Below are 57,671 nucleotides of genomic sequence, written 5' to 3'. Positions count from 1 at the left end.
GGGGATGGCTGCATCTGCGCTGCTAAGCTTCAACACTCATTTCCGGACCTTACAGCCATGCCCCTTTCCCATATCTCCCACTTCGCCTTTCTGGTTCCCGGCAATTATCATGATGATGATCCGGCGCTGGGGCTGGAGGAAACCCTGCAGCTTTTCGAAGCCGGGGAGGCGCTGGGTTATGACAGCGCCTGGGTTCGCCAGCGCCATCTGGAACGCGGCGTGTCCTCGGCTGCCACCTTTCTCGCAGCTGTGTCGCAGCGCACGAAGCGGATCGGGCTCGGCACCGCCGTCATCCAGCTTGGTTACGAGAACCCTTTCCGGCTGGCCGAAGATCTCGCCACCGTGGATGTGCTGTCACACGGACGGCTGAATGTGGGTGTCTCTGTGGGCGCGCCGCCCTTCGCCCATCTGATTTCGGATTACGTCGATACGGCACCCGATGCGGATTACACCCATGCCCGTGCCGAGAAGCTCGCCAGGGCCTTGAGATCGGAACCGCTGTCCAGCGAAACGGAGGCGGGCAATGCGGCGGGCGCGCAGGTGCCGCGCCTTCGGCCCTTCGCCAGGGGTTTGACCGACCGGCTGTGGTATGGCGGCGGATCGCAGAATTCCGCGCGCTGGGCGGGCAAGGCGGGCTTTAATCTCCTGACCGGCAATATCGTCAGCGGTGAAAATACCGATGATTTTCTGGCGGCACAGGCGGCCCTCGTTGCCCGCTTCCGGCAGGAATGGGCGCATGAGCGCCAGCCGCGCGTCGCACTCGGTCGCGTGATCCTGCCGACGGACAGCGCCAGCCCGGCGACACGCCGCCGTTACGCGGAATTTGCGGCCGAGCGCGACAAGCGCACGCATACGCCGCATGGTGCGCGCCGCACGCTTTTTCTGCCTGACATCGTTGGGACGACGGGTGAAATTCTGGAGAAGCTGTCGCGCGATCCCGTTCTGCCGCATGTCTCGGAATTCCGTCTGGAATTGCCCTATGAATTCCAGTCAGAAGACTATCGCCAGATCGTGACGGATTTCGCGTCCGTCGTGCCGCAGCTTTCCGGCGGGCGGCCGGTTTTGAAAGTGGCGACAGCTCAATAGCGTCGTCACGATTTCGCCATTCCTGCGCCGAGCGTCGGAATGGCGAACGACGGGAACAGCGTCAGTCCGCTTGGGGCAGGCCGTATCTGTCGCGTATAGTCGTGCCTTCGTATTCGCGCGGGTAAACGCCACGATCCTGAAGCACGGGCACGACTTGTTCGACGAATTCGGCGATATCATCAGGGGCGCGGGGCGGCTGCAATGTGTAGCCGTCAACCGTGCCGTCCTGCCAGAGGTCGATAATGCCGTCCGCCACCTCTTCCGGTGTGCCAAGCAGCAGCCGATGGTGCCCCTCCGAGCGCCGCACGGCCTCGCGGGCGGTGAGCTTTTCATGGCTCAGCAGATCGGAAAGGCCAAGCCCCATGCCGACTGCCCATTGCCGGTTCTGGTCGGGGACGAAGCGCTCCGCATCCAGCTTCGCGTCGGGGTCAAAGTCGCGGGGATCGATGCCGTTTTCCTTGGCGAACCGTGCCAGAAGACCGTCTTCCGAGCCGGTTCCGCTGTAAAGTTCGTGTTTGCGCAACGCTTCCTCACGCGTCTCTCCGAGAATGACGACGAGGCCCGGAACGATGCGGATGCCCGAGGGATCGCGGCCGAAGGAGACGGCGCGGTCGCGAACCTTTTTGCCAAAGGCCTGGCCGGCGGGGCGGGACAATATGTTGCAATAGATGATCTCGCCGTGACGCGCCGCCAGATCAATGCCGCCTTCGGAAGCGCCGGCCTGGGCAATGACGGGGTGACCCTGCGGTCCGCGCGGCACGTTGAGCGGGCCTTTCACATGGAAATATTGCCCCTCATGATCGATCGTCTCGGCTGTAGCCGCATCCCAGAAGCGGCCTTCGGGCACCTCGCCTTCGCGGCGGGGATCCCAGCTCGCCCAGAGCTTTTTCGCGACATCGAGAAATTCGGTCGCCTTGGCATATCGCTCATTGCGCGGCGGCAGCGGGTCATTGCCGAAATTGGCGGCGACACTGGGATTGAAGGAGGAGACGATGTTGACGATCAACCGGCCGCCGGTGATGATATCGATGGATTGCGTTCGTCTCGCAAAATTATAGGGCGAATTATAGGTGGAGGACACCGTCGCCACAAAGCCGATATCCGGCACCTGTGCGGCAAGCGATGTGGAGAGGATGAGCGGATCGATGGTGTGAAACGGCCGGCTTGTCGGGTCGGTCAGTAATGCTGGATGATCCGAAAGGAACACGGCGTCGAACCGGCCTTTGTGGGCCAGTTCCGTCAGTCGCCGGTAATAGCCGATGTCATTGATATCGTGCCGGTCTCCGCTCCTGTATTTCCAGGCATTGGCGAGGTATCCGGTGGTGTTGATGCCGACATTGAGATTGAGCCGGCGTTTGTTCGTGCTCATGCTGCCACTTTTTCTTTTTGGGTCTGTTGGATTGCCGGCTTGCACATCCGGCGCAATTGCGGGGAAGCGTAACAGCCGGGGTTCCGGTCGCGAGTTAAAAATCCTTGCTGTCAGGAGAAGAAAAACTTTCGCACCATGGCTGTCCGCTCCCAGGAGACGCCCCACGTCGAGCGCCGCTCCCCGCCGGAACTTCGTCCGAAAATGATGCCATTTCCGAAAGGATATTTTGTCGGAAGCGTGAAGCGCCGGTGATATGGAAACGAATTTCCTCAACGGCCTCTCAAAAGGTACACTTTATCTATAGAAAATATTTTATGGCGTGTAGCGTGTCGTCCAGATCACAATTGAGAGGACGAACGCCATGGCTGATGCGGCCCTTCGCCAAGCAACCCACCTAGAAACCGTCTGGTATACGCGCTGCCCGGCGCCCACGCCGCTTTCCATCGCGGTGCAGCTTGGCTGGATCGAGGAAAGTTTCGCCCACCATGGCATCACCGTCTCCTCCATTCGCGATGCAGCTGACCCGGCCATTCGTCAGAGTCATTTCGATCACCGTCTGGACTGGTCTTTCCGCCAAGGCGGCAATATTCCGCCTATCTGGGCAAAATCCGGCGGACGCCAGACGCGTCTTGTCGGGTTGACAAGGACCGACGAGTTTCAGGCGGTCATAGCCCTGCCGGCCAGCGGGATAACAAAGGGCGGCGAACTGAAGGGCCGGCGCATCGGGCTGCCGAAACGGCCGAACGAAACCATCGACTTCCAGCGCGCGACATCGCTCAAGGGCATCGTATCGGCACTGACCGTTTCCGGCCTTTCCGTCGCGGAGGTCGAGCTGGTCGATCTCACCGCTACCGAGCCAGTGCTGCTCGGGCCGGCTGACGACAGGTTCCATGGCTTGCGCCGCCGGCTGCCCTATGGGGAGGAGATCGCGGCATTGCATCGCGGGCAGATCGATGCGTTTTTTGTCAAAGGAGCGGAAGGCGTCACCGTCGCCAATCTCATTGGCGCGCACGTCGTCGTGTCGACCGGCTTTCACCCGGATCCGAAAATCCGCATCAATAACGGCACGCCACGTCCTTTGACCGTGGATGCCAGATTTGCCGATGAAAGGCCCGATCTCGTCGCCGACCTCTTGGCCACGGTACAGCGGGTTTCCGGCTGGGCGAATGATAATCCGGCGGAAGCGGTGCGTTTCATCGCCCGCGAGATCGGTGTCAGCGAGGAAGCGGTAATCGCCGCCAACGGGGCGGATGTGTACCGAAGCCTGAGGCTCGATCTCGATCCGGCGGAGCTGGATGCGCTCAGCCACTTCAAGGATTTCCTTCTGGAATGGAAATTCATCCCTGACGATTTCGATGTGAACGACTGGGCCGATCCGCGCGCCCTTTCTTCACTGCAACCGGCTGCGGCGAAGTGAGGGCGTCATGACGGCAACCATTCTTGTAACGGGTGCAACCGGCAAGCTCGGCCAACGGGTCGTCAGCCGCCTTTTGCAGAAAGAGGCGAAGGTTCGGGTGCTGACCCGCCGGCGTGAGGATGCGCTCAAGCTTTGGGGCGACAGGGTGGATATCGCGGAGGGAAACTTTTCCGATCCGGCCAGTCTGAAAGAGGCCTCACGCGGAATAGGCACGGTGTTCCTGCTTTCCCCCATCGGTGAAACGCTGGCGGCGGACCAGAATGCGGTCATCGATGCCGCTCTCTCCGCCGGCGTATCGCTGATCGTGAAAATCTCCGGCTCCGACTGGACCATCGCCAATGCCGCACGCTCCATCTCGGGTGCGGCCCATGCCGAGGTGGAAAAACATCTGACCGGGAGCGGCATTGCGCATGCGGTGCTGCGGCCGAATGCCTGGATGCAGGTGGCGCTGGAGCCCGTTGTCGCAGCACTACGCAAGGGGGAAGATGTTCCCGCCCGTCTCGGCGATGCGGCCGTTTCCTTCATCGATGCCGACGATATAGCCGATGTAGCGGTTCACGCCCTGACCGCGAGCGTGCCTGTTTCCAGCACCTTCGTGCTGACCGGTGGCGAAGCCTTGACGGCGCTGGAAATCGCCCGCATCGCGGCTCGTATCCTGCATCGTCCCGTCGGGATATCGCATAATTCCGGCACAGCATTTCCGCCAGATATCGGTGTGTTCGAACAGAAGGCGATTGGCGAATTCGGCCAACTCATCCGCGAAGGCCTCGCGGCCTCCATCAACGACACCATCCACCAGATCACCGGCCGGTTGCCCCGCAGCGTGGAAGACTATCTGCGTGCCCGGCTAGCAGCGACCACCCCGCAGGGCGATCATTCCGAGGGAGAAAAGACATGGCGCTGACTGTTCCTTTGCCTGAAGGTCCCGAGCTGAAAGGCCCAACTGATTTCGAAGACAGCCCGCTCAGCCGCGCGGTAAAACAGCCGCTGATGCTGGGACTGTTCCTCAATCTGCAGGATATCAACTTCTCCAGCCTGCCGACCAGCAATAGCTGGACCTTCGACTACAATGCGGGGCTGGTGAAACGCGCGGAGGAACTTGGTTTCGAAATCGCCTTCAGCCGCACGCAATGGCTGCCCAAGGGCGGATATGATGGCGAATCCTCGCTCGACAGTTTCATTGCGCTGGGCGCCATGGCGGCGGTCACGAAGAGCATTCTGCTGATCTCTACCATCCATGTGCTTTACGGCCCCCTGCACCCGCTTCATCTAGCAAAATATGGCGCGACGCTGGATCATATCGCCAAGGGGCGCTGGGGCATCAACATCGTCACGGGCCACCGCGCCGTCGAGCATGAAATGTTCGGCTGGCAGCGGATCGACCATGACAAGCGCTACGATATGGCGGGCGAATTGTTCGATGTGCTTCACCACCTGTGGGGTGAAACCGAAAACTTTTCCTATGAGGGCAAGTTGAACCCCTGGGCCATCAACAGTGGCTGGATAACGCCGAAGCCCGCCTTTGGCCGCCCGCCGCTGGTGACGGCGACCGGTTCACCGGCCGGCATTGATTTCGCCGCCCGCCATTCCGATCTGGTTTTCGTTACCTCGCCCGGCGGCGCGCATATCGACAGCGCGCTGGAAACGCTTCCCGATCATGTCGCCACCATCAAGAACCGCGCCAAGGCCTATGGCAGGCAGGTGAAGACGCTCATCAACCCGATCATCGTCAGCCGTGACACGGAAAGGGAGGCGATCGCCTATGCCGACGCCATTGAGGCAGGAAAACCGCAGCCCGGCACCCGTGCCTTTGCGACCAACAATTACGACAGCGACGCCCATGCCTGGCGCGGCCGCGGCGATGCGCGCCATAAGCAGGGACGCAATCTCGGCGGCAATATCGAAATCATCGGCTCGCCGGAGCAGGTGGTCGCGCAGCTTGTCGGCCTGAAAAAGGCCGGCATCGATGGCGTGCAGCTGAATTTCTACGATTTCCGCGAAGACCTCGAATATTTCGCTGAGCGCATTCTGCCCTTGATGAAGGAAGCTGGCCTAAGGCTCTGACGCCTCTCCCGCCTCAGCTTTCCAGTTCCGAAGCTTAGCACTTCGCAATCGCCGAGATTGCGAGAACGATATTTTTTGCCCTGAGGAGGTACCGTGAATATTGCCGTCGATCCCGTCAAAAAGCCCGCGCCGAAAGTCATACACCGGATCGGGACCTATGTTCCCGAACTCGTCTCCATCCGCCACGATCTGCACCAGCATCCGGAAATCGGTTTCGAAGAGGCGCGCACCTCCGGCATCGTCGCCGAAAAGCTCGCCTCCTGGGGCATCGAGGTGCATCGCGGTTATGGCAAGACCGGCGTGGTCGGCGTGCTGCACGGTCGGCACTCGGGCAACCGTTCCATCGGGCTGAGGGCCGATATGGATGCACTGCCGATGCCGGAAGAAACCGGGCTGCCCTATGCATCGGTCTATCCCGGCAAGTTCCACGGTTGCGGGCATGATGTGCACACCACCATATTGCTCGGCACTGCCCGCTATCTGGCGGAAACCCGTGATTTTGCCGGCACGGTGATCTTCATTTTCCAGCCGGCCGAGGAAGGTCTGGGCGGCGCACGCGCCATGATCGCTGATGGGCTGTTCAAGGATTTTCCGGTCGATGAGATTTATGGGCTGCACAATTCTTCCCATGCAGCGCCCAATCATCTGAAAGTCTCGCCCGGCACCATTCTGGCGGGAGCGGATTTCTTCGATATCCGGCTGAAGGGCAGGGGCGCGCATGCCGCCCATCCGGATGTCTCGCGTGATCCGGTGCCGGCGACGGGCGAACTCATTCAGGCCCTGCAGACGATCGTCAGCCGCAATGTGCCGCCGACCGATCCCGCCGTCCTGTCGATCACCCGCATCGAGGCGGGGTCGGCCTATAACGTCATTCCCGAAACGGCCTCTATCGCGGGCACGGTGCGCGCCTTCTCCGACAGCGTGCGAGAAACCATCAGGGGCCGCATCCGCACGATTTCCGAGCACATTGCCGCAGCTCATGGCCTCACCGCCGAGGTGGATATTCGCGACATATTCTCGGTTCTGACCAATGACGACGCGTCCGTGGAGATCGTAGCCGGGGTGGCGCGCGAGGTTCTGGGAGACGAGCGCGTTTCCACGGAGCCCAGCCGTTTCATGGGCAGCGAGGATTTCGCCGACCTCCTGAAACACGCACCGGGTGCGTTTTTCACCCTCGGACATTCCGGCACCGTGCCGGCCCATAATCCCGGTTTCATTGTCGACGACGCCATTCTGCCGGTCGGTGCCACTCTGTTTGCCCGGCTGGTGGAAACCCGGCTGAAGCCTGCCTGAAAATTTTAAAAACAAGCCTGCAAGAGGAAACATCCATGGATATTACAAGACGTAAGACACTGCTTTTGAGTGCCGCGCTTGCCGGGGCCATGCTGCTGCCATCCCTGCCTGTACTGGCGACGGAAACGCCAAAAAATGGTGGCATCGTCACCCTCGCGGGTCTCGGTGAGCCGACGACGCTGGTGCCGCTTTCCGATTCCAACACCCGCACCCGCGCCATTTCCACCAAAATCCTCGAAGGGCTGGTGCGCTTCGACAGCGAGTTCAAGCCGCATCCGGTTCTCGCCGAAAGCTGGGAAACCTCCGCTGACGGGCTGCGCTACACCTTCAAGCTGCGCAAGGGCGTCAAATGGCATGATGGCAAGGATTTCACCGCGCAGGATGTGAAATTTTCCCTGCTCGCCTTCAAGAAGGTGGGCCCACGCGGCCGCATCACCTTCGCCAATGTTTCCGATATCGAAACGCCCGATCCGCTCACGGCCGTGGTGGTGCTGTCCAAACCCGCGCCCTATCTTCTGCGGGCGTTGACCGGCGGCGAAACGCCCATTCTGCCGGCCCATGCCTATGCTTCGGAAAACTACAATGAGAGCCCGAACGGCAACGCGCCCGTTGGCACGGGCCCCTTCGTGTTCGAGGAATGGAAACGCGGCAGCTATGTAAAGCTCAGGAAGAACCCGAACTACTGGCAGGCCGATCTTCCCTATCTCGATGGCTTCGTGGCGCGGTTCGTCGCCGATGCGGCCTCCACCACCATCTCGGTGGAAACGGGCGAGGCAGATTACACCGCCGATGTCTCCTACAGCGATCTGGAGCGCCTTCGGCAAAATCCCAAGCTTTCGGTGGAAGTCTATACCGACTCCTATCTCAACAATGCCGCCATATTCGAGTTCAATCTGGAGAACCCGATCCTCGCGAAAAAGGAGGTTCGGCACGCGCTGGCCCATGCCATTGACCGTAATTTCATCAATGACGCCATCTTCTTCGGCACGGCAAAACCCGCCGGTTCGAACATTCCGGCGGTCTTCACCACCTATAATGACGAGAAGCCTTTCACCTATCCCTTTGATCTGGCCAAAGCGAACGAGCTGCTCGATAAAGCGGGGTATCCGAAGGGCGCGGATGGCACCCGTTTTTCGCTGCGGCTGGCCTTCCTGCCCTCCGATGTCTTCCGCAAAACCGCTGAATATCTGCGCTCATCATTCGGCAAACTTGGCGTGAAGGTGGATATTGTGGAAGGCGATCTCGCCACCTTCATCAAGCGTGTCTATACGGAGCGCGGATTTGACCTGACGGTGAACGGCATCAGCCGGCTGTTTGATCCGACGGCAGGCGTGCAGCGCCTCTATTGGTCCGACGGCATCAAGAAACCCGCGCCCTATGTCAACGCCGCCCACTACAACAATCCCAGGGTGGACGATCTTTTCCGTGCCGCTGCGATCGAGGTGGATGAAACGAAACGGGCGGGGCAGTTCCACGACATCCAGAAAATCACCGGCGACGAATTGCCGAATTTCTCGATCGTCGCCCTGCCGACCGTCATTCTGCGCAACACCAGCCTCCGGTCGCTCGTCACCACGATTGATATCGCCTATGGCGATTTGTCGACTGCCTGGAAAAGCGAGTGAGCTTTGGCAAAGTGGCATCCTCCACACTCCGTCACCCCGGACCAGTTCCGGGGTCCAGCGCGATCAAGTCCTTGATCGCGAAAGACTCTCCTCACGACGCAGACGCGCCGTGGCTGGATGCCGGGTCAAGCCCGGCATGACGGAAGAGAGGTCTGCGATCATCAACATTAACCCGGCCATTCCGTCGGGTTTTTTATTGTCGAAATCCGCCCTCCATTCTTTTTGCACCTTCGCGCAGCAGCCGCGTTTTCGGGAAAAACGTTGCTTGTGACAAGGTCTGGTCGGAACAGCGATGCCGTCTATCGGAATTATAAAAAATTCAATTTCTTCAATAATTTAATGCGAAGGAATTCTTCGTTTCAAAGCAAGAATTGCTTTCTGGACCCACGCTTTTCCCACCTGCACTGTGTCTATGAAATCTCACCCGCACACGATGGATGCCATGGCCAAGGATACGCTTTTTTTGATCGCCCCCGGTTTTGAAGACCCCAAGCACCCCGGTGTCCGGTTCGTCTGCCCGCATTGTAACCAGATCGAAGGCCTGCTTGCCGCCTTTCCGGACCTTGCCGCCGGGATCGATATCCACCGGGTCGGTTTTCAGCGTCCGCGCGAAGCGGTCATCGCCGTCGTGGGTGAGGAAAACCAGTCGTTGCCGCTGTTCGTCTTTACCGGCGATGCACCAGCCGATGCGACGACCAAAGGCGACACGCACTTCATTCAGGACACGAAACGCATTTTGCAAATCCTCGCCGAGCGTCACGGGTTCCCGCAACTGCACTGAGATGCCGCACCCCGCACATCGGATTTTTATCGGAGACAGACATGACCTTTTCCAGACGCCAGTTTCATAAAATTGCACTCGCCGCCGGCGCTTTCGTGGCGCTTCCAGGTGGTTCTTTCGCTGCTGCTGAAGAGCCGGTTTCGGGCGGTACGCTCAAGATCGTCTATTTTCCCGAGCCGACGCAGCTCGTGGCAATCAATACCAGTGCGGGCGGTCCGCAGTTCATCGGCTCGAAGATTTATGACGGGCTTTTGACGTACGATTACGAACTTTCGCCTAAGCCGAGCCTTGCCAAAGAATGGAGCGTTTCCGCCGACGGGCTGGAATATGTCTTTCATCTGCAGCCGAATGCGAAGTTCCATGACGGCAAGCCGGTGACATCGGCAGATGTGGAGTTCTCGATCCTGCGGCTGAAGGAAGCCCATCCGCGCGGCCGGGCGACTTTCTCGCATGTTGAAAGCGTCGATACTTCCGATCCGCTGGTCGCGAAGGTGAAGCTTTCCAAGCCGGCGCCGGGATTGATAACCGCGCTCGCCTCGTCGGAATCGCCTGTTGTGCCAAAGCACATCTTCGAGACCTTCAAGCCGACCGACAATCCAAAACCCGCCCAGATCATCGGCAGCGGCCCCTTCGTGCTGAAGGAATGGGTGCCGGGCAGCCATATTCTTCTCGAAAAAAATGCCGACTACTGGGATGCGCCGCGTCCGCATCTTGACCGCGTCATCATCCGCCTCATCAACGATGCCGGCGCACGCGCGGCGGCGCTGGAAACCGGGGAGGGCGACATTGGCCCGAACCCGGTGGCGCTTGCCGATCTGGAACGGCTGAAATCCATCCCGACGCTGAAGGTGGATGACCGCATCTATGCCTATGCCGGCCAGCAAAACCAGCTCGTCATCAACCTTGAGAACGAATATCTGAAAGAGCTGAAGGTGAGGCAGGCCATCGCTCACGCGATCGACGTTCCGGCGCTGATCGATACCGTGCTTTACGGTTATGCCGTGCCATCGCCCACGCCGATCAGCCCCGGCCTTGCGAAGTTCCACAATCCGGATATCGGCTTTGCCAAATTCGACGTCGCGCTGGCGGAAAAACTGCTGGATGAGGCAGGCTTCCCCCGCAAGGAAGGTGGCAAGCGCTTCAAGCTCCGGGTCACCACCAACCCGTTCAATCCGCAGACCTATTCGGATTTCATCGCACAGGCGCTATCGAAGATCGGCATCGAGGCGGATATCCAGAAATTCGATTTCGGCACCTATGTGAAGGTCGTTTATACCGACCGCGCCTGGGACCTTTCGGTCGAATCCCTCTCCAATACTTTCGATCCGACGGCCGGCGTGCAGCGCGTCTACTGGAGCAAGAACTTCAAGATCGGCCTGCCGTTCTCGAATGCCAGCCATTATTCCAGCCCGGAAGTGGACCGGCTGCTGGAAGCGGCGGCGGTGGAGCCGGATATCGAAAAGCGCGCGGCCTTCTTCAAGGAGTTTCAGGCTGTCGTCGCCAAGGATCTTCCCGTCATCAATCTCGTCTCGCCGATCCAGCCGGTCGTCGGCAGCGTCCGCATCACGGATTACGCGACGGGGGCGGAGGGGCTCAGCGGCAATCTCGCCAAAGCGTGGGTGACGAAGGAGGCGTAAGCGCCTCCTCACCTCTCGTTTCAAGCCGCGTCAAAGTTGAAAAGGGTTCATCGCCATGAGCAGAAAATCCGAGAAGCTGGTCCTCAATGCGTTCATCTATCCGGGTGGGCACCATGAAGCAGCCTGGCGCCACCCCGAGTCGGAGCCTCTGCGCGTCACCGATATAAGGCTCTACCAAGATATCGCCCGCAAGGCCGAGGCGGCAAAGCTGGATGCCATTTTCTTTGCCGATGCGCCGGTGCTGGATGCCAATATCCGCTATGCCGCCCGCCACCGGCTGGAGCCGATCACCATGCTGGCGGCTCTGGCCGCCGTCACCGAAAAGATCGGCTTCATTGCGACGGCGTCCACTACTTATTACGAGCCATATAATCTCGCGCGGCTGTTTGCTTCTGTTGACCACATCAGCGGCGGCCGGGTGGGCTGGAACATCGTGACGACCTCGGCCGATGCGGCGGCCGGAAACTTCAATCTCCAGCGGCATCCGCCACATGCCGACCGTTACCGTCAGGCGACTGAATTTGTCGATGTGGTGACGAAGCTCTGGGACAGCTGGGAAGACGATGCCATCGTCGCCGACAAGGAGAGCGGTCTTTTTGCCGATACTGACCGCATTCATCCCGCCAGTCATGAGGGCGAATTCTACCGGGTGCGGGGTGCGCTCAACCTGCCGCGTTCGCCGCAGGGTCGCCCGGTCTATGTGCAGGCCGGTTCCTCGGAGGAAGGGCGTGGCTTTGCCGCCCGTTACGCCGAGGCAATCTTTACCGCGCATCAAACTCTGGAGAGTGCGCGGTCTTTTTATTCCGACATCAAGAGGCGCGTGGCGGCCACGGGGCGCAATCCCGCCCATGTGAAAATCCTGCCGGGCATCAGCCCCTTCATCGCCTCCACCGAAGAGGAGGCGCGAAAGCTCGAGGCGAGTTTCAACGATCTCATTCAGCCGGCCTTTTCGCTCGGGCAGTTGCAGCGCATCACCGGTATTGATCTGTCATCCGCCGATCTCGACAAGCCCTTGCCCAAGGAGGCTGTGGAAGCGACACGGGCGCAGGCGGATAGCAGCCGCCATCAGCTGGTTCTCGACGTCATCGACCGGGAAAATCCGACGATCCGGCAATTGCTGCACCGGCTTGCCGGCGGCCGTGGCCACAAGGTGATTTCGGGAACGCCGGAACAGGTGGCGGACTGGATAGAGACCTGGTTCCGCGAGGGCGCGGCCGACGGCTTCAACATCATGCCGCCATGGTTGAATGGCGGGTTCGATAACTTCGTCGACGGGGTCGTGCCGATCCTCAAGCAGCGCGGACTGTTCCGCGAGGATTACGAGGGCGATACGCTGCGCGATCATTACGGCCTGCCCCGGCCGGAAAACATCCATGCGACGAAGGAGTTGCAAAAGGAACGCGCCTGAGGTGGGACGGGCGTGTTCAGGCGGCGGCCTCGAGAGAGCGTATATCCTCGCGCAACAAGGCGAGTAGAGATGCGATTTCCGGCAGCCGCCGCCTGTCAGGACTTGTCAGCAGATGATACCTGCTGGCGGTCGGCTGTGGTGCGCCGAAAGGTGCGATCAGACGACCGGTTTTCAGCTCATCCGAAATCAGCGAGTGGCGCGCAAGGCCGATGCCGTGGCCGGATAAGATTGCCTCTATCAATGCGCCCTGGCGCGAAAAACGCGGTCCGGTTGCCGAAAGTCTGAGCGGAATGCGGCAGGCGCGAAGCCAGTTGGACCATTCGAAGGCGGCATCCGTGCCATTGCCGCGCAACATCGCAAAAGAGAGATCCCGCAACCGCTCAGATTCGCCGTAGAGGCGATGACGGTCTGCAAAATCCGGCGTGCAGACGGCACTGACGGTGTCGGCAAAAAGCGGTTCCTGAATGAAGCCGGGGATTTGTCCCTGGGTCGCGACGATCGCGCAATCGGCATCGAAATGCGTGAGGTCTATGGCATTGCCTTCCATGGATTCGATCGAGATATCCACGTCTCCAAGGGCGGGGACGATGTTTCCCAGCCGCGGCGCCAGCCATCGCGCCGCAAAACAGCCTTCCGCCAGAACCTTCACCTGCCGACGGCCGCCGGAGACCATGAGATCGGAAAGGCTGCCGATCATGGTCTCGAAAGCGTCAGCGAGGCCGGGGTAAAGCGTGCTGCCGGCCTCGGTCAGCACCAATTCGCCACGCTGCCGGCTGAAGAGCGGTTGCCCGAGATGGGTTTCGAGAATGCGGACCTGCTGGCCGATTGCGGCGGTCGAGACATGCAGCTCCTCCGCCGCCCGCGAGAAGCTGGCGTGACGGGCGGCGACGACGAATGCCCGCAGGGCCGTCAGCGGCGGCAGCCGGGAAAGCGTCGGCAACCGGAAAGCCGCTCTTGCGACCGAAGGAGGGATAAATTCCGTTCTCATGGCCGTTTTCCCTTCATGGCTAGAATACCCGGCCTTCCCTGAGGTGCGTCGTGGTGCCGTTGAGGTAATAATCGCCGATGACGCGCGCCTTATGGGCAAGCGGATTGTGGTTGTAGACCGTGCGGATATTGCGCCAGTGGCGGTCGAAATTCCGGTCGCTTGACGTCGCCGAGCCACCACCGAGTTCGTAGAGATTGGTGGCGACCGTCAGCGAAAGCTGCGATGCGATGATCTGGGTTCGCGCGGTGGCGAGCGAGCCTTCCAGCAGAGCCGCTTCTATCGCCTCTTCGTCGCCGCTGGCGAAGGCAGCGGCGGTCCTGTCGAGCGTTCTTGCCGCCTCGCGGATCAGCGTCTTGACGGCGAAGGCACCGGCGCTGATCTCGCCGAGCATCTTTTGCACAAAGGGGTCCTGATTGGCGGTTTCCGCGCTGCTGTGCAGCGTAGTGCGCGCCTGGCGCAGAACATAGTCGATGCCATCGTTGAGTGCACCCTGAACGGCGCCAGCGGCGGAGGCTGCGAGATGCAACTGTCGCATGGCCGAGCTGTGGCGCCCGACCTGGCTGCCGAGCTTGCGGGTCGTCAGTTCATGCGGGAGCACCTCGACATTCTCGAGCAAAACGCCGCCGCTTGCCGTCATGCGCTGGCCCATGCTGTCCCAGTCATCGAGAATGGTGATGCCGGCGCGATCAAGCGGAATGAGAACGCCGATCGGCTGCTCGTCATCGCCAATGGCGCTGAAGGTGCCGAAATCGGCAAAGGCCGTGCCGGTCGCATACCATTTGCGGCCGTTCAGGCGATAACGGTCGCCATCGGCGCTGAGGCGCGTGGTGATTTCGCCGGGGCGCTTGGTCCCCTGTTCGGTGCTGGCGCCCGCGAAGAGCTTGCCGGTGAGAACATTTTCGAGGTGCCGCCGATCCTCAAGCTCGATCGGTGTGAGAGCGAGATTCTCGGTAAAATTGAAATGGCTGCGGAGTGCGTGCGGAATATTGCTGTCGGCTTCGCCGAGGATCATCAGCACTTCGATATAGTTGGCAATCGACCCGCCCGGGCCGCCCTTGGCCTCGGGGATGCGCAGCGTGCCGATCTTCGCCTGCTTGATCAGGCCGAAGATTTCGAAGGGAAGTTCCCGCTGGCGCTCACGGCGAGCGGCATCCCTGGCGGCGACAGCCGCAATGTCCCTGGCGCGGGCCAGAATGTCGTCTCGGCTCGGCACGCCGGAATTGTCGGTGGTTGCGGTCTGTATTTTAGGATTGGACATTGCGTGTTTCCCTGAGCGGATGTGATGACCTGCGGCACGGTCGCGCCGCAGGCATTGTCTTCTGAACGATCAGGCGACCGCGCGCGGCTTGACGACCGGGCGGGGAGCGGGTTCGACATTGCGCGGCACGCGGCCTTCGACGGGATGGCTCGGATCGTTGAAGCCGGGTGTCGAGGGATGGCCTGTCGTTACAAGGCTGTCGACCAGCGCCTCGTCTTCCGCATCGATCTTCACATCGAGGGCGCGGACGTAGCCGTCCCAATGCTCCTCTGTGCGCGGGCCGGTGATAGCGGCGGTGACAAACTTGTTGTTCAGTACCCAGGCGAGCGCGAAATCCGCTGCCGAAACGCCCTTCGATGCGGCGTGTGCCGCAACCTTCTGAGCGATTTCGACCGATTCCGGACGCCATTCCGTTTCCAGAACACGCTTGTCGCCGCGGCCGACGCGGGTATCGGCGCCCGGCTGCTCGCCCGGTTGATATTTGCCGGTGAGCACACCACGTGCGAGCGGCGAATAGGAAACGACGCCCAGCCCGTAATTATGTGCCGCGGGCAGCTGCTCGGCTTCGGCCGTGCGGTTGACGATGTTGTAGAGCGGCTGGCTGGCGATAGGCCGGTCGATGCCGAGCTGATCGGCCAGATGCGAAATTTCGGCAATACGCCAACCGCGGAAGTTCGAAACGCCGAAATAGCGCAGCTTGCCGGCTCGGATGAGATCGGCAATCGCGCGTACCGGCTCTTCCAGCGGCGCGTCGAAGACCGCGCGGTGGAAATAGAGAATATCGATGTAGTCGGTGTTGAGACGGCGAAGCGAATTCTCAACGGTCTCGATCACCCATTTGCGCGAATGTCCGCCGAGGTTCGGACCCTTGGTATGGGAATTGACGAATTTCGTTGCCAGAACCCAGTGATCGCGACTGGCCTTGATGCCGCGACCGACGACTTCCTCTGACTTGCCGTCGTGATAGACATCGGCGGTGTCGATGAAGTTGATGCCCTGCTCGCGTGCCTTGTCGATGATGCGGAAGGCCGCGTCATCCGGTGTCGGGCCTCCGAACATCATCGTGCCGAGGCTCAGCGGTGAGACTTTCAGCGCGCTGCGCCCGAGATAGCGATAGTCGACCATTATGGTTGCTCCTTCAGTTTATTGGGCATGGTGGCAGGCCACGGCGTGGTTCTTGCCGAAAAGAGTGTAATCCGGCGCTTTTTCGCGACAGAGATCGGTGGCGAGCGGGCAGCGGGTGTGAAACCGGCAGCCGGATGGCGGGTCGTGCGGGCTCGGCAGGTCACCGGAAATGGGGGCTGCCTGTTTGCGGCGGGCGGGATCGGGAACAGCTGCGAGAAGCGCGCGGGTATAGGGGTGTTTTGGCGACGCCCAGAGTTCGGTGGTCGGCGCGCTTTCCACGATCTTGCCGAGATACATGACCAGCACGCGATCGGAAAAATAGCGCACGACCGAAAGGTCGTGGGACACGAAGAGGTAGGACAGCGAAAGCCGCTTCTTCATCTCCACCAGAAGATTGAGGATCTGCGCCTGTATGGAAAGATCGAGCGCCGAAACCGGCTCGTCGCAGACCACCAGTTCCGGTTCCAGAACCAGCGCGCGGGCAATGCCGATGCGCTGGCGCTGTCCGCCGGAAAATTCATGCGGATAACGGTCGAGCGAATCCGCCGGCAGGCCCACCTGTGCCACGATGGCCTCGACGATCTCCCGCTGGCGCGCCCGGTCACCGATGCCATGCACCTTCAGTGGTCCGGTGAGAATGGTGCGCGCCGTCTGGCGCGGGTTGAGCGAGGCGAAGGGATCCTGAAAGATCATCTGGATGCGGCGGCGGATGCCGCGCAGTTCGGAAGATGTCATTGCCGTGACGTCGGCACCCTTGAAGGTGATCCTGCCGGATGACGGTTCGACCAGACGCATCAGCGACTTGCCGAGCGAGGATTTGCCGCAGCCGGATTCGCCCACCAGCGCCACGGTCTCGCCCGCCTCGATGTCGAGCGACACATCGTCGACGGCGCGCACGGTTCCGCGTCCTCCCGAATAGTGGGTGGAAAGACTATGCACTGACAAGAGCGTCATCGGATACTTCCTTGGATGTGGGAGCAACGAAGGGGCAGGCGGCGTAACGGCCTTGCGAGATTTGCCGCAGCGGTGGCACGAACTGCCCGCAGAAACCGCGGGCGCTCGGACAGCGTGGCCGGAAGGCGCAGCCGCGTTCCCCCGTTGCGGAAACGATGGAACCCGGAATTTCGATGAGCGGCCCATCACGATAATGCTGGCCGTCTTCCGTGCGCGGAGAGGCAGCCAGCAGGCCGCGCGTATAGGGATGATAGGGATTGGAGAAAACCGGTTCCGGCAATCCCTCTTCCACCTTGCGGCCGGCATACATGACCATCACCCGGTCCGCCCATTGCGCCACGATGCCGAGATCGTGGGTGATGAGGATGACGGCCATGTTGAGATCGCGGCGCAGATTGTCGAGCAATTGCAGGATTTGCGCCTGTATCGTCACGTCGAGCGCGGTCGTCGCCTCGTCGGCGATCAGCAGTTTGGGATTGCAGGCAACGCCGATAGCGATCATCACACGCTGGCGCATGCCGCCGGAAAGCTGGTGCGGATAATCGTCCACACGGCGCCGGGCGTCGGGAATATTGACGAGGTCCAGAAGCTCGATGGCGCGTTTGCGGGCCTGATGCCGGTCGATCTTCTCGTGGATGCGCAGCACCTCGATGATCTGCTCGCCGACCGTCAGCACGGGGTTGAGCGAGGTCATCGGCTCCTGAAAGATCATGCCGATATCCCGGCCGCGAATGCCGCGCCATTGCCGCTCGGAAAGCGGCAGCAGATCGCGGCCCTCGAGCAGAACCCGGCCGCCGGTCTTGGCGTGGGAGGGCAACAAGCCGATCAGGCCGAGCGCGGTCAGCGATTTGCCCGAGCCGCTTTCGCCGACGATGGCCAGCATTTCACCGGACTGCACATCGAAGCTGACGCCTTTAACCGGTTGAGCGGAGCCGAAGCTGACGGAGAGATCGTGGACTTCGATCAGTTTGCTCATCGGCGTTCCTCCGAGAAGCGGGGGTTGAGCGCATCGTTGAGACCATCGCTGATGAGGTTCAGCGAAATGACGGTGAAGACGATGGCGAGGCCGGGAAGGGCGGTGAGATACCAGGCGGTGCGGATGACATCGCGTCCCGAACCGATCATCGAGCCCCAGGAAACGCGGTTGGGGTCGCCAAGCCCCATGAAGGAAAGTGCCGCCTCCATGAGGATCGCACCCGCCACCATGACGGAGGAGGTGACGATAATCGGCGGCAGGGCGTTGGGCAGGATTTCCTGGAATACGATGCGCGCATGGCCGTAACCAAGGCTGCGGGCGGCCAGCACATAGTCCTTCTCGCGGATGGCGCGGAATTCGGCGCGGGTCAGGCGTGCAACGAGCGGCCAGGTGATGATGCCGATCGCCGAGGTTACCGTGGTGACCGAAGGCTGGGCGATGGCGACGAGCACCACCAGCAGCACGAAGTTCGGCAATGTCTGGAAGATTTCGATGATCTTCACCAGAATATCGTCGATGACGCCGCCGAAATAGCCGGCGAAAGCGCCGATTGTAATGCCGATCGTCAGCCCGATCAGAGTGGCGACGACACCCACGGTGAGCGAGATGCGCGCACCGTGCACGATGCCGGCCAGAACATCCCGGCCCATGGAATCGGTGCCGAGCGGGTAGGCGGCATTCTGCCCCGGCCACAGGAAGGGACGAGCCACCATTTCCAAGGGATCACCGGGATAGATCAGCGGAGCCAGAAGCGCGGTGACGATGACGGTGGCGAGAAACAAAAGCCCGACGATGGCGTTGGGATTGGTGAGAAAAATCTTCAGTTCCCGCCGCAGGCCGCGCCGCGGCACGGAGACGGAGCGGGCTGAAAGCGCGTCCGGCGCATGAATATAGGGCCAGACCTTTTCTTCCGGTTTTTTCGGTTTGGGATTTCTCTCTTCAGCGCTGAGTTCGGCCGGGTCGAGAACTGCTGATGTATGGGAGGAATTCATCGGCTTTCTCCGATGCGGGGATCAAGCCATGCCTGCAACAGGTCCACGGCCGCATTGACGATGATGACGACGAGGGAAGAGAGAAGCAGAATGCCGAGCAGCACGCTGAAATCGCGGGCCATGACGGCCTCGAAAGCAAGACGGCCAAGGCCTGGCCAGCTGAAGACGGTCTCAACCACGACCGCGCCGCCGAGCAGGCCGCCAATATGCATGCCGGCCATGGTGGTGATCGGGATGAGCGCATTGCGCAGAATATGGCGTGTGGTCAGGCGGAGCGGTGATACGCCTTTTGCCCGTGCCGTGCGCACGTAGTCCTGGGATTTGACTTCCAGCATCGCCGCGCGGGTAAGGCGGGCATAAATCGCCAGAAAATAAAGCGCCAGCGAAAGGGCGGGGAGAACGATGTAGCGCAGCCTGTCCAGAAGGGCGTCAAGGCCGGTGAGGCTGCTGCCGATGGTGCTGTCGCCGCCAGACGGAAGCCAGCCGAGCTTGACCGAGAAGGTCAGGATAAGCATCAGGCCGATCCAGAAGCCCGGTACGGAATAAAAGATCAGGGAACCTATCGAAATGATCCGGTCCGGCAGCTTTCCGGAAAAGAGCGCCATCATGGAGCCGAGGAACACGCCGACGAAAATCGCAATGCCAAGTGCGGCTCCCATCAGGGCGAGCGTGCCGGGCAACCGCTGGCCGATGAGATCGGCGACCGGCATGCCGTAGCGCGGTGAAAAACCGAGGCTGAACTGGGCGAGATTGCCGAGATAGTTCATCAGCTGATGCACGACGGGCAGATCCAGCCCAAAGCGGTTGCGGATTTCGGCCATGGTCTCGACGGTCGCTGAACCCGCTTCCGCCGCCAGCACATCGGCGGCATCGCCGGGCGCCAGCTGCAGCAGGAAGAAGTTCAGGATGACGATACCGAGAACCGTCGGAATGGCCTGAATGGCGACCCGCCTTGCCTGCGATAAAATCCGTTTCGAATTCGACATCGGCTCCAGTCCGTAAGCGTGGAAAACATGAAATCAGCCCCTGAAGGCGTGGGTATTAGTTGACTAATTTTATGGAATTTGTCAAAGAGTAATGGAATTATTTTCTGAAATTTACGGAAAAATGCGCCATAAAGAAAAGATAATTCCTATTTATGAGAATGGTTGGTGCTTCATGCCAATCTCACTCTTGTCTGCGGAACAAACTTCTTCCCAAGCGCGGCCGTTCAGTTTTGCCGGTTTTTCGCCGGTTCAATTAAGGAGAGGTATCGCATGACTGTTTTCAACCAGACGACGCGGCGCGGATTTCTGCTGGCGTCTGTAGCGCTTGGCGTGGTGTCATTGCCGGGGCTGAAGCTCAACGCGGCAGAGCCGGCACGCGGTGGCACGGCCACCCTGCTCATCTCATCGGAGCCGCCGGTGCTGACGACGATCGCGCACACGGCCTATAATTCCGTCTACATATCGCCCAAGGTCACGGAAGGGCTGCTGACCTATGATTTCGACCTCAATCCTAAGCCGCTACTGGCCAAATCATGGAATGTGAGCGCGGATGGCCTGCGTTACACCTTCAATTTGAGGCCCGGTGTAAAATGGCATGACGGCAAGCCTTTCACATCCGCCGATGTGGCGTTCTCCATCAACACCATCAAGGAAGTGCATCCGCGCGGGCGCAATACCTTCCTGAACCTTACCAGTGTCGAGACCCCGGATGATCTGACGGCGGTGCTGGTTCTTTCCAAGCCTGCGCCGTATCTGATAACGGCGCTCGCCGCCGCCGAAACGCCTATCGTGCCCAAGCATCTTTATGAAGGCACCAAAGTCACCGAAAACCCCATCAACCTCGCGCCTGTCGGCACCGGCCCATTCAAGTTCAAGGAATGGGTGCGCGGCAGCCATATCGTTTTTGAGCGCAATGCCGATTATTGGGATGCGCCGCGTCCTTATCTCGACAAGCTTATTGTCCGCTTCATTCCTGACGCGTCGGCCCGTGCCATCGCAATCGAAACAGGTGAGATCGATCTCGCTCCGAGCACCCCGGTCGCCTATAGCGATCTCGACCGCCTGAAGGAGCTGCCGAGCCTCGGCTTCGAGACGAACGGCTATCAATATTCGAATTCCGTCAGCCGCGTTGAGTTCAATCTCGAAAAGGATGTGTTCAAGGACGTCCGCGTCCGCCGTGCCTTCGCGCATGTGATCGACCGCAACGTCATCTTCAACACGGTCAATTACGGCTATGGCGCGACGATCACCGGGCCGATCAATCCGAAGCTGACGAAATGGTTTGTCGAGGATCTGAAGACCTATCCGATCGATCTGAAGGCGGCCGAAGCGCTGCTGGACGAGGCGGGATACAAGCGCGGGGCTGATGGCATCCGCTTCAAGCTCAACCTGGACTATGTGCCGAGCACCGAGGCCTATCCACGCGGCGCGGATTATATTCGCCAGGCGCTGGCAAAGGTCGGCGTGGATGTGACGGTACGCACCCAGGATTTCGCCACCTACACGAAGCGCATCTACACGGATCGGGATTTCGATTTTGCCTATGAGGGCATGAGCAATCTCTTCGACCCGACCGTCGGCGTCCAGCGGCTCTACTGGTCCAAGAACTTCAAGAAGGGTGTGCCTTTCTCCAATGGCGCCGCCTACAGCAATCCGAAGGTGGATGCGCTGCTGGAAGCTGCCGCTGTCGAGATCGATCCGGACAAGCGCGTCGCGCAATGGAAGGAAATACAGCAGATTCTCGTCGAAGACGTGCCGGCCATCGACATCGTCGCAGCACCCGAGATTACCATCTTCAACAAGCGCATTGCCGACCACACCATCGGTGCGGAAGGTGTGGCGGGAAGCCTCGCCTTCGCGCATATCGCCGCATCCTGATCTTTTTGCCGAACCCGGTCCGCCTTTGCGGCGGGCCGGGACTTCTCCCTTCCGTCGAAAGGCACCGCAGCATCGCTTTCTGGTGCCATCGTTTTCATCGAGGCCAAAGCCATGAGCACGACACTTTCTGAAATCTGGTACACACGCTGCCCGGTGCCCACGCCCGTGGGGCTGGCGGCGCAGCTCGGGTATCTCGGGCAGACCTTCGCGGAGGTCGGCATATCGCTGAAATCCATCATCGATTCGCCTGACCGTTCCGTCCGGCAGAGCCATTTCAACCACACGCTGGAATGGTCCTTCCGTCACGGCGGCAATGTGCCGCCCATCCGCGCCCGCTCGGAAGGGCGCAATACGCGGCTCATCGGGGTGACGTGGACGGATGAGTTTCAGGCGATCATCACCCTGCCGGAAACCGGCATCCGCTCGCTTGCCGATCTCGTCGGTCGCCGTTTCGGTGTGCCGCGCAGGCCGGACGGCATTGTCGATTTCATGCGCGCAACGGCGCTGAAGGGCATTACCTCGGCGCTCTCTCTGGAGGGGCTGAAAATCGAGGATATCGAGCTGAAGGATATCGTCATCAAGGATTCCGTACTGGCGACACAGGAAGGACCATCCCTTTTCGGCCTGAAGCGGCGACAATCCTTCGGGGAGGAGATTATTGCGCTGTTGCGCGGTGAGGTCGATGCGATTTTCGTCAAGGGAACCGCCGGCATCGCCGCCGCGAACCTGATCGGCGCCGTGCAGGTGGCAGAATTCGGGTTTCACCCTGACCCGAAGATACGCATCAATTCCGGTTCGCCCCGGGTGCTGACGGTTGACGGACGGCTTGCCGATGAGCGCCCCGACCTGGTGGAGCGGCTGGTTGCCGCCATTGCCAAAGCCTCGCTCTGGGCGGAGCAGCATCCGGAAGAGACCCGCCGTTTCATCGCGCGCGAGGCGGGTGCGACCGAAGAGCAGGTTCTGGCCGCCAATGGCCCGGATGTTCATCGCCATCTTGGCCTCGGCCTCGATGCGGACCTCGTTGCCGCTGTCGGCCATTACAAGGATTTCCTGCATCAATGGGGCTTCCTTGAAAACGACTTCGATCTCGCTGCGTGGATCGATGACCGTTTCGTCAAGGCCAGTGAAAGGGCGGTGGCATGAGCGGCGCTTTATCCGCCGTTCCGAGCCCGGAGCAGGCCTCAAACCCCGTCGCCATCGCAACCGCGCTCGCCGAAGTTTTCAGCCTGACTGCGGCGAACCATGACAAAAGCGGCGAATTCGCCGCCGGCAATTTCGAGGCGCTTTTCAAGTCGGGACTGCTCGGACTGGTGACGGCTGAAAAGGATGGCGGCTGGGGGGAGGGCATGGAAACCGCGCATGCCGTGATTGCCGCCATTGCCAAGGGCGATCCATCCACCGCCCTCATCCTTGCCATGCATTACAGCGTCCACGCCGCCATCCGGCGCGGCAAGTGGCCAGCAGTGCTTGCGGCAAAAGTGCTGGCCGCCAATAACAGGGAGCCGGCGCTCCTGAACAATGCGCAGGCGGAGCCGGGCATCGGCTCGCCTGCCCATGGCGGCCTGCCAGAAACGACGGCGCGGATAGAGGGCGATGTCTGGGTGGTCAATGGCCGCAAGAGCTTCGTTACCGGCCTGCCGGGGCTGAAATGGGCGATCGTGCTTGCCGCCACGACGGAAGAGACGCCGCGCCTGATCCAGCTTCTGGTCCCGCTCGATGCGCCGGGTATCCGCTCGGAAAAGGCGTGGGAAGCGACCGGCATGTATGCGACCGCCAGCGACGATCTGCTGCTTGAAGAGGTGAAGGTGCCGCTTGCCGATATCGTTGCCGAACAACCGGCGGACGAGCCGCTGCGACGCGATGAAGCGGATGGTTATAATTTCTTCGTGCTTTTGGCTTCCGTCTATCACGGTGTCGCGCTTTCGGCGCGTGACGCCCTGTTGCGCCATCTCACGGGCCATGTTCCGGCAAGCCTGGGTGCGCCGCTATCCTCCATTCCGCGCATTCAGGAAGGTCTCGGTCAGATCGAGGTTCTGCTTGCGGCGAACCGGCGTCTGCTTCTCTCTGTCGCCCGCGATATCGATGCGGGAGAAAGGGTGGGAACGGATGCGCTCGCTGTCCGTCATGTGGTGATCGACAATGCGGTGGCGGTGACGGATCTGGCGCTGGAGCTTGGCGGCAATCGCGGCCTTCGCCGGGATTACAATCTTGAGCGCCATCATCGCGACGCCATAACGGCAAGGGCGCATGCGCCGCAGAGCCATATGATCCGAACCATCCTCGGCCGTCAGAGCATCAAGGCTGTCGGCGGCTGATCCCAGAAGACATGGGCGGCTTTGTTCGACAGGCCGCCCATTTTGTCCTCGCCCGCATCAGTCCCGGAGTAGCGGTAAAAGCCTGTCGCCCTGGCGTTCAATCTCCTGAAGATATGGCGTGTCGGAAAGAACGAAATGGGTGATGCCAAGCGCGCGGTATTTGCGCAGCGATGCGGCGACATCTTCCGCCGAACCGACGAGCCATGTCGTTGCGGCACCGCCGCCACCGAATTTGCCGGGTGCGGTGTAGAGATTATCGTCCAGCACGTCGCTCTGCCTGTGCAGATCCAGCAGGCGGCGCTGGCCGACTGCCACGCCCTGAAGATGGTCATTCCAGCGTACGCCATTGCTTGCAGCCATCTCGGCCACCTTCGCCTCCGCATCGCGCCACGCCTCGGCGGTCGTTTCACGCACCAGTGTGGTGATCCGCAGGCCGAATTGCAGCGGCGGCAGGTCGCGGCCGAGCGTTTCACTGAAGTGCTTCAGCCGTTCGATCCGTTCGCGCACGCCGGCAAGCGGTTCGCCCCAGAAGAGCTGCACATCGGCCTCGGTTGCCGCGACCTGCTCGGCGGCCTCGGACGCGCCGCCGAAATAAAGCTTGGGATGTGGCCGGCCGGCGCGTTCAGCGATTCGCGGCGAGACGGTGGAGTTCCTGACCCGGAAATGGTCGCCATCGAAAGTGACGTTTTCCTCGGTCCAGAGCCGTCGCACCAGCCGCATGAACTCCTTCGTGCGCGCATAACGCTGCGCCTGATCGCCTTCTTCGTCGCCATAGGCCGCAAGCTCGTCCCGGCCGGAAACGACATTGATTCGTACCCGGCCGCCGGAAAGCTGATCGAGCGTGGCAGCGGCCGATGCGAGATTGGCCGGCTTCCAGTAGCCGGGGCGGATGGCGATCAGCGGCTCGAATGTGGTGGTACGCGCCGCAAGCGACGCCGCAACCGTAAAGGTATCCGGACGCCCCCAGCCGGTGCCGATCAACGCGCCCTTCCAGCCATGGTTTTCCAGCGCCCTGGCATGGGTAGTTAAAGTATCGAGGCTGTTGTGGTTTTCGCTGACGGCGTCGCCCCGATGGCCGGGTTTGACGTCATTGGGGATGTACCAGAGAAATTCGCTCGTGCTGCTCACATTATCCGCCTGAATTTTCGTTTTATGTCGCGGTGGAATGGCCCTGCCGAGGCTCGGCATTTGCCATTTCAGGGTTCGGGAGATTGAGGTCTCCGATAGTGCGAGAATGGCAAACCGGCGGCGGTCCGGCCAAGCAGCAGCGTTTCTTTTGGAAAGCGGCAGAGGAAAAGCTTTCCGCGCGGCTCATTCAATTAGAACATATTTTCTATGGAAAATATTTTAGGTAATGATTCCTCTGGTGCGGCACTAAAGCTGTTATGGAGAACGTATTTTTCGCGTGATCGGAATTGTCTGGATTGATTTTTCCTGAGTTCGGAAAAGCTGAGCAAGGCAATAGTCGACTACAATCTTGAAATTCACCATTCTTGGCGCACACCGCCCGCAAACAACGGAGTAGGCATGTGTACCACCTTGATTGTCCCCGGTCTCAATGGTTCGGACGAGGGACATTGGCAGAGACATTGGCTGCTGGATAATCCTGAGGCGCGGCTGGTCGAGCAGGAGAATTGGGAGTGCCCTGTTCTTGCAGACTGGCTAGGTCGCCTCGAAGCGGCGCTCGCCACAACCGAAAGCGCCTATATTGTCGCCCACAGTCTCGGTTGCCTGCTGGTCGCGAACATGGCGTCGCGACCCATAGCCAGCAGGATCAAGGGTGCGCTTCTGGTGGCGCCCGCCCATCTCGACCGGGTGGAGGCAATGCATCCCTGCATCGTCCGCTTCGGCGCATTTCCTCAAGCGCCGCTCGCCTTTCCGAGCCTTGTCGTGGGCAGCATGAACGACCCCTATATGAGCCCGGATGAGCTGGCCAGCACCGCTGCCGACTGGGGAAGCGATCTCGTCAACCTCGGCGCCGTTGGGCACATCAATATTGCTGCCGGTTTCGGCCGGTGGCCTGAGGGCTATGCTCTTTTCGAACGCCTGAAAACGGCGTCCGACATCACGGGGACAAGATCGAGGAAGCGCGGACTGCTTGCCCTGCACGGTGCGCTGCTGCAGGGAGATGCCGGGGCTCTATAGTTTTTCCATTCGCCATGCATGCGCTTCAGGCGTCGGTCCAATTTGCTCCGGACTACAACCTTTGGGAGTTTTTAATCCAAAATTTCCATAAAAAATTTTGAATCTCACCTTTTGATTGTTTTTGAGTGACTGTATTTATTTTCTACAGAAAATATGAAAAAGCGTTTCTTCGCTCCATCAGGTTTTGTTGTCACCTTTTATCGGTCATCAAATCAGGAAGGGGTAAGGAAATGTCCAGGATCAAGCTTGTAACGTCGGCTCTCGGCGGATTGTTGTTGTCGACGGTGTCGTTGGCCGCAGCCGGGGCGTCTGAAGCGCTGGTTACGGCCGACTGGCTGAAGGAAAATCTCGACAATCCGAAAGTGCGGGTCTTTGAGGTAAGCGTCGATACCGGCGTCTATGAGCGCGGGCATATTCCTGGCGCGGTGAACCTCAACTGGCACACGGATCTCGTGGACAAGGAAAAGCGCGACATTGCGGCCCCCGAGAATTTCCAGTCCCTTTTGCAGAAGGCCGGTGTGGGCGACGATACTACGATCGTTTTGTATGGCGACAATAATAACTGGTTTGCCGCCTGGGGAGCCTGGATTTTCGAAACCTACGGCCTTGGCGACCGGGTGAAGCTTCTTGATGGAGGCCGCAAGCTGTGGGAGGCGCAGGGCCTGCCTTTAGACACATCCGCGCCGGCAACGGTCGAGACGAAACTGAAGCTCGGTGAGCCCGACACGTCGGTCCGGGCGAGGTTCGTGGATGTTGTCGCGGTGGCCGAGGGTAAGCACAACATCAAGCTGGTGGATATCCGCTCTGCGGATGAATATTCGGGCAAGATTTTTGCGCCTGATGGCGTCAAGGAATTGTCCGTCCGGGCCGGCCATATTCCCGGCGCCGTCAACGTTCCATGGGGCACCATCGTCAACAAGGACGGAACCTTCAAATCGGCAGACGAGATCAAGACCATCTATGCCGAAAAGGGCATCGACGGCTCGACGCCCGTCATCACCTATTGCCGCATCGGCGAGCGCTCCAGCCACACATGGTTCGCGCTGAAGAAAATACTTGGCTACGACGTCCGTAACTATGACGGGTCATGGACCGAATACGGAAATGCGGTTGGTGTTCCGATCAGCAACCCGACCGGCACGGTCTGGACCGGAAAATAAGCCGCAGGCGTCTTTATTCCTCAGGCCGGTGCGCCGACATGGCGCGCCGGCATTTGTTCTTCCGAGATCCCGGTATTTCATGCATTCGATTACTCTCCGTTTCGCGGCACTCGCCATTTTATCTGCGCTGGCTGCCGCGACCTATCCGCTCGGGGCGCTTGAAAATGGCAGGCAGCTTGCGTTCTCGCTGCTGGCCGGTGCTGCTTTCGGCATCGTGATGCAGCGTGGGCGCTTCTGCTTTCTCTGCAATTTTCGCGATTTCATCGACAACAGGCGCTCGGATGGTGTTGTTTCAATCCTTGTCGCGCTTCTGGCTGGCGTGGTGTTTTACCAGATCGTCACCATGGCCTGGATGCCGGTTCCGCAGCCCGGTCGCCTGCCGCCAAATGCACATATTGGCCCGGTCGGCTGGATTCTGGCGGTTGCGTCGACTGTCTTCGGCGTGGGTGCGGCCCTGTCCGGTTCCTGCCTGTCCGGACATTTCTACCGGCTGGGCGAAGGGGCTTTTGGGTCGGTGCTTGCCATAGTCGGTGCTGGCTTCGGTTTTCTGCTGGCATTTCTCAGCTGGAATTTTCTCTACACGCTTACCGTTTTCGACGATCTTCCCGTCTGGTTACCACACCATCTGGGATATGGCTCGGCGGTGTTGATTGCCTGCGCTCTATTGGCCATCCTTATTATCGTTGTGCTCTTTTTCGATAAGGCAGCGCCCGGTCTTTCGGCTGCGATCCCGGCAAGTCGGCTGCATCAGGCATTTCGCAGCATTTTCGTCGAACGCTGGCCTCCGGTCGTCACGGGGGTGCTTGTGGCGGCCGTCAGCGCCTTTTCCTATTTCCGCGTGGCACCTCTCGGGGTAACGGCCGAACTCGGCAGCATCGTCAGAACAGCCGGGGCTTCGGCAGGTTGGGTACCTGAGACGCTTGCGGGCCTTGATACGGTCCGGGGATGCATCAGCGCCATTAAAACGACGATCCTGTCGCCAAATGGCGTCTTCGTTGGCGGATTGATTGTTGCGAGCTTTGCATCCGCTCTTTCTGCCGGAAAATTTCAGCCGTCCTGGCCTTCCGCCGGCGGTCTTGCGACACGTTTTGCCGGTGGCGTGCTGATGGGCTGGGGAGGGATGACAGCGCTGGGCTGCACCATCGGCGTGCTGCTGTCGGGCATTCATGCGGGTGCGCTGTCGGGATGGGTGTTCCTGGTTTTTTGCGGTTTCGGCGCCTTTGCGGGGCTCCTTTTCAAACGCCGTTTTACATGGCCGTGAAGGTCAGCCGTCGAAATTCTCGGCCAGTTTGCCCGCACGTACGCCATCATCCCCTTTTTGGCGGTTCGGAACGGAATTTTTCCCGCTGCGGCAGCCTTAGTTCACAATTGCCGATGGTCCGCCAATTATAGAATAGTAATTTTATGGAAAATATTGACCATTTCGGGCGCTGGCCGGAGGATAGAGCAAGTTGACCAAAGGAGGCGCACATGCCGCAGGGATTTCATGCGTTTACTTTCAGTCTGTTCGGTTTGACGCGGCGACGTTCGCGCGAGGATGAACAGGGCAACCTTCATCCGCTGGATCATTCCGGGCGCTTCAGGCAGGACAAAAGCGATCTTGAACTTGAACGGGAAGAGATCTGCGAAATGAATTTCGCGATGCTCGGCCTCTATCCTGTCCTGTGACGCGCGGGAAGATTGTTCGCCTCTTCGTCGCTTCCGGGTCTTTCCGTGGAGATAAACTCTCCTCCCGGCACGGAAATTGGAACAAAATTTCTTAAAGGCATCGGGGAATTGGCTACCCTTTTATCATCAAGCCGCATTGCCCGATGGGCGGATTGCAAAGGACCTGTCGATGAGCGCAGCTGACAAACCACTCGATTTTCTGTGGTTCATACCCACCTCAGGCGATGGCAGCTATCTTGGCTCCGACGATCTTTCGCGTCCGGCCGATCCCGGATATTTCCGGGAAATAGCACAGGCTGCGGATCGGCTCGGTTATTCCGGCGTGCTCATTCCTACCGGTGTCGCCTGCGAAGAATCCTTCATCCTCGCGGCCAATCTTGCCGCCTATACCGAAAAACTGAAATTCCTCGTCGCCATCCGTCCAGGCGTCGCCTCGCCAGCCTATTACGCGCGGCTGGCCTCTACGCTCGACCGCGTTTCCAACGGCCGGCTGCTTCTCAACATTGTGGTGGGCGGTAGCGCGCAGGAACTGGCCGGCGACGGCATTTTCCTGCCGCATGACGAGCGTTACGATCACGCGGACGAGTTCTTCCAGGTGTTCAATTCGCTGATCGAAACCGGCAAGGGAGATCTCGACGGCAAATATATCAAGGCGCAGGGTGCCAGGCTCGGCCTGCCGCCGGTGCAGGAACCGCGCCCGCCGCTTTATTTCGGCGGTTCTTCCGATGCCGGTATCGAATTCTCGGCCGGTATTACCGACAAATATCTGACCTGGGGTGAGCCGCCCGCACAGGTGGCGGAAAAAATCACCAAGGTTCGCGCCGCCGCCGCGAAAAAGGGGCGGGAGGTGACATTCGGCATTCGCCTGCATTTCATCGTGCGTGAAACCGACGAGGAAGCCTGGGCCGATGCAGACAGGCTCATTTCAAAGCTGTCCGACGAAACCATCGCTTCGGCGCAGGAGGCCTTCTCCAAGGCATCCGATTCCGTTGGGCAGGCCAGAATGCAGGCGCTGCACAATGGCCGGCGTGACGGGTTGGAAGTCTCTCCCAATTTGTGGGCGGGCATCGGTCTTGTCCGCTCAGGTGCGGGCACGGCGCTGGTCGGTTCGCCGAAGACAGTTGCCGCGCGGCTCCGGGAATATCAGGCGCTGGGCATCGATACCGTCATCGCATCGGGTTATCCGCATCTGGAAGAAGCCTATCGGTTATCCGAATTGCTGTTTCCCGAAATCGGGCTTGAAGGCCCGCGCAATCAGATCCGTTCCTCCTTCGGTGCGAAACAGGTTTTCGGTGGCGGCGGCCACGGCGGAAACGTCAAGCTGGTGTCCGGATCCTGATCCATCATCGGGAGGCGGTTGTGCCGTCTCCCCTTGTCAGTTTGGGAAGGCATTCACGCGGCGTCGTCTCCCATGGCAGAGGGAAAGGCACATAAAACATTATTTCTATAGAATATTATGATTATGGAAAACGATGCCTATTTCACACCCCGCCGACGCTGCTAGCTATTGAACAATTCAGCTGTTTTCAGGAGCCTCCGATGACATTGCAATACGCGGCAAAGGACCAACAATTCATCAATCTCCGCGATCCCGTCTCCGGCAGGGCGCCGGATGCCGACAGCCTGAAGGCCGCACTCAGAACGCTGGGCGGTGGCGTCAGCGTCATCACGGCAGGCGAGGGTGATGCGCGCACGGGCGCTACGGTGACATCCGCCACCGCTCTGTCGGTCGATCCGCCGAGAATCCTGGTCGCGCTCAACCGCTCCTCATCCACATGGCCCGTGGTGGAGCGTTTCGGTCATCTTGCGGTGAACATTATCGGCCAGAACCATCAGTTCGTCGCCAACCAGTTTGCCGGCATTGGCGGCCTGAAAGGCGAAGAGCGTTATCGCGGCGCGGAATGGACCCGGCTGGCGAGCGGCGCGCCCATTCTTGAGGATGCCGTTGCCGCGATCGATTGCACCATCGAAGAGGCTATCGAGCGGCACAGCCACGTCATCGTCATCGGCAAGGTCGAGGCGATCCGCCTCGGTTCGGGCCATTCGCTGGTCTACCAAAACGGCCGTTATCATTCGCTGGACTGAGCGCCGGCCTTTCCGGCGCTTTCACTCGGTCATTCTTTTTGAGGGAGTTGAGCATGGGATCCGTCACGCCACTCGGCGAAAGAATTCGTTTCGTGTCTCCGCGTCTTGGCGCGGATGGCGATGTGCTGACCGTCGCCCGTACGATCGCTGAAAAATGCGCCGTGGAAACGCCGGGCCAAATCCATGCGCGGATAGCCCGCTCCGGCCTTCTCGCCCTCTCCGTTCCGAATGAACTGGGCGGGGCGGATATAACCAACGACATTCTCTCGCAGGCGCTTTCGATCATTTCCGCAGCCGATGCGGCGGCTGCGCATGATCTCGTCGAACATTTCACCGCACTTGAATTCATCCGGAATGCGGGAAGCGAAGAGCAGCGCAAGGCGCTATTCGCCCGCCTCGATCTTGGCGAGACCTTTGCGCTTGCATCGTCTGATGGCGGGGTGGATCGGGCGTTTCTGGTGACTGGCGATGACTATGCCTTGCGGCTTCCCGATGATGCCGCGCGATCGGTCACCGCCGATGCGGACTGGATCGTCGTTCCGGCCGTTAACACGGCCGGGCAGGCACTGCTCGTTGTCCTGCGCAATCGTCCCAATACGTCATGGGACGGCCTGTTGCGCGCCGATCAGGTAGCATTCCTTGCCCAAGGGGCCGGAAATCTTGCCGCCTCCGTTTCCACGCTCCTGAAGGCCGCCGTGGCCCTGGGCGAAAAACAGCGTGAGCTATCAGCGCTGCTGATTGACCGATTGGCCGACGACGGCGGTACTCGGCCCGTCATCGGCGAAGTGTTTCTCGCCATTGAACTGCTGAAAGCGCAAATCTCCCGGCTTGCGGCCAATATCGATGCGGCGCAGGTGGGAGCGGAAAACGTCACCTTTCGCTCCGTCCGGAACAATGCCATCACGCTGGAAATCCTGATGGCGCGCCTCGGCCTTATTGACGGCGTAAGCGAGCCCGGGCTGATCGCCTCTCTCGGCGACGAGCTGCGCCGGCAGTAAGCGACGCTTATTTGCCCGCGGGAATCGAACGCGTGTCCTGACCGTCTTTTGCGACGAACTGTGCGAGCGTCATATTGTCCAGGATTGTTGCGATGGCGTCCCGCACGTCCGTCATCGAAACCCTGACCTGACAGGTCTCGGGATCATCACAGTCGTCGCAGGCTTCAAAAGCGGTGCGGCTGGCACAGCGAATGGGGGCCAAAGGCCCGTCCAGCGTGCGGATGACCTGGCCGATCATGATTTCCGATGGCATTTTCGACAGCGAATAACCGCCATTCGGTCCCTTCTTGGAGCGCAGGATGCCGCTGTTGCGAAGCTCGAGAAGGATCGTATCCAGAAATTTTTTCGGAATATTGTTACGGGTCGCAATCTCGGTCACGAAAGCGGTCTCGCCCTGGGGCAACCGCGCCAGATCGACAAGAGCCTTTAACCCGTATTTGCCTTTTTTGGTCAGCATCGCATGATCCGAAAAGAGAGCCGGCATAGTCTGGAATGCCGGATCATGTTGTTCTCAACTTACTAAGTAGTTTTTACCGAATTCCGGCGCAAGCCCATTTCGTCCCGGCACCGGGCCTGACGCGCCTCTGTATCGGCCTTTCTACCCGCGTCTCACCAGGGTTGCGGATTGCTTTGCCAAGGACGCCTGCTGAAACCATCGGGGAAAACAATATTTTCTCTGATCCCGACGCAACGTGGAACGAACGTCCTTTATTAGCATATAAAATCAGTAGACAAAGTATGCATCAAAAGACGTGCGAGGTGATGATGTATACTCTCAGTTTGCTGGACAAGAGCCCGGTTCCGACGGGTGAGAACGCGGCAAGCGCGTTCCGCGACACGATCAATCTCGCCAAACGCGCCGAAGAACTGGGTTATCGCCGTTTCTGGGTCGCCGAACATCACAATTCGCCGGAGCTTGCGGGTTCCGCACCTGAGGCGCTGGTCGCCTGGATTCTGGCGAAGACCTCGCGTATCCGTGTCGGCTCGGGAGGCGTGATGTTGCAGCACTACAGCCCCTACAAGGTTGCCGAGGTTTTCAACGTGCTGTCGTCACTTTCCCCCGGCCGGGTCGATCTGGGCGTCGGCAAGACACCGGGCGGGCTGCCGCTTGCGACCTCTGCCTTGCAGCAGGCCTTTGATCCCGCCCGCAAGCCGGATTTCGAAACGGCTTTTGGTGAACTTACCACGTTTCTCTCCGGTGCCGCGCCGCAGGGGCATGCGCAGGCCGGGCTGCAGGCAACGCCGGTGCCGCCGGTTGCGGTGGACAGATTTCTGCTCGGCGCCAGCCCCGAAAGCGCAAGGCTTGCAGCGTCCAGAGGATGGAATTTTGTCTTTGCCGGTCATCTCAATGGTGATCCGGAGGTTCTCCGCAGCAGCCTCTCGGCTTTCCGCGAGGAGAGCGGTGGCAGGGCACCGATCCTTGCCCTCTCGGTCTTTGCCGCCAGCGATCCGGACCATGCGGCAAGACAGGTTGAGGGGCAGCGCATCTACCGGGTGTTCCTCAGCGACGGCAGGGCATTCAACCTTGGTCGCCGCGAACAGGCCGAAGAATTCGCCCGCCAGTCCGGCGATACCGATTATCGCATCGATGAGCGCAAGCCCAACGTCCTGCATGGCGGGCCGGAGGATATTCACAAGGCGCTGCGCGCGCTTTCCGATGAGCACGGTATCGAGGAGTTCATCGTCGAGCCGCCGCATGTCGGAGCCGATCAGCGACTTGCCTCTATTGAATTGCTGGCCACACACCGCCTTTCCAAGGCTGCGTGAACTTGTCCTCAGGAGGGAATGACATGACGAAAAAGACAATCCGTTTCGGCATCATGCTCCAGGGCCCCGGCGGGCACATGAACGCCTGGCGGCACCCGAAAAGCCCTGTTGATGCCAGCGTCAACTTTGATTTCTTCAGGAAGAACGCGCTGAAGGCGGAAGCAGCCGGCATCGCCTTCGCTTTCGTTGCCGACGGGCTTTACATCAACGACAAGTCCATCCCGCATTTCCTCAACCGGTTCGAGCCTTTGACCATCCTTTCGGCGCTGGCTTCCGTCACCTCGAAGATCGGTCTCGCCGGCACGGTTTCGACCTCCTACAGCGATCCCTTCACGATCGCGCGGCAGTTTGCTTCGCTCGATCTTCTGAGTGGCGGCCGGGCTGGCTGGAATGCCGTGACGACGCCACTCGAAGGCACGGCCAAAAACTACAGCCGCAACCATCCCGAACATGCGCTGCGTTACGAGATCGCCGATGAATATCTGGAGGTGATCAAGGGGCTGTGGGACAGCTGGGACGACGATGCCTTCGTGCGCAACCGCGAGACCGGGCAATTCTTCGACAGGCAAAAACTCCATACGCTCGGTCACAAGGGGCGTTTCTTCCAGGTGGAAGGCCCGCTGAACATCCAGCGTTCGCCGCAGGGCCAACCGGTGGTATTCCAGGCGGGTTCTTCCAATGCCGGTATCGGCCTTGCGGGCAAACATGCCGATGCCGTCTTCACCAATTCCGCCTCGCTCGAGGAAAACCAGACATTCCTCAAGCGCGTGAAGCAGAGCGCTGTCGCGCAGGGCCGGTCCGCTTCCGACGTGAAGATTTTCCCCGGTATCGGACCCATTGTCGGTGAAACGCAGGAGGAAGCAGAAGCGAAATACGACATCATCCGCAACCTCATCACCATCGAGGATGCGCTCGCTTATCTCGGCCGCTTCTTCGACCACCACGACTTCAGCGTCTATCCGCTGAATGAACCCTTCCCCGAACTCGGCGAGATCGGCAAGAACAGTTTCCGTTCCACGACCGACCGCATCAAGCGTCGTGCGAAGGAAAAGAACCAGACGCTGCGCGAGGCGGCGCTCGAAGCCGCAACCCCGCGCGAAGGCTTCATCGGCACCCCGGACAAGGTGGCGGACGAGATCATCCGCTGGGTGGAGCACGATGCGGCCGATGGTTTCATTCTGGGCTTCCCGGTCATTGCCGAAGGGCTGGATGATTTCATCCGCCTCGTCATTCCGGTGCTGCAACGTCGCGGATATTTCGAGCCACATCTGGAAGGCGCGACGTTGCGTGAGCATCTCGGTCTGCCGTTCAAGGAGAGCATCTATTCCGGCGCCGAAAGCGGTCCCAGCAAGGCGATCGCATAAAGCGGAGTTCGGCGGGGACCATTGCCGCCCGGAGAGAATTTCAAGGTGCTGTGCGGGTGAAGCGCGGTGCAGGAGACCAGAACCATGAATATCCGCATTGACGGCGCGCGTCCGCAGGACGACGCCGAACGGGGAATCCTTGCCTTTATCGAGGAAAGCATCGCCATCCGGCACGATCTTCACCGGCATCCGGAGCTTTCGCTTGGGGAAAAACGCACGGCGGCGCTCATTGCCCGTTATCTCCTGTCTTTCGGATATGAGGTGACGGAGGGCGTTGGCGGCCATGGCGTCGTCGCCACCCTGAAACGCGGTCACGGTGACAAACGTCTGGGCATTCGCGCCGATATCGACGCCCTGCCCATCGCCGAGGAGACAGGCCTTGCCTATGCCAGCCAGACGCAGGGTGTCATGCATGCCTGCGGTCATGACGGCCACACGACGATCCTGCTCGCCGCCGCCCGTTACCTTGCCGAAACATCGCGCTTTTCCGGTACGCTGACGCTGATTTTCCAGCCTGCCGAGGAAATCGGCGCAGGCGCGAGAGCGATGATAAAAGACCGGCTTTTCGAGCGGTTTCCCGTCGACGCCGTGTTCGGGCTGCACAACTGGCCGGGCGTCGAAACCGGACAATTCGGCTTTGTCGAGGGGCCTGCCATGGCCTCCGTCGACAAGGCGAAGGTTCGGATCATCGGCAAGGGCGGGCACGGGGCCGCACCGCATGAAACGGTCGATCCGGTTCTTGCCTCGGCAAGCTTCGTCACCGCCTTGCAGAGCATCGTCTCGCGCAATGTCGATCCGCGGGACATGGCGGTCCTGACGGTGGGGTCGATCCATGGCGGAACTGCCTCCAACGTCATTCCCGAGAGTGTCGAACTGCAAATCACCGCGCGGGCCTTTTCGCCCGCCGTGCGCGACAGGCTGGAGGAGCGGCTTCCCGCCCTTGCCAAAGCACAGGCGGAAAGCTTCGGCGCAATTGCCGATGTCACTTACTCCCGTGGCTTCCCGCCCGTCATCAATCACGTCAGGCAGACGGCTTTTGCCCGCAATGTCGCCAAGCGGCATTTCCCGGCCGAACAAGTGGCCGAAGGCTTTCAGCCACGAACGGCGAGCGAGGATTTCGCCTTCATGCTGCTGGAGCGACCGGGCTCCTATCTCTTCGTCGGCAATGGCGACAGCGCGCCGCTGCATAGCCCTCACTACGATTTCAATGATGCGATCATTGCGCCTGCGGCACGCTTCTGGGTGCGCCTGGCCGAAGCATACCTCTCCTGATGCAACGAGTTTAGGACAATGAGATGAGCGACAGTTTTCTCTACACATCGGTCAAGAATCCGCTCGCAACCCCGCTGCTGGAGGAGTTGCTGTTCGAATATGACAGCCGCTACGGCACATATTTCAATGCGGAAGGCGCCAGGGCGGAAATGAACAAATATCCGCCGGAGGCGTTCAGCCCGCCATCGGGCAATTTCCTGTTGCTCCTGCGCGGCGGCAGGGCGATCGCCGGCGGTGCCTTCATGCGTTACGACGAGGAAACCGCCGAGTTCAAGCGTGTCTGGACCCATTCGGCCCACCGCCGGCAGGGGCTTGCCAAAATCGTGCTTCAGGAGCTGGAGCAGCAGGCGATCCGGCAGGGTTACGCCCGTGTCTATCTGACCACGGGCTTCCGCCAGCCGGAAGCGGTGGGCCTTTATCTCACCAACGGTTATCGCGCCTTGTTCGACACGTCGGCCGACCCTGAAACGATCAGGTCGCTGCCTTTCGAAAAATGGCTTGCCGAGAGCGTCTCCGCCTCCGTTGCGGAAGGCGCGCCGATACCGGCGGCTCGGACGCAATCTTCCCCGGCCCACCCGTGAAAGGTTTTTTCCGATGACGATAGCCTCTGATTTTCCGCATGTTGCGGTGAGCGAGCAGAAGGGTGAACCGATCAAGGGTGGTTACGCCCATTTCCGCATCGTGCCGGCCCGTTATCCCTTGCGGACGGTGGGAACGGTCTTCTCCGTCCTCATCATTGCGGCCGTTCTGCATTCCGTCTTCGGCAATCCGCGCTGGGGCTGGGATGTTTTTGCGGAATGGTTCTTTGCTGAACCGGTGCTGGTCGGCCTCGGGCGGACGCTGCTGCTGACGGCGCTGGGTGCGCTGTTCGGTTTTGTACTGGGAACGCTGCTGGCACTTGCCCGCGTTTCCCGCTCGCCGCTGCTGGTTGCCGTATCGTGGACCTATATCTGGATTTTCCGGTCGATCCCGCTGATCGTGCTTCTGCTGATCCTCAACAATCTCGGTTATCTCTATGAGACCGTGACGATCGGCGTGCCCTATACCGGCATCAATTTCATCAGCTGGAATACCACACAGCTGATGACGCCGTTTGCGGCCGCCGTTCTGGGGCTGACGCTCAATCAGGCCGCTTTCGCATCCGAAATCGTCCGTGGCGGCATCCTTTCGGTCGATCAGGGCCAGCTGGAAGCTGCCGCAGCACTTGGTCTTCCCCGGCGGCGGCAGGCGTCCCGCATCGTTCTGCCGCAGGCGATGCGCTCCATCCTGCCCACCGCCTTCAACGATATCATCGGCCTCGCCAAGGGCACCTCGCAGGTTTACATCCTTGCCCTGCCGGAGCTGTTCTACACGATCCAGATCATCTATCGCCGCAATCTGGAAGTGATCCCGCTGCTGATGGTCGCGACCGTCTGGTATCTGGTGATCCTGACGGCGCTTTCGATCGTGCAGCATCATATCGAGCGGCATTTTTCACGCGGTGCGCTGCGCAACCCGCCGCCGTCCCTGTTTGCCACGATCTATCGTACTTTCCTCCCACGCAAGCCTTTGCCTGAAACCGTGGAAACGGTGACGGTCGCCGCTGCCAGGCCCGAGCGTGTGGCGCCTGCCCGTGCCGCGAGCTTCCAGCTCGGAAATCGCGGCGGTTCGGTCAATATCCACGGCGTTTCGAAATCCTTCGGGTCGCTGAAGGTGCTGGATGATATCAGCCTTTCCATTCCGGCCGGTAGCGTCACCACCATTCTTGGCCAATCGGGCTCCGGCAAGTCCACATTGCTGCGCTCCATCAATCATCTGGAGCGCGTCGATGACGGTTTCATCGCCATAGACGGTGAACTGGTCGGTTATCGTCAAAAGGGCGACACGCTTTACGAGCTGAAGGAACGGGAAATCCTCAAGCGCCGCGCCGAAGTGGGCATGGTGTTCCAGAGCTTCAACCTGTTCCCGCATCTGACTGCGCTTGAAAACATCATCGAAGCGCCCATCGCCGTTCGAGGTATTTCGAAAGAGCAGGCCGAAGCTGAGGCGCGCGATCTTCTGGCCCGCGTCGGACTTGCCGAAAAAGCCGGCGCCTATCCACGTCAGCTTTCCGGTGGACAGCAACAGCGCGTGGCGATTGCCCGGGCGCTGGCGTTGCGGCCGAAGGTGCTGCTGTTCGACGAGCCGACATCCGCGCTCGATCCTGAACTCGTCAACGAGGTGCTTGACGTCATCAAGGAGCTTTCCCGCTCCGGTGTCACGCTCATCATCGTTACCCATGAAATCGGTTTTGCCCGCGAAGTTTCCGACAGGGTCGTCTTCATGGAGCAGGGCCGCATCATCGAAACGGGTACGCCGGAAAAGGTGTTCAGCAGCCCGGATCACCCCCGCACCGCCGAATTCCTCGCAAAAGTTCTCTAACCAAAAAACAAGGGAAACACTCACATGGCATTTTCATCGAAACTATTATCATTGCTTGCCGGCGGTCTTTTCTCCGCCACCACCGCGCTCATCCCGGCCGCACACGCGCAGGAGGTCGATCTTTCTCCGGAACAGAAGGGGCGGGTGCGCGCCGATAAGGTTGAAGAGGCGATCAAGCTTCTTCCGGCCAGCCACAAGTTCATCGCCGACGGAAAGCTGACGGTCGCGACCGTACCGTTCCGCCTGCCACTGGTCGATTATGCGAGCGACACGAAAACGCCGATTGGCGTGGAGCCCGATATCGCCCAGCTGGTTGCTGACAGCCTCGGCCTTGAACTTCAGCTCGTTCCGATCGCATGGGCCGATTGGCCTCTGGGTCTGACATTCGGCAAATACGATGCCGTCACTTCCAACATCACGGTGACGGAAGCGCGCAAGGAAAAGTTCGATTTTTCCAGCTACCGCAATGACCTGCTCGGCTTTTACGTGGGCAATAACAGCAAGGTGACGACCGTCAGCAAGCCCGAGGACGTTGCCGGGCTGAAGGTCATTGTCGGCGCTGCCACCAATCAGGAACAGATCCTGCTGAAATGGATCAAGGACAACAAGGCCAAGGGCTTGGCCGACACCGAGGTGCAATATTACGACGATCAGGCCGTGCTTGACGTTGCCCTGCAATCCGGCCGCGCGGACGCCTATCTCGGCCCCAACGCAACATCGGCCTTCCAGGCGGCAAGCCAGAAGAAGACCCGGCTCGTTGGCACCTTCTCCGGCGGCTGGCCGGAAGCGGCGGAAATCGCCGTCGCCTCCAAAAAGGACGCCGGTATTGCCGAAGCCATCACGGCGGCGCTGAACGCCCAGATCAAGAACGGCAATTACGGCAAGGTTCTTGCCCGCTGGAACCTTGGCTCTGAGGCCATCACCGAATCCCGCACCAATCCGCCCGGCCTGCCCAAGAGCTAACCGCCGATTTTCCAAAAAAGCGGAGTTGCCAACACGCTGAGTTGAAGGTGGGACATCACTCAGCCGGTAGCGCGGGCTCCTCCCGTCCGCGCTACCTCCGTCCCGCAATCATTTTATCGGGAAACCAGAATGACTTTCACCTCTCGTCTAGCGACAGCCGCGCTCGGTGCTCTTCTCTCCATCGCCGGTTTCGGACCGGCTTTCGCAACGGATGTTTTCGACCTGTCGCCGGACCAGCCTGGTCGGATCAGGGTTGAAAAAGACCCCGCCGCGATTGCTGCCATTCCGAAAGATTTCAAATTCATTACCCCGGGCAAATTCACCGTCGCGGTTGCACCCGGAGGACCACCGCTCGCGACCTATGCGACGGACGCAAAGACGGTGGTCGGGGCCGATCCGGACTATGCGCTTGCGGTGGCTGACAGTCTTGGCCTCGAGCTGGAACTGGTGGCTGTTGCCTGGGCCGACTGGCCGCTGGGGCTTGCTTCCGGCAAATACGATGCTGTCATCTCCAATGTCGGGGTGACCGAACAACGCAAGGAGAAGTTCGACTTTTCTACCTATCGTCAGGGCCTGCATGGTTTCTTCGTGAAGTCCGATAGCGGCATCACCGCCATCAAGGAGCCGAAGGATGCGGCGGGCCTGAGGATCATCGTCGGTGCGGGCACCAATCAGGAGCGCATTCTGCTGAAATGGAACGACGAGAACGTCGCCGCCGGACTTAAGCCGCTTGAGCTGCAATATTATGACGACGAGGCCACCCGGCTTGTCGCGCTTTCTGCCGGGCGGGCGGATGTGATCGTCCAGCCGCATGCGCAGCTGGTCTTCATCGCCGCTCGCGACAAGACCATCAAGCGTGTCGGAACGCTCTCCGCCGGCTGGCCGGAGCGCTCCGATGTCGCCATCACTACCCGCAAAGGTTCGGGACTGGCCGATGCCCTGACGCTGGCCACCAACGATCTGATCAAGAGCGGCGCTTATGCGAAAATATTGGAACGCTGGCAGCTTGCGGAAGAGGCCTTGCCGGAATCGCGAACCAATCCACCCGGCCTGCCAAAGAGCTGACCGGTCGAAAAAACGCGGTGGACGGCAATACCCGCAGGTCATGCCTGCGGGTATTGTGTTACGCGTCGGTCGCGCAGCGCAAAAAACTCAGAAGTCCGCGACCTTGCCCCAGGATGAACCAAGGAAACGGCTGGGGTGATAGGGAGCAGGATCGACAATCGGGTTTGAACCCGTGACGATATCGGCGATCAGATGGCCAGCGCCCGGGCCGATGCCGAAACCGTGTCCGCTGAAGCCGGCGGCGAGGATGAAGCCGGGCAATTCGCTGGTCTCACCGATGGCGGGCACACCATCCGGCGTGCTGTCGATAAAACCGGCCCAGGCGGCTGAAATCTGGGTTTTGCGAAGGGCGGGCAGAAGTTCGAGTGCCCTTTTGTGGGTCTCCTGGATGGCGGCGGCATTCGGTTTCGGATCGAGAATGCGAACTCGTTCCATCGGCGTCGGCGCATCGAGCCGCCAATGTTTCAACGTTTCATGGCCGCCACGGATACCCTCCAGCCCGCCCGGACGCAGGCTGCGCCAGCGCTTGAGGAACATCGGCACGAATTCGCGCGCGAATCGCATTTGCTGTGCGGTTGGGTCGATGCGTCCAAGGCCGCTGATCGCAAGGGTGTAACCGCCGTTTTTACGCCGTGTGGCCGAAACGGCTGCGGTATGCAACGCATCCGGCAGGTCTTCCGCACCCGGTGTGACCGACAGGATGGAGGAACGCACGGAGGCTTGTGGAAATCGAATGCCCAACTGGCGGCAGAAAGACGATGCCCAGGCACCGCCGGACATGATGGCGGTTTTGGTGCGGATGGTGCCTTTTTCGGTGATGACGGCACTGACGCGGCCGCCTTCCGTCTCCAGACCACGCGCCGCGCAATTCTGATGCACCGTGCCACCCAGTTTCATGATGGCGCGCGCAACGGCGGGTGCCGCCATCGAAGGATCGGCCGTGCCGTCCGTTGGCGAAAAGACGCCGCCCTTCCAGCGTTTGCCTGTGGCGCGTCCGCGTTCGCTTGCCTCATCCGTACTCAGCATATGGGTTGTTACGCCCGCGGTGATGGCAAAATCGCGCCAGCGCGCCCAGCCGGCAAGTTCGGCCTCGTTGTCGCTCAGGTAAAACAATCCGCAGCGACGGAAGCCTGTATCCTCGCCGCTTTCTGCGGCAAACTGGTCCCAGAGCGTCAGGCTCTGCGTCGAGATCGGCAATTCGCGGGCATCGCGGTTTTGCTGCCGGCACCAGCCCCAGTTACGGCTGGATTGCTCCGCGCCAACGAGACCTTTTTCGACGAGGGTCACTTTCAGGCCGCGCCGCGCGAGGTAATAGGCGGCGAAAACCCCGACGATGCCGCCACCGATAATGACGGCGTCCGCGGATTTCGGCAATTCCGGCGAGGTCGTGATCTGTTGCAGCGGCGCAGGCATATGGGGCTCCTTATCTTCCTACTAATTTACCTTGGTCGCCGGGTAAACGCTGCCAGACTGGGCCGATTGCCGGAATCTCCTGCTGTTCGGGGCCACGTCTGCAACTCTTTATGCTGGATGAAAAAAATATCCCCGCGTCGACAGGGCTTGCGCATGTGATAAGATTTCCATTGCCACGTCAGAATTTTATGCTGTGTGCTCAAAAAACAAAAAAGGGGTTCCTCACGTGATGAAACTTGACCGGATCGATATCAAGATCCTCTACGAACTCCAGAAGAACGGGCGCATCACCAATGTGGAACTGGCGGAGCTTGTCAATCTCTCGCCAAGCCCCTGTCTGATGCGGGTCAAGAAGCTTCAGGCCGAAGGGTATATCGAAGGCTATTCGGCGCAGATCAACATCAACAAGCTCGGCCAGACCCTGACGGTCTTCACTGAAATCACGCTCAAGAACCACCGCCAGATCGATTTTGCCCGCTTTCTCGGCGTCGTTGAAAAGATCGACCAGGTGGTGGAATGCCATCTCGTTTCCGGCGGTTACGATTATCTGTTGAAATTCGTCACGTCCGGCATTATCGAATATCAGTCGATCATGGAGCGCCTGACGGACATGGATGTCGGCATAGACAAATATTTCAGCTTCGTGGTGCTGAAATCACCGATCATCAAAGCGCATATGCCACTGACGAGCCTGTTTCCTCTTTGAAATAAAAGTGCGTCTCCTCCCCAATCTCGACGTCATCCTCGGGCTCGACCCGAGGATCCATAGTCCGTCGAGATGGATGGATCCTCGCTTCAAGGGCGAGGATGACGTCGAAATTTGTCGCGGCGTGCTTACGTCGTAATCCGGGCAGCTTCCGGCCTATCACCTCTTGGAAAACGCCCGCACCAGTTCCGCATCCTGCTGGAGATTGTCGAGCCATTTCGGGTCGAGCTTCGGCACCGAGGAAAACAGGAGCTTCGAATAGGGATGCGTCGGTGATTTGATCGCTTCGGTCGCCAGATGCTCCACCTTCTGCCCGCCATACATCACAACGATTTCGTCGCAGATGGTTTCCACCACCGAAAGATCGTGGCTGATGAAAATATAGGAGAGGTTGAGTTCGCGTTGCAATTCACCGAGCAGGTCGATGATGGCGGCTGCAACGACCGTATCCAGTGCCGATGTGATTTCATCGCAGATGATGAGCGACGGTTCGGCTGCCAGCGCGCGGGCGAAGTTGACGCGCTGTTTCTGCCCGCCTGACAGGCCGGAAGGGTGGCGGTGGCGGACGGAACGCGGCAGCTTCACCATATCCAGCAGTTCGTCGATCCGGGCGTCGCGGGCCTTGCCTCGCATGCCATGATAAAAGGTCAGCGGCCGGCCGAGAATGTCCTCGATGGGTTTTGACGGGTTAAGCGCGGTATCGGCATATTGGAAAACGATCTGCATGCGGCGCAGCTGATCGCTGGTGCGTCTGCGCGCATCGGCATCCAGTTGCTTTCCTTCGAAGATGACATGACCGCTCGCGGCGGGCAGAATGCCGGCAATGGCGCGCGCCAGCGTCGATTTTCCGCAGCCGGATTCGCCGATGATGCCAAGATTGCGGCCGGGATAAACCGCAAGGCTGACGGAATCCACCGCACGCACCAGCGGCATCCGGTCGTCGCCTTTCGTGCCGTAGCCGGCGATCAGACTTTCGATATCGAGGAGCGGCGTCGCCTGGCTCTGTGCGAGCGGCGCGACCGCGCGCACCTTGTCGTTAAAGGCGGTCAGCAACTCGCGCGTATAAGGATGCTGCGCATTCTCCAGAATGTCCGTGGTCGTGCCGGTTTCCTGAACCTCGCCGCCTTTCAGCACCACGATCCGGTCGGCGATCTGGGCAACGACGGCAAGATCGTGGGACACATAAACGCCGCCGATGCCACCCTTGCGCATTGCCGATTTGAAAGCGCGCAGAACCTCGATCTGTGTCGTCACGTCGAGTGCTGTGGTCGGTTCGTCGAAGATCACCAGTTCCGGGTTGCCGATCAGCGCCATGGCGGCGGAGAGACGCTGCAGCTGACCGCCGGAAACCTGATGCGGATAACGCTCGCCGATGGTTTCCGGATTGGGAAGCGACAGGGCCTTGAAGAGTTCTACCGCTTTGACGCGTGCCTCCTGCTGCGGCATCAAATGATGGATGCGGGTGACTTCAATGACCTGATCGATGATCTTTTGCGCCGGGTTGAAGGCGGCCGCCGCACTCTGAGGGACGTAGGAGATTTTCGTGCCGCGGATCCTGGCGCGTTCGGCTTCCGAAAGCTGCACCATGTCGCGACCAGCAACCGTAACGCTGCCGCCGGAAATGCGGCAGCCCGGACGGGCATAACCCATCAATGTCAGCGCGATTGTGGTCTTGCCGGAGCCGCTTTCGCCGATCAGTGCGACGATCTCGCCTTCGGCTATATCAATATCGACGCCCTTGATGATCTGGATGCGGCGGCCGGAATCGGTGGTCGCCTCGACTTTCAGTCCACGGATTTCAACGAGATTGGTCATTATTGGCTCCTGTCGCGGATTTTCTGCGGCAGATTGTCGATCAGCAGATTGACGCTGATCGTCAGGCTGGCAATCGCCAGCGACGGGAAGATCACTGCCGGCGCGGCAAAGGGCAGGCCGCCGATGTTTTCACGCACCAGCGCGCCCCAGTCGGCATTCGGCGGCTGCAGGCCGAGGCCGAGGAAGGAGAGGCCCGACAGAAGCAGCACGATGAAGACGAAGCGCACGCCAAGATCCGCAAGCACGGGGCGGATGATGTTCGGCAGGATTTCGGAGCCGATGAGATAGAGCAGGCTCTCGCCACGCACCCGGGCGACGGTGACGAAGTCCATGGTATTGATGTTGACCGCGAGCGCCCGGGCGAAACGATAGGCGCCCGGCGTATAGATCACCGACAGGGTGACGATCAGCACCGGGATGGACGAGCCGACAGCGGCAACCACCACAAGGCCGAAGAGCTTGCTCGGAATGGAGTTCACCGCATCGAGAAAACGGCTGAGCGCCGCATCGAACCAGCCGCCCACCACGGCGGCGCACATGCCGAGAACGACGCCGGACACGCAGGCGATCGTGACCGCCGCAAGCGAGATGCCAACCGTGAAACGTGCGCCCATGAGAATGCGGGAAAAGACATCGCGGCCGAGATAATCGGAACCGAGCCAGAGGTCGGAGGTCATGGGGCCGAAATAATCGAGATCGACGATTTCACCAACCGGATGGGGGATGAGATAGGGCGCGAATATCGCAACCATCGCCCAGAGGAAAATGACGAGAAAGCCGAAAACACCGACTGCGTTGATCCTGTAACCCAAACGCGAAGTCCCCGAAGTTGTGTTGATACGATCGGCCATCAGCGCAGCCTCGGATTGGACATGATGGCGATGATATCAGCCGTGGTGATGAGGAGGAGATAACCCACGCAGAAAATCATCGCGCAGCTCTGGATCAGCGGCAGGTCGCGTGTCGCGACACCATCGACCATCAGCTTGGCGATACCCGGATAGTTGAAGATGGTCTCGACGATGATGACGCCGCCCACGAGATAGGAGAGCGACAATGCCACCGCATTGACGATCGGGCCGAGCGCATTGGGCAGCGCGTGGCGCAGCACGATCCGCATGCGCGGTGCGCCCTTTAAAAGCGCCATTTCCACATAGGGCGTATCAAGCGTCTCGATGACGGCGGCGCGGCTCATGCGGATCATCTGCGCCGACACCACGAAGGTGAGGGTGATGACCGGCATGGCGTAAACGCGCAGCATATCGAACACGCTATGGACCTCGCTGATGAGCGACAGGGCCGGCAGCCATTTGAGATAGACAGCGAAAAGCAAAACGGCCAGCGTCGCTATCATGAATTCCGGCACGGAAATGATGCCGATGGTGAGGATCGTGACGGCGCGGTCATAAAGCGTCCCGCGCAGCATGGCGGAGCTGATGCCAAGCGTCAGGGCCAGCGGCACGGCGATGAGTGTGGTGATGCCGGCAAGCTTCATGGAGTTGACGAAACGCGGGCCGATGAGGTCGGCGATCGCCATATTATTGGCGTAGGAGGTGCCGAGTTCACCCTGCAGCAGGCCGAAGAGCCAGCGAACGAAACGCAGGAGGGCCGGATCATCGAGATGCATGGCGGTGCGCAGACCGGCGACGGCTTCAGGCGTCGCCGACTGGCCGAGAAGGATCGTCGCCGTGTCGCCGGGCAGCAGGCTGGTGGCGGAAAAGACGATAAACGACACGATAAGCAGGGTCGTCAACATGACGACCAGCCGCCTGGCAATAAGGGACAATATCCGGCTGTTCATTCACATGCTCCTGCGACCTGCCTGGCCATTAGAGCGCCTCGCATCCTACAGGACGCATAAACGCTCTAACTCTTTGAATCCACGAATCGCTATAGAAGAAAATCGAACATGATCTTCTGCCCGATGCGCTAGGCTTTCCGCACTGGCGGAACGTTGCCGGGTACTTTTCAGCACCCGGCCCCATTTGGTCTATCAGGCTTCGAGCCAGACGTATTCAGCAAAGGCGTAACCCATCATGCCGCCGAGCGGATTGGCTTCCAGACCCTTCAGCTTGGAGGTGATGGCATCGACATTGGTAATATAGGCGGGAATGATGGTGCCGGCTTCGTCGGCGATCATCGTTTCCATCTCGAAGTAGATCTGCTTGCGCTTTTCCATGTCCAGCATGCCGCGTGCTTCGAGCATCATCTTGTCGAACTTCGGCGACTTGTACTGGCTTTCGTTCCACGGCGCATCGGAGGCGTAAAGCAGCGAGAACAGAATGTCCGGCGTCGGGCGCGGGTTGATGTTGCCGAAGTGAACCGGCGCCTTCAGCCAGTAATTGCTCCAGTAACCATCGGAGGGAACGCGCTGCACATCCAGCTTGACGCCGATTTCCGCGGCGGACGCTTGGATGATCATCGCCATGTCCACGGCGGAGTTTGCGGCATCCGAGGTGATGACCGGGATGGACTGGCCGATGAGACCCGCTTTTTCGAAGTGGAACTTCGCCTTGTCGGGATCGAAGGCTTTCGGCTTCAGGTCCGGATTGTGGTAGGGGCTCATTGGCGGCACGGGCTGGTCGTTGCCGACTTCACCGAGACCACGCAGAGCCGCCTTGACGATCTGCTCGCGATTGACGATCGACTTCATGCCGGCGACGAAATCGGCATTGTTGCCCGGTGCCTGGTCCAGCCGCATGTTGAGGTTGGTATAATTGCCGGACGTGCCCTTGGACAGAACGATACCCTCCTGCTTGTCGAGCAGGCGCAGCGAACGTGGATTGATGGCTGCCGCAAGGTGGATATCGCCCGAAATGAGTGCGTTGACGCGGGCATTGTCTTCGGCGATCGCGAAGAACTCGAAGCTGTCGACGTGCGGGCCGCCGGACTTCCAGTAATTGGCATTCTTGGTCATGACCGAACGTACGCCCGGCTCGAATTTCTCAAGCTTGAAGGCGCCGGTGCCGTTGCCCTTGGAGAAATCCGTGGTGCCATCGGCGACGATCATGAAGTGGTGCAGGGCGAGGATGGACGGCAGGTCGGCATTCGCATTTGCGAGTGTAATCTCGACGGTGCTCTTGTCGAGGGCCTTGAAGCCGGTCATCTGGGCGGCGATCTTGGCAACCTTGGAACCGACGGCCGGATCGAGATGGCGTTTCAGCGAATAGACCACGTCGTCTGCGGTCAGCGCCTTGCCGTCATGGAACGTGACGCCGGAACGCAGCTTTACGGTCCAGGTCTTGGCGTCCTTCGTTTCGATGGATTCAGCAAGCTCCATCTGTGGAGTGCCGGAAATATCAAGGAAGCTCAATCGGTTGTAGAGTGCGCAGCAACGCACGTAGTCCGTGGAAAGCGACGCCTTTGCAGGGTCGAGCGTGTCGGCCGTGGAGGCGGACCAGCCGGCCGCCTTCAGCGTGCCGCCGGAAACGGGGGTGGCCGCCACGGCCTGCGAGGCGCGGCCGAGAATGGCCGAACCGGCGGAAAGCGCAACGCCGCCGGCCAGCATCATGTGAAGCAGCTCTCGCCGCGTCGCGCCGCGACGGATCGCCTGTTCAACGGCGGCATCGTCAGAGCGGGTCCAGTTTGTAATCCTGTCACTCATGGTCTTCCCCTTTTGTATGTTTGTTGAAATGGCGTCTGCAAAGATTTCCGGCATGTCGCGTCCCAGTTCGCGCCATGCCATCGGCAAAGGCGGTTCAGCCGCCCGCCTGTCGCACGGCTTCCGCAAGGTCGGCCATGGACGTGAAGTGATAGTCCGGTTCGGTAAAGTTTTCCGGCTCGATCGTGCCGCCATATCCCTTCTGGGCGTGGCGTCGCTCGATCCAGCAATTGGTCATTCCGAGTTTCCGTGAAATGCCGATATCGTGGTACTGGCTTTGCGCAACGTGCAGAATGTCGTCCTTCGATGCGCCTTCGCTTTCAACGAAGGCGAAAACCTTCTCGAAGAATGCGGGATCCGGCTTTTCCGTGCCGGTATCATCCGCCGTGAAAGCGGCATGAAAAGGACTGCCGAGTTCTTTCGAGAAATATTCGAAGGCCCAGCGCTGGGCATTGGTCATGGCGATGAGGCGATGCGTCTTTGCAAGCTCGGCCATGGCCGCACGGCTGTCCTCGAAACCCTTCCAGCTCCGGGCAGCATCGCGCAGGCGCTCGCCAAGGGCGCGCTCCCCCGGCAGGCCCAGTTCCGGAGCGATGATCAGATAGACGCGGACGAGATCGTCGGGAAACAGGTCGGTTGCGTCGGAGTAACGCGCCGCGCGGTAAAGGCCGAGTGCCTTTTCACCGTCCACCTCGACGCCGTTTTCAGCGCCAATCTGGATCAGCGTCGATTTAAGGCCGCCTTCGAAATCGATGAGAGTTCCCACAACGTCGAAGCTCATATATTTGAAGTCGTTCAGTTTTTTGGGCAATGTTGGTCTCCGCTCTGCCGCCCTGGCCTCTTGGGAAGGCTGCGGCATTTTATTCTGTTCCCGGACGGGATCCTTGCCCCGTTCCCTTTCTTGATTACGCCTGTTTTCATGGCGTTTAGTGCTTTTTCCAAGGGTAGTTTGGCACTACCAGCACGCCGGATTCGCCGAAAAGGATCGGCTCTTCGGCAGAATATTGCGAATATGTATGGCGTTGCGACATTTCGAGACGGTGTCGCAACGCAATTCGCGTTTGGCCTCAGGCCACGGCGGCCCGCACAGCCGGGTCCTCGAGTGTCTGGTCGAGGGTTTTCAGCGTTCGTTCGATAATGGCGTCGATCTCGTCATCGGTGCAGCAGAGCGGCGGCGCATAGCCGAGGGTGCCGTTGGCGAAGGCGCGCACGATCAGACCGTTCTCCCAGGCGCGATCGAACACCTTGCGCGCCGGAACTGCCGCAGCCGGCAGCGGGGTCTTCTTTTCCTTGTCGGTCACAAGCTCGATGGCAGCGAGCATGCCGCGGCCGCGAACATCGCCGACCAGCGGGTGGCTTCTCAATCCTTCCAGCCCGGCCATCAGCCGCGCACCGGCGCGACGGCCATTTTCCAGCAGCCCGCCTTCGTAGAGTTTCAGCACTTCGAGGCCAACCGCGGCGCTGACGGGATGGGCGGAATAGGTGTAACCATGCCCGACAGCCGCATCGCCCGCAAAGTCGGCTATTGTATCATAAACATGATCGGCCATGAAGACGGCGCCCATCGGCACATAACCGGAGGTGAGGCCCTTGGCGGCGGTGATGAAGTCCGGCACGATATCCTCGTCGGCACAGGCAAACAACGGTCCGGTGCGGCCGAAGCCGGTAATTACTTCGTCGGCGACGAAGAGAATGCCGTAGGAACTGCAAAGGTCGCGGATGGCCTTGATCCAGCCAGTCGGCGGTACGAGAACGCCGCCCGAACCCTGAATGGGCTCGGCATAAAAGGCGGCGACCCGCTCCGGCCCGATAGCCTCGATCTTGTCTTTCAGGATTTGCAGCGAAGAGGCGATGATGGCGGCGGGATCGTTGCCGACCGGATTGCGATAGGCATAATGCGACGGGATTTTGTGCTGCCAGTCGTAAGGCACGCCGAACCCGGCATGGAAGGCGGGCAGGGCGGTCAGGCCGGAGCCGGCTGTGGTGGAGCCGTGGTACCCTTGTTCGATGGAGATGAACTGATCGCGCTGCGGCTCACCCTTTGCGTGCCAGTAATAGCGGATGAAGCGGATGGTGCTGTCCACCGCGTCGGATCCACCAAGCGTGAAGTAGACGTGGTTGAGATCGCCGGGCGCACGGTCGGCAAGTTCGGAGGCCAGCCGAATGGCCGGTTCGCTGCCAATGTCGAAATAGGCGGTGGCATAGGGCAATTCGCGCATCTGCTTTGCAGCCGCCTCGACGATGCTGTCATGACCATAACCGGCATTGACGCACCAGAGGCCGGCAAAACCGTCGATCAGCTGGTGGCCGGTCATGTCGGTGATGGTGGCGCCCTTTGCCGACTTCAGCACCCGCACGCCTAGCTTTTCATGGCCGCGGAACGAAGAGACGGGGTGGACCAGATGGGCGCGGTCCAGTTCGATCAGTGAATTGCTTAACATGGGTCTCTCCGGATTCAGCCCAGCGCCTGGCTGGTCAGTGCGAATGTTTTCAGTTTTTTGTCGGCTGAGATTTCGGCCTTCGGCCGGCGCATGGCGATGCCGCCGCCGACATGGCCAAGCCCGTGTTCGGCAAACCAGGGGCCAAGGCCCGTATCGGCGGTGGTGTCCACGCGCAGGAATGCGCCGGGGCGCTCGGAAAATACGAAGGTGATCAGATCTCGCGCGATTTCGGCATTTTCCGCCACGACTGGGCCGATGACCTCGCCGCGGCCGAAGTCGCGCAGGCCTGCAAAGCCTTTGATGACGCCCTGCTCCTGCACGACCGCGAAACGCGCCCTGTCTGCAAGTTCTGCAAAAAGCGCCGTGCGGTCCGCACCGAAAGCCTGTGCATCGAGCGCCGCAAGCTCTGCCGGAGCGACGGTTTCCACCCACGCCACACCGGCTGGCTTGTCGGTCGCGGCTGGAATGCCCTGATGCTGCAGCACCTCGCCGCAGGCGGCGAAGCCCATTTTCTCGTAGAGCGGCAGGCCGTCGGCAGTGGCGACCAGACGGCATTCGCGATTTTCTGCGGCATCGATTGCCGCCTGCATCAGCTGGCGTCCAAGGCCCCGGCCGCGCATGGTTTCGTCCACGATAACCATATTGACGGTTGCGCAGGTGTCTCCGAGAAGCGTCGCCATCGCTGTTCCGACGACACGCCCGTTTTCGAGCGCGACAAAGCCTTTGCTTAAGGAAAGAACGAGCGCCCAGTCTTGCCTGCGGTGCGGCCAGCCGGCCTGCCGGGAAAGCTCGACGGCGGCATCGAGGTGTTGAGGCTCAAAATTCTGGATATCGATCAGGCTGGCTTGCATGGCCCAACTCCCGTTTTATTCTTCTCGTTTATTGATAGACCGGGGGTAAAAGAACATTGTCCCGACGAATGGCAAGGTTCGATATGTTTCACTGTTGCTTTCACCCGCCGCCGCATCTTATGCCGCCTGTTATTCGCATCACGAGGCAAGACGGGGGCTGAAGGGGGAGGGCCTAGCGCGCGAACGCAACTCTCTGCCAAACAGGCGGGTGCATACGCAACAATCTGCTTTCGCTGATGGCAATTGCGGTGCGCCGACCGGGCAAAGGCTTTCTATGATCAATTCATTCCGGCACGGCCGATCTCCAAGCAAGGATGACGACGACATGACCATCTTCCGCCCGAAATACATTTCCTTCGACTGCTACGGTACGCTCATCAATTTCCAGATGGCCGAGGCTGCCCGCGATCTCTACGGTGATCGTCTCGACGAAGCGCAGATGCAGCAGTTCATCAAGAATTTCGCGGCCTACCGTCTGGATGAGATCATGGGCGCCTGGCAGCCCTATGCCCAGGTGGTTCACAATTCGCTGTCGCGCAGCTGCAAGCGCAATGGCGTGGCCTTCAAGGATGAGGACGCCACCTTCGTTTACGAGCGCGTTCCGACCTGGGGTCCGCATGCGGATGTTCCGGCCGGTCTTGCCAAGGTGGCGAAGGAAATTCCGCTCGTCATCCTGTCCAACGCCATGAACTCACAGATCATGTCGAATGTCGAAAAGCTCGGCGCGCCGTTCCACGCGGTCTATACCGCCGAGCAGGCGCAGGCCTACAAGCCGCGCTTCAAGGCTTTCGAATATATGTTCGACATGCTCGGCTGCGGCCCGGAAGACATGCTGCACGTCTCGTCGTCGTTCCGTTACGACCTGATGTCGGCCCATGATCTCGGCATCAAGAACAAGGTCTGGGTTAACAGAGGCCACGAGCCTGCCAACCCCTATTACGGTTATGTAGAGATTGCCGATATTTCCGGCCTCGCCGGCGTGGTTGGATTGTAAGGAAAGGTCGGGACCATGAAGTTCGTTTCCTATTGGCACGACACGGCGCCCCTGTTTGCGGGGGCGGCGCAAGGTCCCGTCGAAGGTCATTATGACGTCGCCGTCATCGGTGGAGGTTTCACGGGTCTCGGTGCTGCGCGCCAGCTTGCCAAGGCGGGCGCGCGCGTTGTCGTTCTGGAGGGCGAGCGCGTCGGCTGGGGTGCCTCGGGCCGCAATGGCGGGCATCTCAACAATGGTCTTGCTCATTCCTATCTCTCCGCCAAGGCGGAGCTTGGCAAGGAACGCGCAATCGCCCTCTACAGGGCGCTCGATACTTCCATAGATACGCTGGAAGCCCTGATCGCTGAAGAAGGCATAGACTGCAATTTCCGCCGCTCGGGCAAGCTGAAGCTCGCCTCCAAGCCGCAGCATTTCGAAGGGCTGGCGAAGAACTTCGAGGCGCTGCATGCCGAGGTCGATCCCGACACGGCGCTGCTGTCCGTCGCCGACCTCAAGGCTGAGATTGGCTCGCCCTTTTATGGCGCCATGCTGTCGAAGAAGAGCGCCATGATGCATATGGGCCGCTATGTGGCGGGCCTCGCCGAGGCTGCGAGCCGACATGGTGCGGTGATCTTCGAAAATGCGGCGGTGACGAAGCATATCCAGAACGGCAGGACCCACGCGCTGGAAACGCCGCGGGGCAAGGTGACGGCAGATAATGTTCTGGTGGCGACCGGCGCTTACACGCCGTCCGGCTTCGGTTATTTCCGTCGCCGCATCATCGCTGTCGGTAGTTTCATCATCGCGACGCGACCGCTGACGGATGCCGAGGTCAGGGCTTCGGTTCCGGGCAACCGCACCTATGTCAACTCCATGAATATCGGCAATTATTTCCGGCTCGCGCCGGATAACCGGCTGATCTTCGGCGGCCGTGCGCGCTTTTCCGCCACGTCGGACCAGCGTTCGGACGCCAAAAGCGGTGCTATCCTGACGGAAAGCCTGCATCGCATTTTCCCGCAGCTCTCGCATGTGCCGATCGATTATTGCTGGGGCGGTCTGGTTGATATGACCAAGGACCGTTATCCGCGTGCCGGTTTCCATGACGGCGTCTGGTACGCCATGGGCTATTCCGGCCACGGTGCGCAGCTTTCCACCCATCTCGGCATGATCATGGCCGATGCCATTCTGGGGCGACCGGATAACAACCCCCTGAAGGGGATGGACTGGCCGGCAGTGCCGGGCCATTTCGGTAAGCCCTGGTTCCTGCCGCTGGTGGGCTTTTATTACAAGATGCTGGATAAGATTCAGTAGAAGTCGGGGTCGACGCCGAGACGCCGCTCACACACGCGACGTCATCCTCGGGCTTGACCCGAGGATACACGGCCGCGCGAAAAACGGATCCCCGGATCAAGCCCGAGGATGACGGAGGAGAGAGGCATCTCCCTATCTCGGCGGCCGTTTCGGCCGCTTTTTTGTTGCATCGGCACAAAAAGAAGGGCCGCAGAGCGGCCCTTTAGGCGGGGAGAAAGAAACAGTCCTCAGGCAAGTCCGCCGATGTGAAATGTCTTTATTTCCAGATATTCCTCGATACCGATCTGCGCGCCCTCGCGGCCGAGGCCGGATTGCTTGACGCCGCCGAAGGGGGCGACTTCGGTGGAGATCGCCCCGGTGTTGAGGCCGACCATGCCGAATTCCAGCGCCTCGCCCACACGCCAGGCGCGTTTCAGGCTTTCGGTATAAAAATAGGCGGCAAGGCCGAAGGGCGTGCCATTGGCAATGGCGATGGCTTCTTCTTCGGTCTCGAAGCGGAAGAGCGGGGCGACAGGTCCGAAGGTCTCTTCGCTCGCCAGCCGCATGCCCGTGGTGGCGCCGGTCAGCACAACCGGTGCGGTATATTGCGGACCTTCCGGCAGATCATGCTGCTTGGTGATGATCGTCGCGCCCTTTGACACGGCATCATCGATGTGCGCGCGGATTTTGGCGATGGCTGGCTCATTGATCATCGGGCCGATGGAGACGCCTGCCTCCGTTCCGGGGCCGACCCGCATGGCGTCGACGCGGGCCGCCAGTTTTTTGGCGAAGGTGTCATAGACGCTCGCCTGAACGAGAATGCGGTTGGCGCAGACGCAGGTCTGGCCGCCATTGCGGAATTTCGAAACGAGCGCGCCTTCGATGGCAAGATCGAGATCGGCATCGTCGAACACGATGAAGGGCGCATTGCCGCCAAGCTCCAGCGACAGCCGCTTGACGCTGTCGGCAGCACCACGCATCAAAAGCGAGCCGACGCGGGTGGAGCCGGTGAAGGAAATTTTCCGCACCGTCTCGTTCGCCATGATCTCATTGCCGATCTCCGTCGGCATACCGGTGACGATGTTGATGACGCCTGAGGGGATACCGGCCCGTTCGGCGAGAACGCCGAGCGCCAAGGCTGAATAGGGCGTGAATTCCGAAGGCTTGATGACGACGGTACAGCCGGCGGCAAGGGCGGGTGCCACCTTGCGGGTGATCATGGCGTTCGGAAAATTCCACGGCGTGATGATGCCGCAGACGCCGACAGGCTCCTTCAGCACGACGATACGGCGATCCGGTGTGGGTGAGGGAATGGTGCCGCCGCTGATGCGCCGCGCCTCTTCCGCGAACCATTTCACGAAGGAGGCACCATAGCGGATTTCACCCTTCGCCTCGTCGAGCGGCTTGCCCTGTTCCGTAGTCAGGATCAGGCCGAGATCGTCGACATGCTCGATCATCAGCGCGAACCATTTTTCGAGAAGCGCTGCGCGTTCCGCGTGGGTTTTCTTCTTCCATGGTCCGAAAGCGGCGTTGGCGGCTTCGATCGCCGCGCGGGTCTCCGCGCCGCCCATATCCGGCACGGTGCCGATCACCGCCTGTGTCGCAGGGTCGATCACGTCGACCACTTTTTCCGATGCGGCCGTTTTCCATGCGCCGCCGATCAAACCCGTCTGGCGAAAGAGTTCCTTGTCCTTCAAGCCCTGCATCATCTCTCTCCGAAATCAGTCGAGCGCCGCGAGAATTGCGGCCGTTATGGCATCCGTCTTGTCCTTGCCCGGCACCGTGCCGATACCCCGGCCGGTCGCCGTTTCCAACGCCGCCATGATCCTGACGGCCGCGTCCGTTTGGCCCAGATGCTCGAGCATCATGGCGCCGGACCAGATGGCCGCGATGGGGTTGGCGATGCCGAGATGGGCGATATCCGGGGCGGAACCGTGCACCGGTTCGAACATGGATGGCGCTGTGCGGTCGGGATTGATATTGGCGGAGGCCGCAAAACCGAGGCCGCCCTGGATGGCTGCGCCGAGATCGGTCAGAATATCGCCGAAGAGGTTGGAGGCGACCACCACATCAAGGCTTTCCGGGGCCATCACCATGCGGGCCGCCATGGCGTCGATATGATAGCTCGATACTTCGACGTCTGGATATTCCGCAGCGAGCCTGTGGGTCACCTCGTCCCAGAACACCATCGAATATTTCTGGGCATTGGACTTGGTGATGGAGGCGAGCTTGCCGCGACGCTTCTGCGCCTGTTCGAAACCGAAGCGCAGGATGCGCTCCACGCCCTTACGCGTGAAGATCGAGGTTTCAACGGCAACCTCGTCGTCGGTGCCCTGATGCACGCGCCCGCCTGCACCGGAATATTCACCCTCGGTGTTTTCCCGGATGCAGAGAATGTCGAACCCATCCGCTTTCAGCGGGCCCTGCACACCGGGCAGAAGCCGATGAGGGCGGATATTGGCATATTGCACGAAAGCCTTGCGGATCGGCAGCAGCAGGCCGTGCAGCGATACGGAATCCGGCACCTCCGCCGGCCAGCCGACTGCACCGAGCAGAATGGCGTCGAAGCCGCGGAGGGTCTCGATACCGTCCTTCGGCATCATCGCGCCGCTTTCCTTGTAGAAGGCGCAGGACCAGGGGAATTCGGTGCCTTCGAGCGCAAAATCGGAGCCTTTAGCGGCGGCGTTGAGAACCTGCCAGGCGGCATCAGTCACGCTTTTGCCGATGCCGTCTCCGGGAATGAGTGCGATGCGATGCGTTTTCAAGACATTTCCCCTGTTACAGTCCGATAAGGACGCTTTTGCTCTTGCGGTTGGCGAGATAGGCCTCTCGTCCGAGATCTTTGCCGATGCCTGAGCGTTTGTAACCACCGGTCGGCAAAATATGGTCGCGTGAGCGGCCATAACGATTGACCCAGATCGTTCCCGCCTGAATGGCGCGCGACAGGCGCATGACGCGCGAGATATCGCGGCTGAAAAGACCCGCCGCCAGACCGTAGGTCGGATGATCGGCAAGCGCCAGCGCCTCTTCTTCCGTGCGGAAGGTCTGCAACGTCAGCACCGGCCCGAAGATTTCCTCGGTAACGGCGGGTGAGGTCCGGTCGACATTGGCAATCAGCGTCGGCTGGTAGAAATAGCCGGGGCCGTCCATGTTTGCGCCGCCCGTCAGGCATTCGCCGCCATGGGCGACCGCCGCCTGCACGATGCCGTCGATGCGCCTGCGCTGCACCTCGGAGATGATCGGCGAATATTGCGTCGTCTCGTCCCAGGTCGGACCGGGCTTCACTGCCTTCATGCGGGCAATGATCGCGGCGGAAAGGGCGTCGGCCGCACTTTCCTCAACGATGATGCGCGAGCCGGCTACGCAGGCCTGCCCGGCGTTGGAAAGAATATTGCCGGCGATGGCGGCGGCTGCTTTTTCGATATCGGCATCTGCAAAGACCAGCTGCGGGCTTTTGCCGCCCAGTTCCAACGTCATGGGCCTGATGCCGGTGCGGGCGATATTGGCCATGATCGCCGCTCCCGCTGCGGTGGAACCGGTGA

The 57,671-nt window shown here is 60.3% G+C and carries 50 protein-coding genes (1 of these 50 running past the window's edge); 29 read left to right on the top strand and 21 right to left on the bottom strand.

All coding sequences use genetic code 11. From position 1 onward, the window contains the following. The first annotated feature begins 57 nt into the window (after positions 1–57). Entirely contained in the window at positions 58–1,086 is a 1,029-nt protein-coding gene (locus JZY08_RS17825; protein WP_216332924.1) for an LLM class flavin-dependent oxidoreductase, read from the top strand. A gap of 61 nt (positions 1,087–1,147) precedes the next feature. On the opposite strand, the gene JZY08_RS17820 is transcribed toward JZY08_RS17825, so the two are convergent. Next, positions 1,148–2,455: an NtaA/DmoA family FMN-dependent monooxygenase gene (locus tag JZY08_RS17820; protein ID WP_216332922.1), complete on the bottom strand. Its 1,308-nt coding sequence runs from the start codon at positions 2,453–2,455 to the stop codon at positions 1,148–1,150. A 361-nt stretch (positions 2,456–2,816) separates the two neighbouring features. Between JZY08_RS17820 and JZY08_RS17815 the strand changes: the two genes are divergently transcribed. From JZY08_RS17815 to JZY08_RS17780, 8 genes are all read left to right on the top strand, one after another. Then, positions 2,817–3,872: an ABC transporter substrate-binding protein gene (locus JZY08_RS17815; RefSeq protein ID WP_216332921.1), complete on the top strand. Its 1,056-nt coding sequence runs from the start codon at positions 2,817–2,819 to the stop codon at positions 3,870–3,872. 7 nt (positions 3,873–3,879) lie between these two features. Further along, entirely contained in the window at positions 3,880–4,776 is an 897-nt protein-coding gene (locus JZY08_RS17810; RefSeq protein WP_216332918.1) for an NmrA family NAD(P)-binding protein, read from the top strand. Then, entirely contained in the window at positions 4,767–5,936 is a 1,170-nt protein-coding gene (locus JZY08_RS17805) for an LLM class flavin-dependent oxidoreductase (RefSeq protein ID WP_216332916.1), read from the top strand. The genes JZY08_RS17810 and JZY08_RS17805 overlap by 10 nt, the downstream gene beginning before the upstream one ends. A gap of 93 nt (positions 5,937–6,029) precedes the next feature. Continuing rightward, positions 6,030–7,229: a M20 aminoacylase family protein gene (locus tag JZY08_RS17800; RefSeq protein WP_216332915.1), complete on the top strand. Its 1,200-nt coding sequence runs from the start codon at positions 6,030–6,032 to the stop codon at positions 7,227–7,229. Positions 7,230–7,264: 35 nt separating this feature from the next. Beyond that, on the top strand, positions 7,265–8,854 hold the full coding sequence (locus tag JZY08_RS17795) for an ABC transporter substrate-binding protein (protein WP_216332913.1): 1,590 nt from the start codon (positions 7,265–7,267) through the stop codon (positions 8,852–8,854). Positions 8,855–9,296: 442 nt separating this feature from the next. Continuing rightward, a complete protein-coding gene (locus tag JZY08_RS17790; RefSeq protein WP_026330699.1) occupies positions 9,297–9,635 on the top strand; it encodes a DUF3088 domain-containing protein in 339 nt (112 codons plus the stop codon). Positions 9,636–9,676: 41 nt separating this feature from the next. After that, positions 9,677–11,272: an ABC transporter substrate-binding protein gene (locus JZY08_RS17785; RefSeq protein WP_216332911.1), complete on the top strand. Its 1,596-nt coding sequence runs from the start codon at positions 9,677–9,679 to the stop codon at positions 11,270–11,272. A gap of 55 nt (positions 11,273–11,327) precedes the next feature. Further along, complete coding sequence (locus JZY08_RS17780; protein WP_216332908.1) at positions 11,328–12,680, top strand: LLM class flavin-dependent oxidoreductase; 1,353 nt, start codon at positions 11,328–11,330, stop codon at positions 12,678–12,680. Between the two features lie 16 nt (positions 12,681–12,696). Here the strand turns inward: JZY08_RS17780 and JZY08_RS17775 are convergent, their stop codons facing one another. The 7 genes from JZY08_RS17775 to JZY08_RS17745 form a co-directional block, all read right to left on the bottom strand. Continuing rightward, positions 12,697–13,668 (bottom strand): LysR substrate-binding domain-containing protein, encoded by a 972-nt coding sequence (locus tag JZY08_RS17775; protein ID WP_216332905.1) that lies wholly within the window; start codon positions 13,666–13,668, stop codon positions 12,697–12,699. Positions 13,669–13,687: 19 nt separating this feature from the next. Further along, the gene (locus JZY08_RS17770; RefSeq protein WP_216332902.1) at positions 13,688–14,926 is read right to left on the bottom strand and encodes an acyl-CoA dehydrogenase family protein; all 1,239 of its coding nucleotides are present in this window, start codon (positions 14,924–14,926) and stop codon (positions 13,688–13,690) included. A gap of 69 nt (positions 14,927–14,995) precedes the next feature. Beyond that, a complete protein-coding gene (locus JZY08_RS17765; RefSeq protein WP_216332900.1) occupies positions 14,996–16,051 on the bottom strand; it encodes an aldo/keto reductase in 1,056 nt (351 codons plus the stop codon). Between the two features lie 18 nt (positions 16,052–16,069). Further along, a complete protein-coding gene (locus JZY08_RS17760; protein WP_216332899.1) occupies positions 16,070–17,005 on the bottom strand; it encodes an ABC transporter ATP-binding protein in 936 nt (311 codons plus the stop codon). Next, on the bottom strand, positions 16,983–17,981 hold the full coding sequence (locus JZY08_RS17755; protein WP_216332898.1) for an ABC transporter ATP-binding protein: 999 nt from the start codon (positions 17,979–17,981) through the stop codon (positions 16,983–16,985). The genes JZY08_RS17760 and JZY08_RS17755 overlap by 23 nt, the downstream gene beginning before the upstream one ends. After that, positions 17,978–18,973, bottom strand: a complete 996-nt coding sequence (locus tag JZY08_RS17750; protein WP_216332897.1) for an ABC transporter permease — start codon at positions 18,971–18,973, stop codon at positions 17,978–17,980. Before JZY08_RS17750 ends, JZY08_RS17755 begins: the two co-directional genes overlap by 4 nt. Continuing rightward, entirely contained in the window at positions 18,970–19,959 is a 990-nt protein-coding gene (locus tag JZY08_RS17745; RefSeq protein ID WP_216332896.1) for an ABC transporter permease, read from the bottom strand. Before JZY08_RS17745 ends, JZY08_RS17750 begins: the two co-directional genes overlap by 4 nt. A 270-nt stretch (positions 19,960–20,229) precedes the next feature. Here JZY08_RS17745 and JZY08_RS17740 point away from each other — a divergent pair, with 270 nt between their 5' ends. The 3 genes from JZY08_RS17740 (at position 20,230) to JZY08_RS17730 (ending at position 24,152) form a co-directional block, all read left to right on the top strand. Beyond that, complete coding sequence (locus JZY08_RS17740) at positions 20,230–21,837, top strand: ABC transporter substrate-binding protein (RefSeq protein ID WP_216332895.1); 1,608 nt, start codon at positions 20,230–20,232, stop codon at positions 21,835–21,837. Positions 21,838–21,948: 111 nt separating this feature from the next. Beyond that, on the top strand, positions 21,949–22,980 hold the full coding sequence (locus JZY08_RS17735; protein WP_216332894.1) for an ABC transporter substrate-binding protein: 1,032 nt from the start codon (positions 21,949–21,951) through the stop codon (positions 22,978–22,980). Beyond that, the gene (locus JZY08_RS17730; protein ID WP_216332893.1) at positions 22,977–24,152 is read left to right on the top strand and encodes an acyl-CoA dehydrogenase family protein; all 1,176 of its coding nucleotides are present in this window, start codon (positions 22,977–22,979) and stop codon (positions 24,150–24,152) included. The genes JZY08_RS17735 and JZY08_RS17730 overlap by 4 nt, the downstream gene beginning before the upstream one ends. Positions 24,153–24,209: 57 nt before the next feature. Here the strand turns inward: JZY08_RS17730 and JZY08_RS17725 are convergent, their stop codons facing one another. Further along, positions 24,210–25,280, bottom strand: a complete 1,071-nt coding sequence (locus JZY08_RS17725; protein ID WP_216332892.1) for an LLM class flavin-dependent oxidoreductase — start codon at positions 25,278–25,280, stop codon at positions 24,210–24,212. A 399-nt stretch (positions 25,281–25,679) separates the two neighbouring features. On the opposite strand from JZY08_RS17725, the gene JZY08_RS17720 reads away from it, so the two are divergent. The 7 genes from JZY08_RS17720 to JZY08_RS17690 all read left to right on the top strand — a co-directional run bounded on the left by JZY08_RS17720 (position 25,680) and on the right by JZY08_RS17690 (position 32,208). Continuing rightward, complete coding sequence (locus JZY08_RS17720; protein WP_216332890.1) at positions 25,680–26,297, top strand: alpha/beta hydrolase; 618 nt, start codon at positions 25,680–25,682, stop codon at positions 26,295–26,297. Positions 26,298–26,527: 230 nt separating this feature from the next. After that, positions 26,528–27,457 (top strand): sulfurtransferase, encoded by a 930-nt coding sequence (locus JZY08_RS17715; RefSeq protein WP_216332888.1) that lies wholly within the window; start codon positions 26,528–26,530, stop codon positions 27,455–27,457. A gap of 79 nt (positions 27,458–27,536) precedes the next feature. Beyond that, positions 27,537–28,718: a YeeE/YedE family protein gene (locus tag JZY08_RS17710; RefSeq protein WP_216332887.1), complete on the top strand. Its 1,182-nt coding sequence runs from the start codon at positions 27,537–27,539 to the stop codon at positions 28,716–28,718. 209 nt (positions 28,719–28,927) lie between these two features. Beyond that, positions 28,928–29,125, top strand: a complete 198-nt coding sequence (locus tag JZY08_RS17705; RefSeq protein ID WP_137038983.1) for a hypothetical protein — start codon at positions 28,928–28,930, stop codon at positions 29,123–29,125. Between the two features lie 169 nt (positions 29,126–29,294). Next, positions 29,295–30,464, top strand: coding sequence for an FMNH2-dependent alkanesulfonate monooxygenase (gene ssuD, locus JZY08_RS17700; RefSeq protein ID WP_216332886.1), 1,170 nt, complete (start codon positions 29,295–29,297; stop codon positions 30,462–30,464). A gap of 200 nt (positions 30,465–30,664) precedes the next feature. After that, positions 30,665–31,210 carry a flavin reductase family protein gene (locus JZY08_RS17695; RefSeq protein ID WP_003500407.1) on the top strand — a complete coding sequence of 182 codons (546 nt, stop codon included), beginning with the start codon at positions 30,665–30,667 and terminating at the stop codon, positions 31,208–31,210. Positions 31,211–31,263: 53 nt separating this feature from the next. Beyond that, positions 31,264–32,208 (top strand): acyl-CoA dehydrogenase family protein, encoded by a 945-nt coding sequence (locus JZY08_RS17690; RefSeq protein ID WP_216332885.1) that lies wholly within the window; start codon positions 31,264–31,266, stop codon positions 32,206–32,208. A gap of 7 nt (positions 32,209–32,215) precedes the next feature. On the opposite strand, the gene JZY08_RS17685 is transcribed toward JZY08_RS17690, so the two are convergent. Beyond that, positions 32,216–32,665 carry an Rrf2 family transcriptional regulator gene (locus tag JZY08_RS17685; RefSeq protein ID WP_035243600.1) on the bottom strand — a complete coding sequence of 150 codons (450 nt, stop codon included), beginning with the start codon at positions 32,663–32,665 and terminating at the stop codon, positions 32,216–32,218. A gap of 305 nt (positions 32,666–32,970) precedes the next feature. Here JZY08_RS17685 and JZY08_RS17680 point away from each other — a divergent pair, with 305 nt between their 5' ends. From JZY08_RS17680 to JZY08_RS17650, 7 genes are all read left to right on the top strand, one after another. Then, positions 32,971–33,975, top strand: a complete 1,005-nt coding sequence (locus tag JZY08_RS17680; protein ID WP_216333440.1) for an LLM class flavin-dependent oxidoreductase — start codon at positions 32,971–32,973, stop codon at positions 33,973–33,975. 23 nt (positions 33,976–33,998) lie between these two features. After that, positions 33,999–35,339 carry an LLM class flavin-dependent oxidoreductase gene (locus JZY08_RS17675; RefSeq protein ID WP_216332884.1) on the top strand — a complete coding sequence of 447 codons (1,341 nt, stop codon included), beginning with the start codon at positions 33,999–34,001 and terminating at the stop codon, positions 35,337–35,339. An 84-nt stretch (positions 35,340–35,423) separates the two neighbouring features. Then, the gene (locus JZY08_RS17670; protein WP_216332883.1) at positions 35,424–36,611 is read left to right on the top strand and encodes a M20 aminoacylase family protein; all 1,188 of its coding nucleotides are present in this window, start codon (positions 35,424–35,426) and stop codon (positions 36,609–36,611) included. Between the two features lie 23 nt (positions 36,612–36,634). Further along, positions 36,635–37,192 carry a GNAT family N-acetyltransferase gene (locus tag JZY08_RS17665; protein ID WP_216332882.1) on the top strand — a complete coding sequence of 186 codons (558 nt, stop codon included), beginning with the start codon at positions 36,635–36,637 and terminating at the stop codon, positions 37,190–37,192. Positions 37,193–37,205: 13 nt separating this feature from the next. Then, a complete protein-coding gene (locus tag JZY08_RS27755) occupies positions 37,206–39,011 on the top strand; it encodes an amino acid ABC transporter permease/ATP-binding protein (RefSeq protein ID WP_216332881.1) in 1,806 nt (601 codons plus the stop codon). A gap of 24 nt (positions 39,012–39,035) precedes the next feature. After that, positions 39,036–39,974: an ABC transporter substrate-binding protein gene (locus tag JZY08_RS17655; RefSeq protein ID WP_216332880.1), complete on the top strand. Its 939-nt coding sequence runs from the start codon at positions 39,036–39,038 to the stop codon at positions 39,972–39,974. A 129-nt stretch (positions 39,975–40,103) separates the two neighbouring features. Then, on the top strand, positions 40,104–41,039 hold the full coding sequence (locus JZY08_RS17650; RefSeq protein ID WP_216332879.1) for an ABC transporter substrate-binding protein: 936 nt from the start codon (positions 40,104–40,106) through the stop codon (positions 41,037–41,039). 87 nt (positions 41,040–41,126) lie between these two features. Here the strand turns inward: JZY08_RS17650 and JZY08_RS17645 are convergent, their stop codons facing one another. Next, entirely contained in the window at positions 41,127–42,452 is a 1,326-nt protein-coding gene (locus JZY08_RS17645) for an FAD-binding oxidoreductase (RefSeq protein WP_216332878.1), read from the bottom strand. A gap of 229 nt (positions 42,453–42,681) precedes the next feature. On the opposite strand from JZY08_RS17645, the gene JZY08_RS17640 reads away from it, so the two are divergent. Further along, positions 42,682–43,158 (top strand): Lrp/AsnC family transcriptional regulator, encoded by a 477-nt coding sequence (locus JZY08_RS17640; protein WP_216333439.1) that lies wholly within the window; start codon positions 42,682–42,684, stop codon positions 43,156–43,158. A 159-nt stretch (positions 43,159–43,317) separates the two neighbouring features. Here JZY08_RS17640 and JZY08_RS17635 read toward each other — a convergent pair whose 3' ends face one another. The 7 genes from JZY08_RS17635 to JZY08_RS17605 form a co-directional block, all read right to left on the bottom strand. Further along, positions 43,318–44,973, bottom strand: a complete 1,656-nt coding sequence (locus JZY08_RS17635; protein ID WP_216332877.1) for an ABC transporter ATP-binding protein — start codon at positions 44,971–44,973, stop codon at positions 43,318–43,320. Further along, entirely contained in the window at positions 44,973–45,824 is an 852-nt protein-coding gene (locus JZY08_RS17630) for an ABC transporter permease (protein ID WP_216332876.1), read from the bottom strand. Before JZY08_RS17630 ends, JZY08_RS17635 begins: the two co-directional genes overlap by 1 nt. Further along, on the bottom strand, positions 45,824–46,774 hold the full coding sequence (locus JZY08_RS17625; RefSeq protein WP_216332875.1) for an ABC transporter permease: 951 nt from the start codon (positions 46,772–46,774) through the stop codon (positions 45,824–45,826). The genes JZY08_RS17630 and JZY08_RS17625 overlap by 1 nt, the downstream gene beginning before the upstream one ends. A 192-nt stretch (positions 46,775–46,966) precedes the next feature. Then, positions 46,967–48,577, bottom strand: a complete 1,611-nt coding sequence (locus tag JZY08_RS17620; protein ID WP_216332873.1) for an ABC transporter substrate-binding protein — start codon at positions 48,575–48,577, stop codon at positions 46,967–46,969. A 94-nt stretch (positions 48,578–48,671) separates the two neighbouring features. Further along, positions 48,672–49,385, bottom strand: coding sequence for an HAD-IA family hydrolase (locus JZY08_RS17615; RefSeq protein ID WP_216332871.1), 714 nt, complete (start codon positions 49,383–49,385; stop codon positions 48,672–48,674). Between the two features lie 256 nt (positions 49,386–49,641). Beyond that, positions 49,642–51,015: an aspartate aminotransferase family protein gene (locus JZY08_RS17610; protein ID WP_216332868.1), complete on the bottom strand. Its 1,374-nt coding sequence runs from the start codon at positions 51,013–51,015 to the stop codon at positions 49,642–49,644. A 14-nt stretch (positions 51,016–51,029) separates the two neighbouring features. Further along, positions 51,030–51,866, bottom strand: coding sequence for a GNAT family N-acetyltransferase (locus JZY08_RS17605; RefSeq protein WP_216332866.1), 837 nt, complete (start codon positions 51,864–51,866; stop codon positions 51,030–51,032). A 325-nt stretch (positions 51,867–52,191) separates the two neighbouring features. Here JZY08_RS17605 and JZY08_RS17600 point away from each other — a divergent pair, with 325 nt between their 5' ends. Both JZY08_RS17600 and JZY08_RS17595 read left to right on the top strand, forming a co-directional pair. After that, a complete protein-coding gene (locus JZY08_RS17600; protein WP_082186062.1) occupies positions 52,192–52,860 on the top strand; it encodes a haloacid dehalogenase type II in 669 nt (222 codons plus the stop codon). Positions 52,861–52,875: 15 nt separating this feature from the next. Further along, complete coding sequence (locus JZY08_RS17595) at positions 52,876–54,150, top strand: FAD-binding oxidoreductase (RefSeq protein ID WP_216332864.1); 1,275 nt, start codon at positions 52,876–52,878, stop codon at positions 54,148–54,150. Positions 54,151–54,377: 227 nt separating this feature from the next. On the opposite strand, the gene JZY08_RS17590 is transcribed toward JZY08_RS17595, so the two are convergent. The 3 genes in view from JZY08_RS17590 to JZY08_RS17580 are tightly spaced (at most 15 nt apart) and all read right to left on the bottom strand, a layout consistent with a single transcriptional unit that may run on beyond the window. After that, a complete protein-coding gene (locus JZY08_RS17590) occupies positions 54,378–55,835 on the bottom strand; it encodes an NAD-dependent succinate-semialdehyde dehydrogenase (protein ID WP_216332862.1) in 1,458 nt (485 codons plus the stop codon). A 15-nt stretch (positions 55,836–55,850) separates the two neighbouring features. Next, positions 55,851–56,894, bottom strand: coding sequence for a tartrate dehydrogenase (locus tag JZY08_RS17585; protein ID WP_216332859.1), 1,044 nt, complete (start codon positions 56,892–56,894; stop codon positions 55,851–55,853). Between the two features lie 13 nt (positions 56,895–56,907). Further along, on the bottom strand, positions 56,908–57,671 hold the 3' portion of the coding sequence (locus tag JZY08_RS17580; protein ID WP_216332856.1) for an aldehyde dehydrogenase. 700 nt of this gene lie beyond the right edge of the window; 764 of the gene's 1,464 nt are visible here — the last part of the coding sequence; its start codon lies off the right edge, out of view; the stop codon is at positions 56,908–56,910.

Source organism: Rhizobium sp. X9, assembly GCF_018873185.1.
Lineage (GTDB): Bacteria > Pseudomonadota > Alphaproteobacteria > Rhizobiales > Rhizobiaceae > Agrobacterium > Agrobacterium oryzihabitans.
This window is presented reverse-complemented; position numbering and strand designations above follow the sequence as displayed.

Bases quoted from the DNA above. Each gene is read 5' to 3' on its own strand.
- JZY08_RS17635 (WP_216332877.1), bottom strand. From the start codon at position 44,973: ATGACCAATCTCGTTGAAATCCGTGGACTGAAAGTCGAGGCGACCACC.
- JZY08_RS17775 (WP_216332905.1), bottom strand. From the start codon at position 13,668: ATGAGAACGGAATTTATCCCTCCTTCGGTCGCAAGAGCGGCTTTCCGG.
- JZY08_RS17820 (WP_216332922.1), bottom strand. From the start codon at position 2,455: ATGAGCACGAACAAACGCCGGCTCAATCTCAATGTCGGCATCAACACC.
- JZY08_RS17780 (WP_216332908.1), top strand. From the start codon at position 11,328: ATGAGCAGAAAATCCGAGAAGCTGGTCCTCAATGCGTTCATCTATCCG.
- JZY08_RS17720 (WP_216332890.1), top strand. From the start codon at position 25,680: ATGTGTACCACCTTGATTGTCCCCGGTCTCAATGGTTCGGACGAGGGA.
- JZY08_RS17680 (WP_216333440.1), top strand. From the start codon at position 32,971: ATGATGTATACTCTCAGTTTGCTGGACAAGAGCCCGGTTCCGACGGGT.
- JZY08_RS17590 (WP_216332862.1), bottom strand. From the start codon at position 55,835: ATGCAGGGCTTGAAGGACAAGGAACTCTTTCGCCAGACGGGTTTGATC.
- JZY08_RS17650 (WP_216332879.1), top strand. From the start codon at position 40,104: ATGACTTTCACCTCTCGTCTAGCGACAGCCGCGCTCGGTGCTCTTCTC.
- JZY08_RS17675 (WP_216332884.1), top strand. From the start codon at position 33,999: ATGACGAAAAAGACAATCCGTTTCGGCATCATGCTCCAGGGCCCCGGC.
- JZY08_RS17605 (WP_216332866.1), bottom strand. From the start codon at position 51,866: ATGCAAGCCAGCCTGATCGATATCCAGAATTTTGAGCCTCAACACCTC.
- JZY08_RS17735 (WP_216332894.1), top strand. From the start codon at position 21,949: ATGAGCACGACACTTTCTGAAATCTGGTACACACGCTGCCCGGTGCCC.
- JZY08_RS17665 (WP_216332882.1), top strand. From the start codon at position 36,635: ATGAGCGACAGTTTTCTCTACACATCGGTCAAGAATCCGCTCGCAACC.
- JZY08_RS17600 (WP_082186062.1), top strand. From the start codon at position 52,192: ATGACCATCTTCCGCCCGAAATACATTTCCTTCGACTGCTACGGTACG.
- JZY08_RS17630 (WP_216332876.1), bottom strand. From the start codon at position 45,824: ATGGCCGATCGTATCAACACAACTTCGGGGACTTCGCGTTTGGGTTAC.
- JZY08_RS17750 (WP_216332897.1), bottom strand. From the start codon at position 18,973: ATGAATTCCTCCCATACATCAGCAGTTCTCGACCCGGCCGAACTCAGC.
- JZY08_RS17685 (WP_035243600.1), bottom strand. From the start codon at position 32,665: ATGCTGACCAAAAAAGGCAAATACGGGTTAAAGGCTCTTGTCGATCTG.
- JZY08_RS17785 (WP_216332911.1), top strand. From the start codon at position 9,677: ATGACCTTTTCCAGACGCCAGTTTCATAAAATTGCACTCGCCGCCGGC.
- JZY08_RS17610 (WP_216332868.1), bottom strand. From the start codon at position 51,015: ATGTTAAGCAATTCACTGATCGAACTGGACCGCGCCCATCTGGTCCAC.
- JZY08_RS17810 (WP_216332918.1), top strand. From the start codon at position 3,880: ATGACGGCAACCATTCTTGTAACGGGTGCAACCGGCAAGCTCGGCCAA.
- JZY08_RS17760 (WP_216332899.1), bottom strand. From the start codon at position 17,005: ATGACGCTCTTGTCAGTGCATAGTCTTTCCACCCACTATTCGGGAGGA.
- JZY08_RS17745 (WP_216332896.1), bottom strand. From the start codon at position 19,959: ATGTCGAATTCGAAACGGATTTTATCGCAGGCAAGGCGGGTCGCCATT.
- JZY08_RS27755 (WP_216332881.1), top strand. From the start codon at position 37,206: ATGACGATAGCCTCTGATTTTCCGCATGTTGCGGTGAGCGAGCAGAAG.
- JZY08_RS17625 (WP_216332875.1), bottom strand. From the start codon at position 46,774: ATGAACAGCCGGATATTGTCCCTTATTGCCAGGCGGCTGGTCGTCATG.
- JZY08_RS17690 (WP_216332885.1), top strand. From the start codon at position 31,264: ATGGGATCCGTCACGCCACTCGGCGAAAGAATTCGTTTCGTGTCTCCG.
- JZY08_RS17805 (WP_216332916.1), top strand. From the start codon at position 4,767: ATGGCGCTGACTGTTCCTTTGCCTGAAGGTCCCGAGCTGAAAGGCCCA.
- JZY08_RS17740 (WP_216332895.1), top strand. From the start codon at position 20,230: ATGACTGTTTTCAACCAGACGACGCGGCGCGGATTTCTGCTGGCGTCT.
- JZY08_RS17645 (WP_216332878.1), bottom strand. From the start codon at position 42,452: ATGCCTGCGCCGCTGCAACAGATCACGACCTCGCCGGAATTGCCGAAA.
- JZY08_RS17730 (WP_216332893.1), top strand. From the start codon at position 22,977: ATGAGCGGCGCTTTATCCGCCGTTCCGAGCCCGGAGCAGGCCTCAAAC.
- JZY08_RS17620 (WP_216332873.1), bottom strand. From the start codon at position 48,577: ATGAGTGACAGGATTACAAACTGGACCCGCTCTGACGATGCCGCCGTT.
- JZY08_RS17705 (WP_137038983.1), top strand. From the start codon at position 28,928: ATGCCGCAGGGATTTCATGCGTTTACTTTCAGTCTGTTCGGTTTGACG.
- JZY08_RS17670 (WP_216332883.1), top strand. From the start codon at position 35,424: ATGAATATCCGCATTGACGGCGCGCGTCCGCAGGACGACGCCGAACGG.
- JZY08_RS17640 (WP_216333439.1), top strand. From the start codon at position 42,682: ATGAAACTTGACCGGATCGATATCAAGATCCTCTACGAACTCCAGAAG.
- JZY08_RS17755 (WP_216332898.1), bottom strand. From the start codon at position 17,981: ATGAGCAAACTGATCGAAGTCCACGATCTCTCCGTCAGCTTCGGCTCC.
- JZY08_RS17770 (WP_216332902.1), bottom strand. From the start codon at position 14,926: ATGTCCAATCCTAAAATACAGACCGCAACCACCGACAATTCCGGCGTG.
- JZY08_RS17710 (WP_216332887.1), top strand. From the start codon at position 27,537: ATGCATTCGATTACTCTCCGTTTCGCGGCACTCGCCATTTTATCTGCG.
- JZY08_RS17815 (WP_216332921.1), top strand. From the start codon at position 2,817: ATGGCTGATGCGGCCCTTCGCCAAGCAACCCACCTAGAAACCGTCTGG.
- JZY08_RS17790 (WP_026330699.1), top strand. From the start codon at position 9,297: ATGGCCAAGGATACGCTTTTTTTGATCGCCCCCGGTTTTGAAGACCCC.
- JZY08_RS17595 (WP_216332864.1), top strand. From the start codon at position 52,876: ATGAAGTTCGTTTCCTATTGGCACGACACGGCGCCCCTGTTTGCGGGG.
- JZY08_RS17795 (WP_216332913.1), top strand. From the start codon at position 7,265: ATGGATATTACAAGACGTAAGACACTGCTTTTGAGTGCCGCGCTTGCC.
- JZY08_RS17765 (WP_216332900.1), bottom strand. From the start codon at position 16,051: ATGGTCGACTATCGCTATCTCGGGCGCAGCGCGCTGAAAGTCTCACCG.
- JZY08_RS17825 (WP_216332924.1), top strand. From the start codon at position 58: ATGCCCCTTTCCCATATCTCCCACTTCGCCTTTCTGGTTCCCGGCAAT.
- JZY08_RS17715 (WP_216332888.1), top strand. From the start codon at position 26,528: ATGTCCAGGATCAAGCTTGTAACGTCGGCTCTCGGCGGATTGTTGTTG.
- JZY08_RS17655 (WP_216332880.1), top strand. From the start codon at position 39,036: ATGGCATTTTCATCGAAACTATTATCATTGCTTGCCGGCGGTCTTTTC.
- ssuD (WP_216332886.1), top strand. From the start codon at position 29,295: ATGAGCGCAGCTGACAAACCACTCGATTTTCTGTGGTTCATACCCACC.
- JZY08_RS17695 (WP_003500407.1), top strand. From the start codon at position 30,665: ATGACATTGCAATACGCGGCAAAGGACCAACAATTCATCAATCTCCGC.